Source organism: Paraburkholderia sp. UCT31 (assembly GCF_014397655.1).
GTDB lineage: Bacteria > Pseudomonadota > Gammaproteobacteria > Burkholderiales > Burkholderiaceae > Paraburkholderia > Paraburkholderia tuberum.
Map to the genome: position 1 here is coordinate 1 of NZ_VZQP01000040.1, position 57,671 is coordinate 57,671.

Below are 57,671 nucleotides of genomic sequence, written 5' to 3' on the forward strand. Positions count from 1 at the left end.
GCCGGCCTCGTGCAACTCACAACTTCCATTCACCATTCGAGGTCTTCGCCGCGACCCTCGCATCAGCAAGTCAACCTCAAAGCTCTAAACATTAATCCCGCCGTTGCGCTTCACTCTTGAAACCGCCGCGCATTTTCGTGATAAGTATTGGTAAATTAATAATAAAAATTACAAAGGCACTGATGAAATCATTAACTAGTTCGTAGTCGATCGGGTGCTATATCGACATGCTTTTGCTGCAGTAGGGTTGCGAATCACGGGAGTTCCTTTTGCGGACGGTGCAGATGCAACCGCAGATTCCGGCTCATTCCCGTCTTGATGGTCGGTTAGATCTTGCCGAGCGCGTTAGTCTTGACGTCCCTGGTTGGGCGTCTCGTCTGGGATTAGGCTCCTGAAAATAGCTCGCCAGCCGGATCAACCGCAGACGCGTTGCTTGGTCGGCGGCAAACATCTTGATACCAGCAGACCGATGCGGCCCGGATGGCCGTCGACCATCTAGTAGATCTTGCGCGTGAGCTGTTTGAGAAACCGCTTCGTGAGTTCGATGAAGGTGGCATTCGTGAGCATTCCTTCGAAGATCATGAAGTTCAACTCGCCGCGGTTGGAGATCGCCGCAATCATGTTGTACCTTGAAGGGCTTTTCGGCCGCACGCACCAGCGTCTCGCCTTGCGGGGCAAAACTAGTACCGTTCACACGGTTGCTGTGCAAACCCGTTTCTTCGTTCCAATAGATCCCATGCGCGCATTGGTGGCAAGTGGGGAGGTCCACTGCATAGACCGAAAATTGTTCAGCGCGACCGGGGCTACAGTTCTGAGAATCATCGACAGCGCCTGTAAAAACATGGCGTCATGCCGGCGCTCGCAAAAATCGGTTCGCCACACGGCAGCGGTCTCGGAGAAACGCATTGGCCAGTCGAACGATCGATTGCGTGGCTTCGCTCGTTTTGACGCCTGAAGATTCGCTACGAACGATACGCCCATATCCATGAAGATTTCCTTTCTCTCGCTTGCGCTTTGATGTGTTGAGCGTGTCTCAAGGCGATGTTTAACTAATTTCGAAACAGCTTCTAACGGTAGAACTTGTCATCGCAAAAAGCGAGAGCGGTCGTCTTTGGCATGTCTATGCCGATGAGCTGTATTCGTCGCGGTCTGTCAATGCAAGCGCCATCGCCGAGTTAGCCGCGAGGAATGGCAGATGTGATCCGTGCATGCCCGTGCGCCTGTCCGAATCAGTTTTCACGATTCACGGCATTCAGCCAATATGACACGTATGAATTTTGGGGCTCTGGCGAATTAGAAGAGGCCCGTATTGGACTTTCTGTCAACGCGTGGCTTAACCGCCCAGATCGGGCGGAAACTTGCCACCCTTTGCGGCCAGCGTCGCCGTCACCCTCGCTATGCAGCCAGATGTTCACGCTCGCCGAGTCATTCAAGTGTCCGGAATACTTCAGATCCTGCGTCAGCTGTTTGCGATATTCAACGCTTCTGTGCCGGATCAGGAGCAGGCTCAACTGTCGGCGTCCTCGCGTCGGGATTTGCCTCGTGGAACAGCTTGTTCACGATGTCACCGAAGATGCCCAATTTTTTCCCATGAGTCGAAATTGGCCTGTTGGCAAACCCGTCGGCGTCATGAATCGCGCGGGGATCAGCCCAGCAAGTTGGATGCACTAGCTTGCGCCGGCGATCCCGTGAAGAACAACCGATAAAAGCGAGGAGGTGTAAGGTGCGCCGCTTTACAAGTCCGAAATTGCATGCCTCCGGTCAAAGCAAATTGGGCGGGCAAAGAGTCGAATCTCCATGAACCTCTGGCGCTCGTCTGAGGTCGTCGAGCTTCGTGATTGTGCCGTGCGCGGCGGCGATGCGACTCGCTGCCGCAGGTCGATACTTACGGGGACAGAGTTCTTTCGGATTGGTCACATAGGGCGAAATGGGGCGCCGCCTTACTCTATCTCTATCGCATCAACCCTTTTAGGACTCGCATGTAGATAGCGAAGGGACCCTTTCCAACGGTTTCTGACCGGATTGTGTAGCGCGGAAGGGTACCCAGACTGTTGGATTTTCGCTCTATCCCATTTCCGCCCGCTGCCGCGCGTTTCAAGCACTGTCATTTACGCCTGCAGCCCTCTATTTTGACTGCGAGGTTTTGACATGATGTCGTTCCACTTTCTAGGTAACACCTTCCCCAAGGCGCAAGCCATTGCCATCGAAGTGGGCAATTCTGTGCGTTCCAGATGTAAATCTCCAGCGAGTTCCATCGCGGGTGCAGGAGTGCTGTGTGGCATGGTCGCGATTCTCGGCCTATCAGTTTCGACTGCAGCACCAGAAATATTCAATCGCGTGAAGGCATCCAGCGCGATCTGGTCCGGCCTTGGGGTGACCGTGCCGGCTGCGCAACCCGTCGAGCGACCTCGGCAGATGTCCGAAGGTTCGGCCGATATTGCCGGCAAGTTCAGCGGGTTCGTTGGCGACGCTCAAAATAGTCCGCTATCTGGGGCTGTGCCGTTTGTCGTGCCGGAGGCCGAAATCGGGTCATACGCTGGGCGGATCGAAGGCAACTTGCGCGATACTCTGGTGCGGGCCGACGTGCCGGTCGAGATACGGGAACAGATTGCACGTATTTTTGCCTCTCGGCTCGACGTTGCGGCGCCCGCGCAGAAGGGCGACACCTATCGCGTTTTCCACGGGCGCGATGCCGCGGCGCCACAGCGCAGGCGCGTGACGGCCGTCGAACTCCGCTCAGGCGCTAAGGTCTACCAGGCCGTGTGGTTTGTCGCACCGGGGCACGCCAACGGGGACTATTATTCATTCGACGGACGGCGGCTTGCCGCTGAACCCTTTTCGATGCCGCTCGATTACGTTAGGGTCAGTTCGACTTTCGGCAATCGTGTCCATCCGGTCGGCGGCAAGCAGCATTTTCACACCGGCGTGGACTTTAGCGCGCCGAAGGGGACGCCCGTAGTGGCGGCTGCTTCGGGAACCGTGAAGTTCGTAGGCAACGAAAGCGGATATGGGCAGTACGTTGTGCTCAATCATCCGCAAGGCTATACGACGTATTACGCACATCTGTCTAGCTTCGCCCGCGATTTGCGCGTTGGCGCGTCCGTGACTGAAGGACAACGACTCGGCGCAGTAGGCAGCACCGGCAGGTCCACGGGACCTCACCTGCATTTCGAGGTGCGGCGGAACAATCACCCTACCGATCCACTCGCATTGACGAGCCGAACTGGCGCTTCGCCGCTTACGGCCAGTCAGCGCATCGCGTTCGACGGTATGACGGGCGCCATGCGTGAGCAACTGGCGGCGTTAGCGGTCGACGCCCCGACGGTCAGGACAGCATCGAACGCCGGACGCACGCTGAACCACGCAGAGAATCCTAAAGACTCGTTGGTCTGAGTTACGACACTATGCTTCTCTGGATGAGTGGGTCGCTTCGCGCTCGGTGAGTCTCGCGTGCTTCAGTCGATATTTTCCGTGACTGGCATGTCAACTTGCCGAATGACGTGCATGCGAAATCGCATGACATAAGTTTGGCTCACCTGGTTGGCAAGGCGATCCGGAATCGGATTTCCGGTTGCAGCTTCTTACGCCTCGTAGGCCTCCTTGCGTGTCTGCCGCTTCTGTTGCGCGTTCGCGCTGTACCGGCAGCGTTTGAACCGATTGCTCACCTGAGCATGAGCCGACGCGAATCGCGTCAGATAGCGCGCTGATTTGGAGCGTGCAACACTTTTTCGCGCACTCGCGTCGGCTGGTGCCAGTTCTCCGCCCGGTTGTGCAATTCTTTGTGCTGTCGGGGTTCCACGTCATTGGTGATCAGAACACGCGGAGCGCGGCGGTGCTTCCTAAGCAGATCACGCATGATGTGCGTCGCCGAATGCCACTCGCGCCGGCTTTGTGTGAGTACATCCGGTACCGCGCCAGGCTGGTCCATAGCACGCTACGGCGGGTACTGCTTGCCGTCGATCGTGATCACCACATCGTTGAAGTGCCACCTGTTGGCCCGGTCCAACGCGGTGGAACGGATGCGTCGAGCAATGGCAAGCCCGAACTTCACCGATCAGCGTCGCACCGTTTCGTACGTGAGCTCAATGCCGCGCCCAGCCAGCGATTCTCTGGCTATGCGCAAGTATCGCCACACCGCCTAGCCAATCACGTCGGACGGAAATCGGTAGCCGGCATAAGAAATGACGTCTGTGGCAGGTGTGTCGTGTTGCTTCTCGCCGCGATCCCGTCAACATGCCAGCAACGTGAAGATACCTGCATGGGTGAGGCGGCATTTTCGAATGTCATAAAGACCACGATTCTGAGCTGAGTGCAGGATACTTTCGCAGCAGGAAGGCTAAAAACCTCAAGCCGTCACCGTACTATCCCCATGGCATCGCGTATTCCGTGACGAGGATGTCGCAAGAGGAAGCGTCTAGCGACTTGCCTGGTTCGCCTGAGTCCTTCGCCGTGCCTAAAACGTCTAGTGGGAGGACTACAGCCGGTTATTGCTTAATGCCGAAAAAGCACCGCGGGATGATCGTCAGCGAGCACGATGCGGGATCTTCATTGCGCTCAATACAGTCTGCACAGAGATGAGTGAGGCAGGGGTGAAGAACCACGGTTGGCAAAAATGTTCGCGAGTACTGACTCGTCCGAACCTACTCGCGAAGCCTTGACTCACACTCAGTGCGCACGCCGGCACGTTGACGGGTCTGATTATTATTTGCTTTCGCATCGCATGGGTCTGATTTGTGGGGGCGGCTGATCGGATCCGCTCTCGCGCCGCGATAATCGTTTTGGTCCGGTGCGCTACGTCAGTGTGATTGTCAAAGGTGCATCGACAGTCTCCAGAACGAACCGGTGCCGCCATGTCCTCCGCTCCACAGAATGATGCCTTGAACCAGTTGCAGCGCTACAAGAAGCTGCTGGTGTTCGGTGGTGGATTGGTGACCACGATCATGATGCTTTTCGCTTTCACGCTCGCGGCGTTGTCGGCGGTACGCGGGCAGGTTGCAGCTGAGCGGCAGAACTTCCTCGTCGATCGCAACCTCGTCATGAGCGAAGTCAACTCGAGCGAAGCATTGTTCCGCTCCGCGCTAGTCAGCGCGGAGCTGGCGTGGCAGGACGCGGATCAGGTCGATCTTGAGCTAATCACGCGATTTCGCAGTCAGGGGTACGCATTCGTGCCATTGCCCACGTCCACGGCACAACCGCCGTTGTTGTTCGACGTGCCAGGTAAATCCCTGACCCACGATGAACGCCGTCGCTATCTTGGTCTCACTGCACAACTCGGTCGTGTCAGCGCAGTAAATTCATTGGTGCGGGGCCAGCAGGCGAGCCGCTATTTCTATGGTGCGCAGCACAATATTGCCGGAATTCTGTCTGCGCCCTTGCCCCACCAGGCAGCGATGGTCGGGACGTCTGCCGGCCGTGCGCATTTGATTGCGGATCTGGGGGATGGGCTGGATGGTCTGGCCGGCATCCATGCGGGCGAGCAACCCGATAATCGTCGGCCCGTATCCTGGATGCTGCCTGCTATCAGTCCCTTGACGGGAAAAATGGCGATTCGCATCGCCGCGCCGGTGTTCTCAGACGGATCACCGTTTGCGATCCTCGTGACGGAATACGACCCGGAGATCTTGACAGCACCTCTGACCGTTGGCGGGTTCGATGGAACGTATATGGTCGTGTCAGAGAAAGGAGAAATAGTAGCGAGCACAGCCTGGAATGAGCAGGCCCCTGCATTGATTGATCGCGTTCGGGCGTTAGGTGTCGCGGGAGCGACCGGCAGCATGCAACGCGAAACCTGGCGGGACGGTGTATTCACGATTGCGGATCGTCTTGGCGATACGGGCTGGGTGCTTGTCTATGTATTTACGTGGCGCGACGTTGTTGCGGGCATCGGCAAACAGATCGGTATCGGTGCTGTGCTTACGCTTGCGACGCTTGCCGTCGTATGGGGGTTTCTGATCTATCTCAAGCAACGCGTTTTCCGGCCGGCAATTGAGCGATCGCGACGGGTGTTCGAGAGTGAGCACCTGAGCCGCATGCTGGTCGAAACGGCGCCAGTGGGGCTGGGACTGATCGCAGTGGAGAGCGGAAAGGCGCTATTGCGCAGCCCGACGATGATTGACGCTGCCGCGCGGGTAGTCGTGCCGACCGAGACGCTGTCGGCGGAATTGGTTCGACGTCACCGGGAGCGCGGCGGGGCAAGGGGGGCGAACGGCATGCTGCACGAGGAACTGACGCTCCCTACGCGCGAGGGCGGGGCGATGGACCTCTCGGTGAGCGTTGTGCCGGCGCGCTACCAGGGACAGGACGTGCTTGTGACGGCGTTCACGGACATCACGGCGGGAAAGCGTCTGGAGCGGCAGCTACGTGACGCGAAGCAGGCGGCCGACTCCGCCAACGCGGCGAAATCGGCGTTCCTTGCGGCGATGAGCCATGAGATCCGCACGCCGCTGAATGCAATCATGGGAAATCTGGAACTGCTGTCGCGCTCGCAACTGGATGCGTTGCAGCGCGACCGTCTGACGACGATCCGGACCTCGGCGGACGGACTGCTTGAGGTCGTCAGTGATGTGCTGGACTTCTCGAGGAGCGAGGCCGGCGAGATGAGACTGGAGCGGATCGCATTCGACGCGCAGGAGGTGGCGTCTCGGGCGCTGTTGATGTTCGGACCGCTGGCGCGCGCAAAGGGCGTGAGGCTGTCGGGCGTGTTCGGAACGTCGCCGGTGCTGCCGATGCAGGGTGATCCGACTCGGCTTGGCCAGGTGATGAACAACCTGCTGGCGAATGCCATCAAGTTTACGGCGTATGGGGAGGTGACGCTGCGGTTGTCGGTGGAGGCGGGCGTGGACGATCAGGACGCGATGTTGACGATCGAGGTGGAAGACAGCGGGATCGGGATGTCGTCGGAACAGCAGGCGCTTCTGTTCCAGGCGTTCAGCCAGACGGATGCAACGATCAACCGTCGCTTTGGCGGCACGGGCCTTGGCCTCGCGTTGTGCGCGCGGCTGATCGATGCGATGGGCGGTACGATCGCCGTGCGCAGCGAGCCAGGTCAGGGCAGCTGCTTTACGGCGCGGGTGCCGCTGGGCGAGAGCGAAGGCGAGTCGGACATGCCGCGTTTCGCGGGAGAGCGGATACTGTTCGTGGCTGCGGCGGACGCCTGGCACACGTATGCAGTGGCAGCGCTGGAGGCGTGGGGGCTGCAGGTGCAGGCATACCGGCATCCGGCGCAACTTCACCCGGCGATGTTGAACGAGGCGGACGCGCTGATCCTCTGCGGCGAGCGTGACACCTGGCACGCGGATGATGAAAGCGGTTTGTTAGCGGAGTCGTCGTGGGTGATCGACAGTAGTACGGAAGGTCCGGCATATCCGGTAGCGGTAGAGCCGGTAGTCAGGGTCTCGAGCTACAGCCTGAAGGGGCTTGTGGCGGCGTTGCGGTACACCTTGCAAGGCGAGGCGCTCCAGGCGTGCGATGAGACGCAGCAGGTGCTGTCGTCGCGCCGGTTGAAAGTGCTGATCGCGGAGGACAACGCGGTGAACCGTCAACTGTTCGAGGAGCAGTTGAGGATGCTGGGCTGCGAGACGCGGGCGGCAGAAGATGGGCGGCACGCACTGGACTGGCTATCGCGGGAACGCTTTGATGTGCTGCTGACGGATCTGTCGATGCCGGTACTGGACGGCTACGCGCTGGCACGCGAAGCACAGGTGCACTGGCCGGAGATGCCGATTGTGGCGGCCACGGCGAGCGCAACGCTGGAGGTGCGAACGTGGTGCGAGGCGACCGGCATGGCACGCGTGGTGACCAAGCCGCTACAACTGGATGAGTTGTCGGCGGTTCTGTCGGAAGTGACTGGCGTGCCACGCGTGGTGATAGAAGCGGATGGAAGCGAGCCCAGGCGCGACGGCATGCTGGGGGGGCGAGCCGTCCCGGAACAGACGCGTGAAACGTTCCGGAAGTCGTGTGAGGCATCGTTGACGGTGATCCGTGCGGCACACAATGACGGGGATGCAACCCGGTTGCTGGCTGAGTTGCATTCGCTGCGAGGCGCGTTAGCGGTGTTTGGGCATGACGCCCTGGCAGATCAATGCGCCCGGCTGGAAATAACGATATCGAAGGATGGTGTTCACGCGGCGCAGAAAATGATTGAGACTCTTGGCGCCCGTTTGCGCACCGATGTTCTGACCGACACGAAAACGCTGCGTGAAGTTCTTGCGGAGGTATCAGAATCTGAGTGTCCTGAGGTCGGTTGAGAAATCTGATTCTGGTGAAAGGACGTCCGCAGGATGGGTTATCAACGTGACGATCCAGTGCCAGCGCATGCTGAGGCGGTTTGTCAAGTAAGCCTCGCATGCGGCGCCCACGTTTACGCGTGGGTTGATGACTGTTCGGGGCCCGGCGTCATGTTCGTCAAGCAGGGAAGGCTCGGTGCGCAGCGTCAAATACATCGCATCGAGATGCCGGGTGCTATCTGTCTCGCGTCGGGCCGCTTTCAAGCGGCATCAAAGCCTGCACGGAATCTGTCGCGCCAGCCTCGGATCGTCTCGTAAGTCACGACCACGCTGCGCTCGAAGAGCAACTCCTCGATGACGGCAAGCTCAACTGAAAGAGAAAATACCAACGCACGGCGTGCTGATGACGCCAGCGGACCAACGGTGACCGTGAAGCGGCGATTTTTATTTCTTCATCTGACCCTCTTCGCGACGACCTCGGCTACCTGACAACGTCGACAATGGCCCGGCTCTCGGTTCCTGGTGGCCAGCCCTCGGAAATCCGACACATACGAGGGAAAGCCATAAATTGTCCAGTCAGTCGAATTTGCCCCACTTATTTTGCTTTCCAGTTTTCCAGAGGGTATTCTCGGATAAGTCAGATTCGGGTACATTGAGCTTGCCGTCGCGGCCCGGTTCATCCCATTTCCGCGGAGCTTTGCATGAGCAAAATGAAAATCCGTGTCGTGCTGGCCGACGATCATCCGGCACTCCTTTCCGGTATCAAGCACGAACTTTCCGCTGTACCTACGCTGGAAATTACAGGCACGGCAGGAGACTCCGGCGAGCTCATCAAGGTGCTGAACAGCGCCCCTTGCGATGTCCTCATTACCGATTACGCGATGCCCGGTGGAGAGTACGGGGACGGCTTGACGTTGCTGGCATTCTTGCGACGAACCTACCCGGCGCTCAAGATCGTAGTCTTCACGACTATCGAAAACCCTGCCATTACGCGTGAAATGTCAAAGCGTGGCGTGCATTCGGTGTTAAGTAAAGCTCATGACACGAGCCATTTGATCTCCGCGATTCACGCTGTCTATGCGGGCGCCACCTACTTTCTTTCTACCTCGCGAAGCCTGAAAGACGCTATTCCGGATTCCTCTCCTGGTCGGAACGAACGCACCCAAACGCTGAGCACGCGCGAAACGGAAGTCATCCGGCTGTTCGTGTCAGGTATGTCTGTGAATGAAATCGCCGACCGACTACATCGCACTAAGCAGACAATCAGTGCCCAAAAGACCCGCGCGATGCGAAAGCTCGGGATTGAACGGGACGCCGACCTGTTTCACTTTGCATACGAAGCTGGGCTCGGTGTGGCGACCGATGGGTCGCAGCCGGAGATCTGATCGGCTCAGTCTTCGCATCACACGCGTCCAAACTCATCGCTTTTGCGCTTTTAGTGTTTTTTGTTGCGATGCTACCCTCGGTCGCGTATGCACTTAAAGGCCCTCGTCGCCGCTCTCATCTCGTCGTCAGGGTTTGCCGTCGCGTGGCTGCGTCGGATCGGACGCATCATGGTCACCATCTTCCGGTACGAGGGTAGGCGCCGTGTCAATCGAACACTTGATCAGCTCGATGTCGTTTCCCACGCCTAGCTTGCGCATTGCGCTGGCTTTCTGCGAACTGATGGTTTGTTTACTGCGCTTGAGTTGCGCTGCGATTTCGTTGACCGACCGTCCCGACACGAAGAGTCGGACCACTTCGGATTCGCGTGCAGTAAGCGCTCGACTGCCGGAGGCAGGCGTATCCACGTTGAGTTGCCAGACAATCTTTGAAATGGTTGGAGAGAAATAACGTGCGTCCGCATATGCGCAGTGAATCGCGGCGACCAGATGTTCCGTCGGGTCGGCCTTGCTCAGAATGCACTGAATGCCGAGCTTGAGCAGCGAGCGGATGATACCTGGGTTGTCGATCATCGTCAGCACGACAATGCGCATGGCCGGGTATCGGCGCCGCAAAAATGAAAACAGCGTAATGCCGTCACCGTAATTGCCGCCCGGCATGGAGTAATCGCACACCAGTACATCGCATGGCTGCGTGCCGAGTTCCGCGATCAGCTCGGTCGAGTTTGTGCAGGTGCCCACTGTCTTGATGGTACGGTGTTCTTCAAGCATGTAAATCAGTCCGGCAACGATCGCAGGGTGATCGTCGGCAAACATGACCTGGATGGCGGCATTCTCCATTTGGGGCGTCCTTTATCTCCGGGCACAATGCCTTGCATTACAACGCGCCCGCATAAGCAATTCGACTATGAGAAAGCGGGACCGTTTTCCTGGGGCTGGTCAGCCTGTCTGTCAGGTTTCTAACCTTAAATCGGTGCCATTTCATGTTTCACCGCACTGAGACGAATTTAAATCGACAAACGTCGGACTTTAACTTCATGTTACTAGTAACGATACAAGATTAACAGGCGAATAGTGGGTTGGCCACCGTTGATACTGGCGGCCCTATCTGGTCAGACAATCGCGCGCGGAAATCAGTGCTTGTGAAAGACTGCGAACTAAAAATTCGTACCAGTCTCACTATGTTGTCGCGGCTGTCTGATTTCGCGGGGTCACCGATATCCGGACAATTGGAGCCAGTACGAAATCTCATGTTTCGTTCATCAGGTCACCCGAATTAGCCGAATCGATCCTTTAAACGACGAGCATTGCTTCATTGTTTTCTGAGTCTGGATTGCGGTTCAGGTGTCGCACCACATACTTCAATCTAACCGGTTACGATCATGACTCGAAACGATTTTCCTGACGTACAGGCTGCCGCGCCCCTCACCAACGAGGACGGCCTCCTCGGTTCCGTGATGTGGATCTGCGAGCGCTACGGTTGCGGCAAGACGGCGCAGGCGCTCACCGCGGGGCTGCCGAAGAGCGGCATGCTTTCGCCATCACTGGCGCTCGACTCCCTGTCAAACGCGGGCCTCACGGCGGGCTTGGTGGAGCGTCGTCTGCAACTGCTGCCGGAGCACGTGCTGCCGGTCATCTTGCTGCATCGCCGCACGGGTGGCTGCGTGCTGCTGGGTCGGCGTGCGAATCCGGACAAGGAAGCCAAAAGCCGCGTTCTATATCAGGTGATGGTGCCGGAAATTGGTCCCGAGCCCGTGGAGTACACCCAAGAGGAAATGGACGAAATCTATTCGGGCTACGCCATTCTGGTCAAGCCGACGGCCAAAGTCGAGCTGCGCGAAGGGGATAGCGTCGAACCGGCCGGCCACTGGTTGCTGGGCACGCTATGGCGTTATCGACGCTACTACGCGAGTGCTGCGCTCGGTGCATTGCTGATCAATGTGCTCGGCCTTGCCAGCGTCTTTTTCACGATGAACGTGTATGACCGCGTGGTCCCGAACCAGGCCTACGTCACCCTCTGGTCGCTCGCGATCGGGGTTGGAATTGCGATGCTGTTCGAAGCGATCTCGCGCCATGTACGTAGCCATTTACTCGACGTCGCCGGCAAGAAAGCCGACCTGGTCATGGGCACGCTTTTGTTCCGCCAGGCGCTCTCCATCCGCATGGAGCACAAACCGTCGTCGGCAGGGTCATTCGCCAACCAGTTGCGCGAGTTCGAGTCGGTGCGCGACTTCGCAACCTCTGCCACGCTCTCTGCAATTTCCGATCTGCCATTCGTGCTCGTCTTTGTAGGCGTGGTATTCGCGGTCGGCGGTTCGCTCGGCTGGGTGCCGTTGCTGATGATCCCGTTGATCATCGGTGTGAGTCTGTTGGTGCAATGGCCGCTCGCGCGGATCATGAAAGAGAACCTCAAGGAAGCGTCGCTCAAGCAGGGCGTGCTGATCGAATCGGTTGAAGGTCTGGAAACACTCAAGGCGGTGGGTGGCGAAGGGCATATGCAAAAGCGCTGGGAGTCTTTCAGCGCGATGGCGGCGTCTTCTTCGATGAAGTCGCGTCAGATTTCCAGCAAGGCGACGAGCTTCATTACCTTGTTGCAGCAGTTGCAGACCGTGGTGCTGGTCGTGTTCGGCGTCTACCTGATCGACGCAGGCGAGCTCACGCAAGGCGCGTTGATCGGTACGGTGATGCTGGCCGGCCGGATTACTGCGCCGCTGAGCCAGGTGATGGGACTCGCCTTGCGCTTCCAGCAGGCAAAAGCCGCGCTACATTCGTTGAACAGCTTGATGGCGATGCCTGTCGATCGCGATTCATCGCGCACGTATCTGCCGAAGCCTTCGCTCTCGGGGCAAATCACCCTGAAGGACGTCTGCTTCTCGTATCCCACACAGGAGATGCAACCGAATCCGCCGGTTCTGAAGGACGTCAATTTGAGCATCCAGCCCGGCGAGCGGGTTGCTATCCTGGGCCGCATTGGGAGCGGTAAATCGACCCTTCTGCGTGTGATGGCGCGTCTTTACGCGCCGGTCGGAGGGCAGATGTTCACGGACGGTCTGGACGTTGAGCAGATTGACCTCGCCGACTGGCGCAAAGCTGTGGGGTACGTGGGCCAGGACGCGCGTCTTTTTCACGGCAGTCTGCGCGAAAACGTGATGATCGGACGGCCGGAAGCGAGCGCCGACGAGTTTCTACGCGTGATACGTTTGACAGGGCTTGATCATGTCGCTAGCCGCCACCCACGGGGTATCAACCTCCCAATCGGAGAAGGTGGTGCGGGCATCTCCGGTGGCCAGCGTCAGCTGGTGTCGCTGGCCCGCAGCCTCCTTGCCCGGCCGGAGCTCCTGTTGCTTGATGAGCCGACGAGCGCAATGGACGCCCAAACCGAGGCGCTCTTCCTTGAACATCTCGCGCGTGCAACTGCGGGGCAGGCGATCGTTGTGGTGACCCATCGCCCATCCTTGCTGGCCCTGGTTGACCGGATTGTCGTAGTCGAAGAAGGCAAGGTCGTGGCCGATGGTCCGAAGGACAAGATCCTCGCGATGCTGTCAGGCAAGAGCGAACCGGCAGCGGTGGATGGAACGCCGAAGCGCGCGCGACCGGGCACCTCGCCCGGCGTCGCGGCCGCAACAAATACGCCCGTGGCGCCTCAGGCCGTTGCCGCGAAGATCAGGATCATGAGCGCCAAAAAGACGGTACCGGCACCCGCTGCGCAAGCGGGTAATACGCAGGCAGGCGCACCGAACAAGGAGCAATCGCAATGAACTTCAATATTTTCAAACGAGGCAAGAAAAAGGCTAAGCTCGCCAAAGGCGACGCTGCTTTCATGAGCGACATCCGGGAATCGCTGCTGACGCAGTCGACGCCGGGCTCAATGATCATGCTTTACGTCATTCTCACGGTCCTGGCCGGCGGTCTGACCTGGGCGTACTTTGCGCGCGTGGAGGAGATAACGCACGGCGAGGGGACCATCATTTCGAAGAGCCGCGAACAGGTCATCCAGAGTCTTGAGGGCGGCATTCTCGAACAACTGGACGTACGTGAAGGCGACATTGTCAAGAAGGGACAAGTGCTGGCAAAGATCGATCCGACGCGAGCCGAGACGAGCTATCGCGAAGCGTGGTCCAAGTCAGTAGGACTGAAGGCGACGATTGCGCGTTTGCGTGCCGAGGCGTACGAGCAGCCGCTGACGTTTCCTGACGACGTGAAAGCCGTGCCTACGGTCGTGAAGCAGGAGACGCTTGCTTACAACGCGCGACGTCGTGCACTGAACGATAGCGTGGCCGCGTTGGAAAAGAGCTACTCGCTGTCGAACAAGGAAATTGGCCTGGCCGAGCCGCTGGCGGCCAAAGGTCTTGTTTCTGAAGTCGAACTGCTCCGCATGCGCCGGCAGGCAAACGAGCTGCGCTCACAGATCGTCGAGCGTCGCAACAGATTTCAGGCCGACGCAAACTCGGAACTCACGAAGCTGGAACTCGAACTGGCGCAAACCAGCGAAACCGTAGTGGGTCGTGCGGATGTTCTACAGCGTACGACTGTGATTGCACCGGTGTACGGCACGGTGAAGAATATACGCTTCAATACAATTGGCGGGGTCATCCAGCCGGGCGAGCACATCATGGAAATTGTCCCGCTGGAAGATCAATTGCTCGTCGAGGCACGCATCAAGCCTTCGGACGTCGCATTCCTGCATCCTAATCAACCGTCCACCGTGAAGATTACGGCTTACGACTACGGAATTTATGGAGGCTTGAAAGGCACGGTTCAGCACATCAGCCCCGACACGCTCAAGGACGACCAGAAGGCCGCATCGGGCCGGCCCGATGCGACGTATTACCGCGTGCTTGTGCTGACAGACTCCAGTGAGTTGCATGCAGGCGGAAAAAGCTTACCGATTCTGCCCGGGATGATCGCGACGGTCGACATCCGTACCGGTGAGAAAACCATTCTTGACTACATTCTGAAGCCGATTTTCAAGGCTCGTGAAGCGTTCCGGGAGCGGTGATTATCTCGTTGGATCTGGTGACTTCTGGTAATGCCATGCACGGGTGAGCATGGAGGAAACCGGAAGATTCCCGGTTGGAAGCCCGCGTCTTTCCGGGGCTGCATGCCGTGGTCGGAAGAAGCTCGCTGCGCTGGAGCGCGCCTGACCCGGCACGACACGCTGCGGCGCTTGGAATGATTCGCGCGTCGTTGTTGATCGTGGCGCTACGGTACGCATGATTGCGGCCGGTTGAACCAGCAAGAGGCGAATCCAATGACTACGACTACGCAGATCAACGTATTGCCGGTGCTCAAGACCGGATCAATGACATAGCGAAGGGTGCAACCATGGTCATAACTGCGACGGCGCTATGACGATTCCCCAATCTTACTGTGTCAGATAATTAGTTGAGCGCTCTATTGCCATACAGGAAGAGAGCCATCGTTGCATGAGCCTTAGTCCAAGCAGGATGCGCAACGTAGTAATGGAATCAGGAACGTGGCGTTGAGCGCGCTGGACTGCCCCGGGGGATGTAATCCGGGGGAAGGGCAGGCAGCGCGCGTTCAAGGAAGTTATTTTATCGCGTCCATCTGATTTCATTCGGAGTCGCTGAGCCATCAGAAACCCATACGCAGCGATACTCAGTGTGGCGTGGTGGTGAAAGCCACGCCAGCCTCGCCCTTCATAATGACCGAGCCCGAACTCCTGTTTCAGGTCCTGATAGTCGCGCTCGATGCGCCAGCGCATTTTGGTCACGAACACAAGCTGCTCAAGTCTCGCCTCCTCGGGGGCGGTAGTGAGAAAGTATTTGAGCGGTTCCGGATCGCCATCAGGCCATTCAATAAGCAGCCATTCTTCGTCGCGAACGGTGCTTCGCCAATAGTCGCGATGTGCGGGACGAACCCGTACGGCGGCAAAGCGCGAGGAACGTGCTGCGTTGCTGCCTTCGCGCCAGGTTACGGATTGCCAGGCGCTTACGGGTAATTGCATGGCCAGTTCCTTCACGGCGATCGGCTCGTGGCCAGGCGCACGGCGCAACAATGTCGGTGGCTTGCCGCGCCCGCTCCAGGGCTTGGGCGGAAGCGGCGCCGTACCTGGTGCCCACACAGAGGTGCCCGGCCGGATCCCTACCGCGTACAACAAACCCCTTTCCGTTACGCCTTCCCGGAAAGCGGTTTCGTCGCCATACCCAGCATCGGCCAGCACGATGCCCGGTGCAACGCCGGATGCCATAGCCTCGCGAAGCTGGGCCAGCGCAATCTGAGGCTTGGTCTCGAAGGCCAGATCGTCGGGAATGCCCGCACGACGGGCACGTTCCCGGTCGTCAATCCATTCCCTGGGGACATACAACTGCCAGGCAATCGGCAGGCTGCCGCGTTGCGTCGCGATCGACAGGCTCACTGCAACCTGGCAGTTGTCCTGCTTTCCGAGTTGCCCACGGTACTGACGTGCCACCCCGACCGAATGACGTCCCTTCTTTGGAAAGCCGGTGTCGTCAATGATCCAGTAGTAGCCGTTTTCTTCAGCAGTGTGTTAAAGGAAGAGACGTCTGTCGGCGTAATTGCGGGCGACTAAGGCGGGTTTGGGACTGTCATTTGCTGAACGCGAGAAGTGTCCGCTCGCCAACATCTGCCTGCGAACGGCAGCGAAGCGACCTGCAGCCTTCGCCGTCAAACGGGCGAGCGTCAGCTTTGGCCGACGTGGCGACCGGATCAGTCGGCGCGCGACCCGCAACGGTGGATCGGATTTGGTCCTTCGGTCGGCGGGGGGGTATGCCGGGAGAGGCGCAATTCGAGCATTCGGAGCGGGTTGCCGCACTGACATCCACCTGCCGATAACGCCTTTAGCTGGGTTGTGCCCGTAAATCGGAGGCTCTACATCTTTCGTTTTGCTTGCATTTTTCGTTCTTTATTGAGTCGCGTCGGCAACGGTTTTTTCATCTTTATTGTTTTCTTTTTTCTTTTTTTTGTGGGCAAACACGAGCGTGACCAGCAGGTTCAGGTCGAGTCTTCTGAGATTAACCACGGCAATACCTGACATATTGGGAATTCATTTCCAATATACCTCGGCGATGCCTATCGTGACTGTTTTCAGCCACGAAGGTCCCATCATGAACGTTCTCATCATCTATGCGCATCCCGAACCGAAATCGTTGAACGGTTCGCTGAAGGACTTCACTGTCCGCCATCTCGAACGCGCCGGCCATACGGTGCAAGTGTCCGATCTGTACGCGATGAACTGGAAAGCGTCGCTAGACGCACACGACACCAGCGAGCGTCACAGCGGCGAGCGCTTCTTCGCGTCGCTCGAATCGAAGCATGCGTTCGAGAACGGCTTGCAGAGCGAGGACATCGCGCGTGAGCAGGACAAGCTGAAGTGGGCCGATGCGGTGATCCTGCAGTTTCCGCTGTGGTGGTTCTCGATGCCGGCGATCATGAAGGGCTGGGTGGAGCGTGTCTATGCGTACGGTCTCGCGTATGGCGTCGGCGAGCATTCCGATGCGCGCTGGGGCGAGCGTTATGGCGAGGGCCGTTTCGCGGGCAAGCGCGCGATGCTGATCGTCACGACGGGCGGCTGGGAGTCGCACTACAGCGCTCGCGGCATCAACGGTCCGATCGACGACGTGCTGTTCCCGATCCAGCACGGTGTGCTGTATTACCCCGGCTTCGAGATATTGCCGCCGTTCGTCGTCTATCGCACGAGCCGCGTCGACGAGGCGAAGTATGCCGAGGTCAGCGAGGCGCTCGGGCGACGGCTCGACACGCTGTGGACGGCCGCGCCGATCGCGTTCCTGCCGCAGAACGGCGGCGCGTATGAGATTCCGGCGCTCACATTGCGGGACGATCTGGCGCCGGGGCGGGTGGGGTTTGCCGCGCACGTTGAAGATGCGGGCGCAGAGACGGCAACTGAAGCCGATGAAGCGACCGAAGCCTGACTGGATCGTATGTTTCGCTGAAATTTGGCTGTAAGTCGCCATTGCTACAGTCGTTCGCGGACATAGGCCGAGGCATGCCGGGGCGCTCTTCTTCGGATGCCTGACGAACGTAAGCAGCCGCAAGCAAGCGCAAGGGGCGACTCACCATGAATCCAGTCCATACGTTCTGGCTCATTCTGATGCTGATCGCATCGCCGGCGTGGGCGTTCCAGTCGCGCGTCGTCACGATTCCGAGCGCGGCGATGCATCGTACGTTCGACGCAACCGTCGTGCTGCCCGATCGATACGCGCGTGGCAACCAGGCCGCGCGCTTTCCGGTCGTCTACGTGCTACATGGCTCGGGCGGCGATTACACGGACTGGACCGCGAATTCGCATATCGGCAAGCTCGCCGACCGCTATCACGTGATCCTCGTGATGCCCGACGGCGGCCGCGACAGCTGGTACATCGATAGCCCCGTCGATCCGCGCAGCCGCTACGAAACCTACGTGGGTACGGAAGTGGTGGCCTATATCGACAGCCATTTCCGCACGATCGCGACGAAGCAGGCGCGCGCTATCACGGGCTTGAGCATGGGCGGCTTCGGCGCGCTACGCATCGCGCTCGACAGGCCCGACGCGTTCGGCGCGGCGGGCAGCATCAGCGGTGCGGTGGACCCGCGCGGCAGCGAGGACGAGCCCGGCATCGAGCGGGTGTTCGGCGACCCGATGCAATATGCGGACTTCTGGAACAGCAAGGCGATCGTCGCGAGTGCGGAGGATTTCGGCCGCGACCATATCGCGCTGACGATCGATTGCGGCGTGAACGACTCGCTCGTGCAGTCGAACCGGCTGCTGCACGAGCGGCTCGTCGAACTCGGCGTGCCGCACGATTATGCCGAGCGGCCCGGTGGCCATACGTGGAAGTACTGGTCGAACGCGGTCAAATATCAGGTGCTGTTCTTTGCTGGCACGTTCAGGCAGGCGGCGCGCGAAATGCGTGACGCGCGGGCCGCGGCCGCGGCCGCGGCCTGACGGCGGACGGCTATCCGCGTCAATCGATTCCGTGAAACACCGCGTCGTCAGGTCCCAGGTAGACCGGCGGGCGCCACGCGGCATCGCGCATCGAATGCTGGACCTGTTTGTCGACGCCGAGCAGCACCGCGAAAATCGCCATCCGCACCGGAATGCCGTTGTCGGTCTGCCGGAAAATCGCGAGCCGCGAATCGTGATTGAGGTCGGTGCTCAAATCGTTCGCGCCGGGCCGGCTGTCGCGCGGCAGCGGGTGCATGATCAGTGTTTCGGCGCCGCACACGCTATCGACGAGCGCCTGGTTGATCTGGAAGTCGGGCGTGTAGCCTTCGAACGATTCGTCGGTGAAGCGCTCCTTCTGGATGCGCGTCGCGTATACGACGTCGGCGCCGCGCAAGCCAGTGCGCAGGTCGTGCGTCTGTTCGATCACGTGAGCGTTGCGCGAAATCTGCTCGATGATATAGCCCGGCAATTCGAGCATCGGCGGCGAAATCAGCGTGAACTTGATGCCGCGATAGAGCGCCAGCAGCTTCACGAGCGAATGCACGGTACGTCCGTACTTGAGGTCGCCGACCAGCGCGATGTGCGCGCCGTCGACGATCTTGCCGAGCCGCGAGAACTCGCGCTGGATCGTGTAGAGATCGAGCAGCGCCTGGCTCGGATGCTCGCCGGGACCGTCGCCGCCGTTGATCACCGGCACGTTGGTCGCGCGCGCGAATTCGGCCACCGAGCCTTGCTCCGGGTGGCGGATCACCAGCGCGTCGACATAGCCGCTCATCACCCGGCTCGTGTCGTAGATCGATTCTCCCTTCGCCATCGACGAAAACGTGAAGCCGGTCGTGTCGCACACCGAGCCACCGAGCCGGCAGAACGCCGCGCCGAAGCTCACACGGGTACGCGTGCTCGCCTCGAAGAACAGATTGCCGAGCACCGCGCCTTCGAGCACGCGCGAGATTTTGCGGCGCCGGGCGATCGGCTGCATGATGTCGGCGACGCGAAAGAGCGCCTCGACCGAGTCGCGCGAAAACTGATCGACCGACAGCAGCTGCGGCTTGCCTTCGAACAGAATCTGGCTTGCGAGCGATTGCGAGTCTACGCTTTGCGTATATCCTTCGCCCGGCTCCGTGTTCGCGACGATCTCCGACACGAAACGCTCGACGATTTCCGGCATCGCCCGCGATTCCTGCGAGTCGTCCGGCAGCAGCCACGTATCCAGCGCCCGGCGCGACACGCCGATGCGGTTAGCGAACGTATCGCGCGTCATGTTCAGGCGACGCATCGCATCGCGTAGGAAGGCTTGTTGCGGAACGCTCATGAGGGCACCTGTCGCAAAAGTGGGGTCGGCGGGAGTAAGGCAGCAAAACGCGTTGATGTACGCGGTGCGTATATTAGTTTCCGGCGCGTAGAAGTCAAGCGTTTTCCTCCGCGCGAGCTGGTTCGTCGGCCCTCGCAGGACGGCATCGTCGCGCATTTCAGCGCGCTCGCGGACGCGAGCGTGCATCCAGTCGTGCTCTACGATATTCCGCAACGCACCGGCGTGCGGCTCGAGCTCGACACGCTGCTGACGCTCGCCGTGCATCCGCGAATTCAGGCGATCAAGGATTGCGCCGGTTCGCTCGACACGACGCTCGCGTTGATTCGCGACGGCCGTCTGCAAGTGCTCGCGGGCAACGACCTCGAGCTCTTCTCGACGGTGTGCGCGGGTGGAAGCGGGGCGATCGCGGCGTCGGCGCATTGGCGGCCCGAGCGTTTCGTCGCGCTTTATCGCGCGTTGACGCAGGGGAAGCTCGACGAAGGACGACGCATTTTTCACGCGCTCGTGCCGCAGATCCAACTCGCGTTCGCGGAACCGAATCCCGCGCCGGTGAAGGCGCTGCTCGCGGCGAGGGGATGGGTGCGCAACGAATTGCGTTTGCCGATGACGCGTGCGAGCGAGGCGTTGACCGAACGGCTCGCGGCGTTGGGGGAGACGCTGCTCAGATAGAGACTCCGCTTGCGGCCATCGTTCTGCCGCGGAGCATTGCGCCGAAGTCGTCGGCGTTGATCGGCTTGCCGAGCAGGTAGCCCTGCACTTCGTCGCACATCATCGAGCACAGCTTGTCGAGCTGCGATTGGGTTTCGACGCCCTCGGCGACCACGTCCATTTCGAGCGAGTGCGCGAGCGCGATGATCGCCGACACGATTGCGCTGCCCGCGGCGCCGTTCGCGTCGAGACCGTTGATGAAGAAGCGATCGATCTTCAACTGCTTCACCTGGAAGCGCTGCAGATACGCGAGGCTCGAATAGCCGGTGCCGAAGTCGTCGATCGAGATGTCGAAGCCGCTCGCCTGAAACGCGCGGATTACTTCGACGGTGCGCGCGGCATCCTGCATCGCTACGGTCTCGGTGATCTCGAACATGATCTGCTCGCACGCGACGTCCTCGCTCCTGACGATGTCGAGGATCGTCTCGACGAGGTCCGGTTGCAACAGCTGACGCGGCGACAGGTTGATCGCCACCTTCATCGCCGGCAGGCCCTGTTCGATCCAGCCGCGAATGCGCCGGCAGGTTTCGCGCACGACCCAGTAGCCGATCTGCACGATCTGTCCGGAGCGCTCGGCGACCGGGATGAACTCGGCCGGCATCAGCGCGCCCATCTCCGGATCGTGCAGGCGGATCAGCGCCTCGGCGCCCGCGAGCGCCTCGCCGCCGCGCTGAAACTTCGGCTGGAACAGCAGCGAGAAACGATCATTCGCGAAGGCGTCGTGCAGCACTTGCTGGATCCGCAGCGTGCGCGTGGCGGCCTCGTTCATGCTGCGCTCGAAGAAGCGGTAGGTGCCGCGGCCGGCGCGCTTCGCTTCGTACATCGCGGCGTCCGCGTGCTGGAGCAGCGTCTCGACGCTGTCGCCATCGCGCGGATAGAGCGCAATGCCGATGCTCGGCATCACCTGCAGCGGTTGTTCGTCGCTCCACGTGCCCTGGCGCATCCGGTGAAGCACGCCGTCGGCGAGCGCGGCCGCGTCGTCGCCGCACGTAAGATGTTCCGTGAGCACGACGAACTCGTCGCCGCCGAGCCGCGCGACGGTGTCGCTCGAACGCACGCATTGCTGCAGGCGTTGCGCGAATGCGGACAGCACCGCGTCGCCAGCCGAGTGACCGAGCGAATCGTTGATCGTCTTGAAGCCGTCGAGATCCATGAACAGCACCGCGAACGACGTACGCTGGCGACGCGCGCCGCTGATCGCGCGTTCGATCCGCTCGGTCAGCGTCGCGCGGTTCGGCAGGCCCGTCAGTGCGTCGAGCGTCGCGAGCCGCACGATCTGGCCGTTCAGCCGCGACACCGCGCCGAGCAGGAAGGTGGTGCGCACGTCGAAGCGCGACAGCATCAGCGTGACGATCAGCACCGCGAACGTGAGCAGGATCAGCGAGGTGGCGAGCCATCGCGCGTTCATGTCGTTGGCCGCGCCGCAGATCGCGCCCGGCGCGAAGTCGGCGGCGGCCATGCCGGTGTAGTGCATGCCGCTGATCGCGACGCCCATCACCAGCGCCGCGGCGAGACGTTTGCGCGCGATATGGCGCTCGTGTTCGTTGCTGAGCGCGCGCGCCATCCACAGCGCGGCGCTCGACGCACCGATCGCGATCGCGATCGAGGCCGCGAACCATGCCGGCTGGTAGTGGATCGCGGGCGCCATGCGCAGCGCCGCCATCCCGGTGTAATGCATACCGGCGATAGCGATCCCCATCGCCACGCCGCCCGTCAGCAGCCGGACCGGCGTCAGGCGCTGCTGGGTCGTCAGCGAGAGCGCCAGATACGAAGCGCCGATCGCGAGGGCCAGCGAGCAGGCGGTCGTCGCCAGGTCATACCCGAGCGGGATAGGCAGCGAGAACGCGAGCATCGCGACGAAGTGCATCGACCAGATGCCGACACCGAGCGCGAACGCGCCGCCGAGCCGCCATGCATGCCGCCGGCGCGTCGAGCCGAGCAGGAAGATGCGGCCCGTCAGATCGAGCGCGGTGTACGACGCGAGGGTCGCGACCGCGAACGAAATCGCGACGAGCCAGAAATTATATGAACTCTGCATATTGGGTCCGCCGGGAGGAGTCCGGCTGGACATGTTATCGGTACTTTTCGAACTTTTGTTCAACTTATTTGCGATTTGCGAACAGGGGGCAAAACCGGCGCGCGGACGGCGGCGGATGCCGCGCTGGAACGCGTGTCGGATTGCGAGTCACGCTATGCATCCGAGCGTGGATCGGACGGCGGATCGGCGTCCTCGCGGCTCAGCGGGAAGCCTTCGTCCAGCCAGCCGGTGACGCCGCCCGCCATCAGCTTGACGGGCCGCCCCAGCTGGGCGAGCCGCAGTGCGCCGCGCGCCGCGCCGTTGCAGTGCGGGCCCGCGCAGTAGGTGACGAACAGCGTGTCCGGCGCATAAGCCGCGAGCTTCGACGTGACGATCTTGCCGTGCGGCAGATTCAGCGCGCCCGGCACGTGGCCCTGCGCGAACAGCGCGGGACTGCGCACGTCGAGCAGCACGAAGCCGGGCGCGCCGCTCGCGAGCGCGGCGTGGACGTCGGTGCAATCGGTTTCGAAGCGCAGCGACGCCTGGAAGTGCGCTAGCGCGGCGGCGCTGTCGGCGGCGGGGATCGCGGTGACGGCGTTCGGGACGGTGGTGAGGTTGTCGTGAGTCATGGCAGCAGGGGTGAGTTGATCGGGTGGTGGGGCGCGCGCGTTTCAGGCACGGTCGATTGTGACGAGCGGCGGGTCGCCCGGTAAGTGGCGTGATCGTCAATCTTCGGTAACATTGCGCCATGCACAATCATCTCGTCGTCGCGCTGGCCTACGACCGGCTTTGCACCTTCGAATTCGGCTGCGTGACCGAACTGTTCGCGCTCGAGCGTCCCGAGCTCGGCGTGCCGTGGTATCGCTTCGCGGTCTGTGCGAGCGAGCCCGGTCCGATCCGCGCGGCGGGCGGCATCACGCTGGCCGCGCCGTACACGCTGAAGCTGCTCGCGAGCGCCGACACGATCGTGATTCCGGGTTGGCGCGATGCCGACGAGGTGCCGCCGGCCGCGCTGCTGCGCAAGCTTCGCGCGGCTTACGAGCGTGGCGCGCGGCTCTGCTCGATCTGCTCGGGCGTGTTCATGCTCGCGGCGGCCGGCGTGCTCGACGGCAAGAGCGTGACGACTCACTGGCGCTACGCGGACAAGTTGCAGCAGCGCTATCCGCAACTGCGTGTGCAGCCCGACGCGCTGTATGTCGATGAAGGGCAGGTGATCACGTCGGCGGGATCGGCGGCCGGGCTCGACATGCTGCTCCATCTGGTGCGGCGCGATCATGGCGGCGCGGTCGCGAATCGCGTCGCGCAACGGCTCGTGGTGCCGCCGCATCGCGAGGGTGGCCAGGCGCAGTTCGTGCCGCGCCCGATGCCGCCCGACGAAAGCGGACGTATCGCGAAGCTGATGGACTGGGTGCGCAGCCATGCGGCCGAGCCGCATACGCTGCGCTCGCTCGCCGGGCGCGCGGCGATGAGCCCGCGCACGCTGCAACGGCAGTTCCGCGACGCGACCGGCATGGCGCCTTATGAATGGCTCGTCAGGGAGCGCGTCGCGCTTGCGCGTGAGTTGCTCGAAGCCGCGACGCCGCTGCCGATAGCGCGCGTCGCCGAGCTGGCGGGGTTCGGGTCGGAGGAGTCGTTGCGGCGGCATTTTCGCCGGATCGCGTTGACGAGTCCGGGGGCGTATCGGCGCAGGTTCGGTGGAGAGGGGTGAGTCCAGCAGGTCGTAAGCACAATGGATGCGACACATTGATGACATTGGACATGTATTCGAACCAACATAGCGCGTTCGTCAGCAACAGGAGCGCGGTCGCGTTGAACGCCAACAACGACGCATAGAACTCGAAGTTCGAGCCTGTCGAGCGCGCCCACTGGCGATACCCGTAGGCAAGCAGCCCACCGATCGCCACTGCCGCGACAAGCAACGACAGCCACGTCACTGCATCCGGGTTGAACGCGCATTGAATTCGCGGCACGCCCCGAGGTCACAGCAGCAGGCATGGAGCTCACGTCGAGCTTGCCCATTCAACGGAACCCGCTATGTCCGATATCGCAAAGATCATTGCCAACTTCAACGCCGGGCGGGACCCCGAACGACTCGCGATGAAATACAAAGCCATGCGCGGCTCGCCGTTCGTGTTTCTGCGCGGCACCTGCCATCTGTTCTATGCGCGTCTGCCGCGCGCGAACGTACTCGACGACGCGCCGCACGTTTGGATCTGCGGCGACATGCACCTCGAAAATTTCGGCAGCTACAAGGGCGACAATCGCCTCGTCTACTTCGACAACAACGACTTCGACGAAGCTTGTCTCGCGCCGGTTCCGTACGAGCTCGTGCGTCTGTTGACGAGCGTGCTGGTCGGCGCGGCCAACCTGAAGCTGAGCCGCGCTGAAGCGCTCGCGCTGTGCCACACCGCTCTCGATGCCTACGGCGCCGCGCTCGCGTACGGCAAGTCGCGCTGGATCGAAGCGGAGACCGCGACCGGCATGGTGCGCGATCTGTTCGTCGCGCTCGCGAGCCGCACGCGCGCCGCGCATCTGGACCGTCGCACGGTGCTCAAGGGCAAAACGCGCATGCTGAAGGTCGACGGCAAGAAAGCGCTGCCCGTCAGCGATGAACGGCGTGCCGCGGTCGCGCAGTTCATGCAGCAGTTCGCGGTGACGGAGCCGAATCCCGAGTTCTACCGCACGCTCGATGTCGCGCGCCGCATTGCGGGGACGGGCAGCCTCGGTGTCGATCGCTATGTGATTCTGGTCGAGGGCAAGGGCTCGCCCGATGGCAACTACCTGATCGATTTGAAAGAGGCGCTGCCGTCATCGGTGAGTGCGCACGTGACGGCGACGCAGCCGAAGTGGCAGACCGAGGCGCAGCGTGTCGTCGAAGTGCAGCGGCGCAATCAGGCGGTCTCGCAGGCCTTTTTGCACGCGGTGGAATTCAACCAGCGCTCCTATGTGCTGCGGAGTTTGCAGCCATCGGAAGATCGCGTCGCGCTTGCCGACTGGGACGGCAAGCTGCCGCGGCTCGAGGCAGTGATCAACAGCATGGCCGAGTTGAGCGCGTGGGCGCATCTGCGCAGCGGAGGGCGGCAGAAGTCGGCGATCGCGGACGATCTGATCGCGTTTGGCAGTCGGCGCGATTGGCAACTGCCGTTGATCGATCTTGCGACGCAGTGTGAGGCGCAGGTCGCGGCGGACTGGAAGGCTTATTGCGAAGCTTATGATCGGGGAATCTTCGAGACTGGCGGTTTCCAGGGATGATCGGCGGGGGATTGAAGACGGCGGTAAGTAGAGGGTGACAACGTGCAAGCTTCGTTCACGGCGCGATCCAATGGTCGTGCCACGCGTGGCCCTCTCGTCGACAGATCGAGATAGTCGATCTCCGGAACCGAAACCATCACCACACTGAAGTGTTCGTAGCCATCGAGTTCTCCGATAAGCCATTGCTGTGATAGGGCCCGGCCGGTCGAACTCCGAACGAGCGTTCCGAGCTTTCGACGGCGCACGGTCGGATTCCTGTCGACCACCGAAGGTGCATTGAAGATCGGCTCCGTCGCTTTTCAGATCGACTCATTTCGACGAGTTGGGCGGCAGAGTTCCGGTGGCGACATCGTGTGAATAGTGCGGCGATGCCCACGTTCGATGCATCCCGAGACTCGGCGCCAATCATTCATATATGCCCAGCATTTTCCACCCGAGCGGGCCAACAACCAGCCATGCAACCATGTAAAAGAGACTCATCCGAAAGATGAGCTTAAAAATGAGATGCCCGAGTTCATCGTGAATTTTTGTCAAAAAGTTTTAATCTCAAATTAATGTCGTTGACCGAGTCACCTTTAGATGGTTAATTCGTCGGGTGTTTTCTGGAAAATCAGAAGAGGTCAAATGGGACAGCGGAAACAGGATGAAACCGGCGGAAAGGAAGAGTGCCAGCTTTGCCGTATCACCTATTCAATCTACACAAACTTCCCGCCAATGCCGTTCGCCATGGCGCTGAACGCCGAAACCGGCGAATGGTTTCCGTTCGATAGGCTGAAGTCGTATTCAAACGGTTACGACATGGCCGAAGCCCTGGGTTACGCATGGGCGTGCGATTGTCGCGAGCGTGCCCCCAAACGGTTCAATGAGCAGTTCGAGTTAAGAGACTCCACGGGCAAGCGACAGGCGGGTGCGTTACCGCATACGCGTCGGTTCGATGGTCCTTGCGAAAGGCGTCACGGATGCTCAGGGGCGCACCCAGCGTGTTTCAACAGGTAACGCAAAGCAGCTTTTTATCGATGTTGCCGGGTCATAGCGGCGGACAGCAGCTAAGTCTTTTATTATGGGAGAACAGATGACAAATGACTTTTTGAGCAAACATAGCCAATACCTCAAGACCGACGAGAATGAAGAATGGACCGAGGTCGGCACAGCCATTACCAATACAACTCCTGGTTCAATATCCAATGTCGTAATCAATACGTTGCCAATATGTGAAAATATGAGCAACGCCGAGTTTCGAAAGCTAATAATGCGTTTGCGAGACACAGCGTTGGTTCTCATAAATGAGCGTATTGCTGATGTTGCGCGGTGGGATAAGCCGACGCAAGACCGGGTGAAACGCTGGTTTGGCCGGAGCGATCAATTTATCCACAATCGATTGAGTTTCGGCCTGCCCAGGCTGGCAACCGCGATGCAGCAGCTAAAACCCGAGAAGATCATTCGGTGGGACGAACAGAAGGGCATGCAGATTTCGTGTGCAATAGCTCCCGATAGAGGGGGCAACGATGCGGCAGTATGCAAGCCGGATTCGGCACGTAGAATAATCGCAATCTATCCACATTTTTGTACCCTTCCTGATGTTGATGTTTCGACAAATTGCAAGTTGAAGGTCTTGATTCATGAATGTACGCACTATGTTGATACATTCGATTCAGACGATGTAGTTTATGGTTTTGGACCTGGTATTGGTTATTGGGCGCAAACTGATCCAGAGGGGGCATGCAGGAATGCAGACAATTTCGCGTGCTATATTGCCCATTTTGATACCCTCAGTGAATTTTCCGAAAGGAAGATTTGGTAATATGATCAAAAAATTTATTTTATCCGTTTTTTTTGCATTCTCTTTTGCTGTATCGCAGCAATTGATGGCTTGCACGATATCAGAAGATTTGACCGAAAGCGTTCCACTGAACTACCAAGGAATTCCAAACACCTACCGTCTAAAAATGGTGAGCATGGTATTGAATGCCCGGCAATGGCCCAATGTTGAGATTCAAGCCCAAATCGTCGCAAACGCTTACGTTGGGGAAGCCAATGCTAAAGAACTGGCAGAGTCGCGGGGTAAGCTGCTAAAAGAATTTTTGATTGAACTTGGTATAAAGCCGCAATATATATATGTTGACTCTCATCTGGAGAAATTGCCTTATCCAAAAGATAGCACTGGGCGCAGTGGATATCTACAGCTTAGCGTGGGTCTCATGCCGTTATGCACGGGGGGCTGCCAGCGACTGTGCGACGATCCGCGCGTGACGCCGACAAGCAAGGCAATCAAGTAGGCCTCTGCTGCCACCTAAAGGCACTGCTTTGGCCGAGCCGCAATCTCGCTCATTCGCCCCTACTGCTGCGACTCGCTGTGAACGATGAGCAGTTCGACCATGATGACGATGACGTTAGGCCAACGGTTAGCGTCGGCAACCGTGTCAGCGATCGGTCTCCTCGGATGCGTGGCGGTGGCGATTCGGCCAGTACGGATGCAAGTGGACCGGCAGTCTGCACAGGCAACAGCGTTAGCCGCCACCTCGAGCCCCATCGCGGATGCCGGATCGGCCACGTCCACGATCACAAAAAAAGTTCAGCGCTATCAGATCGACCCCACAAAGGTCTTCGTCGCGGGTATCTCGTCTCGTGGTTTCGCGGCAGTAGGCTCACGCATCAACCGTTGGCATGAGATCAGATGTCGCGCGTCCGCGGGATGACAACGGCCTGGCCGTGCAGTTTGCCGTCCGCGTCGCGAAGTTGCCACAGCGTGGCTTCTTCGATCATGAAGCGCTGGCCGGACTTAGTGACACGCACGCCCTTGTAGCCCGCCTCGTAGCCCAGCCGCTGGACGCGTGCCAGGAATTGCTGCCGCTCCTCGCGGTTAGGGGCCTCGGCTGAGAGTCGGGACGGCAGTCGGGTGATTTCATCCCAGTTGTATCCAAAGCGGCGCTGTGCGGCCTTGTTGCCGTAAATAAAGAGCGGGTCGGGATCGGTGTTGTGCGCGAGTACCGCGAATGGGGCACTCTCGTAGAGCCATTCGGTTGCTTCGTCCACGGGCATGGCCTGCGGCACCAGCGGACGACCAAGCCGCTGGGCGTAGCTGTCGGCAAGGAGCTGATAGAAAGCTGGATTGCGGTGGAGCGGAATCATCTGAGACGTCTGGACGGAGATCGTGGACCTATGCAAGGGCGTAGGCGCTCACGATACAGCATCTGCAAGCGAAGTTTCGCGGCCTTATGTTATCCAATCAGACTCGATCTGGAACGTTGCGCTCCATCTTGCTCCGGCGCGAATCTCTCATACGTGCCCCAGCACCTTCCACCAAAGCGGCCCAACGACCAGCCAGGCCACCATGTAAAACAGGCTCATCAAAAATCCCGCCTTCCACCATTCGCCCTGGGTCACGTAGCCCGCGCCGAACATGACGGGACCGGAGCCGATGCCATATTGCGTCAGGCAGCCGTTCACATTGCTCAGAATCCCGAGCGAGACTGCGGCGACGAAGGGCGGGACGCCGGCGGCGACCATCAGTGCCATGGAGAGCGGAAACAGCGCGCTGATATGCGCGGTGGCGCTGGCGAAAAAGTAGTGAATGTAAACGTAGATCGCCGCCACCATCATATAGACCGCCAGCATCGGAAAGCCCGCGAGATGCGCGCCGAATTCCTTGCCGAACCAGCTCACCATGCCATATTCGTTGAGCTTGGAGGCCAGCATGATGAGCAGGCCGATCCAGATCATCGTGTCCCAGGCGGACTTCTCGTTCAGCGCGTCCTGCCAGGTCAGCACGCCGCTGATGAACAGCAACGAAACGCCGATCGCCGCCGCGAGCGTCGCGCCGACGCCGAGATCGTCGCCGAACACCCACAGCACCAGCAAGCCGACGAAGATGCACGCCATGATGATTTCTTTGACCGAGATGGGCCCCATCGTCGTGAGCTCTCGTTGCGCGAGGTCGGTGGCATCGGGGGTGCGTCTGACCTGCGGCGGGGCGATCCACAGCATGGCGATCGGAATCACGGCGAGGCACAGCAGACCGGGGATCGACGCCGCCACCGCCCAGTCGAGCCAACTGATCGACACGCCCTGGTCCGCGGCCAGCCTGACCGCCAGCGGATTGCCCGCCATTGCCGTGATGAACATGCCCGCCGTGATGATGTTCGCGTGGAAGGCGCAGAGAATCAGGTAGCGTCCCACCTTCACGCGTGATTCCGGATCGTCGGCGTGACTGCCCAGCACTTCGGAAATGGCTCGCGTGATCGGCAACATCACGCCGCCCGCGCGCGCGGTGATGCTCGGCATCGCGGGGGAGATCACGAGTTCGGTCAACACGAGCCCGTAGCCGAGCCCCGTCGTTCGCTTTCCCAGCAATCGCATGAACAGAAGCGCGATCCGGCGGCCAAGGCCGGTCTTGATCACGCCGCGTGAAATGAAAAACGCGAGCATCACGAGCCATACGAGGTCGGTGCCGGTGGATTTGGTGACGTCGGCAAACGACAGAACGCCGACGAGCACGCCAATGGTCGAGCCGATGATGGCAACCACCGACATCGGCAGCGGGGCGGTCATGATGCCGGCAATGGTCGCGACGAACACGGCGAACATATGCCACGCCTTCGGCTGGAGGCCGGCGGGCGCGGGCAGAAACCACAGCGCGACGCCGACCGCGATCGGTACCAGATATTTCCAGACGCCGGCCGGCAGTCCGACCGAGGGCTTCGGCGTGGCGGGAGGCGAGCTGGTGGGCCGTGAAACCTTGGCAGGTGTAGGAGCCATGATGGACCTCGTGCCGGCGTGGTTGGGTATTTTCGGAGTGCGCGGGAAGGCGTCACCGCTCGTGGAGCACGCTTTCCGTCGCGTCCTTGACGATGCGCGCGCTACCTAGCAAGGTCTCGCGCTCGATAGGGTCGAGTTCCGGATAGGCGATCAACCGCGCGCCCGCGCCATTGACGACCATTGGCAGCGACACGCACACGTCCGGTACGCCTTCCACTTCGGGCTGGACGATGCCAACCGTGAGAATCAGATCGGTGTCGTGCACGATGGCCTCGCAGATCCTTCCTATCGCGCTGGCGATGCCGTAATGGGTGGCGCCTTTGCCTTCCTTGATGAGCTTCGCCGCCTCGTGGACGGAGCGCAGGATCAGATCCCTGCTGGCGGGGCCCAGCTCCTTGCCGTTGCGCGTCAGGAAGGTCTCGAGGGGCATGCCGCAGACCGTTGCGGCGGACCACTGGATCACGGCCGATTCGCCGTGCTCGCCGAGCACATAGGCGTGAATCGCGGAGGCCACCACGCCGAGCCGCTCGGACAGCAGGGAGCGCAGCCGCCCGGTATCGAGCGAGGTTCCCGTGCTGATGACGCGCTCGCGCTCGCAACGCAATTGGTCGTAAACGGCGCCGGTCAGCACGTCGCATGGGTTGGTCGCGATCAGATAGATGGCGTCGGGCGCGAGCGGCGCGATCCGCCCGACGATTTCGGTCGCGATGTCCGCATTGGTTCTGGCAAGGTGCAGGCGAGTCTCGCCGGGTTTGACGCCGGCGCCGGCCGTGATCACGACGATGTCGGCGTCACGCGCGTCTTCGTAGTCCCCTGCGCGAAAACGGCTGTGCCCCCAGAATGCCGCGGCGTGGGCGAGATCGAGAACCTGTCCCTCAGCGCGCACCCGCGCGACATCGATCATGACGACTTTCGCACTCGGAATGGCCAATGCCACGAGCAGGGCTGCCGATCCCCCGACCAGCCCCGCGCCGACGATAACGATCTTGGCCTGCCGCATAGCGAACCTCGTCAAGTTCGGGCTTCAGCCCCCTCGAAGCATAGTCGCATGCGCGCGTTTGTCATCAATCGGACCTTGGTCCTACACGGCCGCCGCGCGTTTTTTCACGCGGTCCGCTCAACCCATTGACTCCGCCAATCCGGTGCCTCGAACGGATCAGCAAAATACTGCGTCTCGTGGACGACCTTGCCTGCGCGGAACTCCATCACGCTAACCGTGTAAGCGATGCGCCCCTGATAGTTGATCGTGTACTCGGTGATCCACAGATTGCCCTCGCCTTGAATTCGCCTGATCGCGAAACCCGATGGCTTGCCGGGATGATGGCCGCGCAGAGCCTGCAAATTGGTTCGTCCATGAATTCGCTCGCCTGATTGAGGATAGTCGCAGATCGCATCGTCGGCGTAGATAGCGTGTTCGGCGTCGAGATCGCCGTCCGCCGACGCTCGCCAGTGTGCGTTCAAGGCTTCACGTATCGCTTGTTCGTTCATGGAGTGCCTCCAGAGTCGGGTATTGCAGTCGACCAGCCGCGCGTTGCCGTCGCGTTGAAATTTCGCCGCCAGCGCATAGTCTGCGCCATAAAATCCCTGGCCCCACCCTTGCTGCAAGTACTCCCCCGGACGTGCAAAAAATGTCTGGCGCCTGTAGGGATTGCTCGCCGAGTAGTCCGGTCATTCGGACTGCCGGCCTGCACGCGCGGGCCGAGACATCCGCTTGCCGTCTCCTTTGTTGCGAAGTCTCTGCAGAGAAGGCGAGCGCTCGGTGAGCATTGGCGAAATCTGTTGCTCCGCCCGCCGCGCGCCCGCGAACTGCTGCCTGAATTCAACCGGTGTCATGTCCTTGGCGGCTTTGAATTGCCGGTTGAAATTCGCCACGTTTGCGAACCCGGAGCGCGTCGCAATGACGGAAATCGGCGCTTGCGTATCGGTCAACATCCGGCATGCGTGGCCGATTCGTACGCGCGTCAGGTAGCGCCCGACGCTCTCGCCAAGATGCTGCGTGAAATGGCGCGTCAACGAGCGCTCGGAAAGCCCCGACGCCTTGGCCAGCGCGGAAAGCCGAAGCGGGTACGCGAACTGTGTTTCGATCAACGCGAGCACGCGATTGATCTGATCGGATTCGTGGCCAGTCGGCGTGCCGGTTCGCGCGTCGAATGCGCTTGGGGACGCGAGCGGCGTGGCGGGGAGCGCCGACAGCAGATCCAGTACATCGAGCGCCGCCTGCAAGCGTTCGCGCGGTTTGTCGGACAGCAGGCGGTCGAGGTGTTCGCGCATGCGTGTGCCGGCACCGTCTTCGAACGCGAGGCCGCAGGCCGCTCTGCGCAACAGGTCGCAAAGTCCGTTGTATTCGGGGCAGACATCGGCGAGTCGCCGCACCCACGCGCCGTCGAACCATACGACGATCGCGACCTGCGGGTGCGCCGCGTCGATCGAACGGTTCGAGGCCCAAGTGTGCGGCAGATTCGGCGGCACCAGCACCAGATCGTCCGCGCCGTAGGTCGCGACGGAGTCTCCGATGTACCGCTTGCCCTGACTGTTCATCGTCAGCGTCAGCTCGTACTCGGGATGGTGGTGCCATTCGAAAGGGATGCGGGGCAGCCTGCGGTGGTAAACCCTGACCGAACAGTCCCGGCCAAAATCCACATGTTCAAAAGCGGCTTTCATGTCCGAAATCGTCAAATCTTTGACCGGATAGTATCACGCAGGCGGCGATCGTTCGCGTACGCTTCAAGCATCGGAAACCACATGGAGACGATGCAATGGCCTTGCAAATCGACGACCTGCCGGCAGCCATCCGTCAAGCGAAGCGCCAACTGCGCGCGATGCTGCCGAACTACCGCGACGTGTTCGCCGACGTCGAAGCGGCGATGACGAAGGAGGCGGAGCGAATCGCGACGCTGCGCGAGCGCGGCGAGCCGGTCATTCCGGAAATCCAGTTCGCCGACATCGTGACGAACCGGGTCACCGACGAGCAGATCGCGCTCGTCAAAGCTCGCGGCGCCTGTGTGATCCGCAAGGTGTTCGACCGGTCGCTCGTCGAGCAATGGGATCAGGACATCGCCGACTACGTCGAGCGCAACGACCTCGACGCAAAGCTGCAGAATCGCGCGGAAGACAGGTACTTTGGGCAGCTCGCCTCGAGCAAGCCGCAAATCTACGGTGTGTACTGGTCGATACCGCAGGTGCTCGCGCGGCAATCGACCGAGCTCACGCAGGCCCGCGTGTTCCTGAACCGGCTGTGGCGCACCGAAAGCGAAGGGCGCGTGCATTTCGATCCGAACCATGTGCCGGTGTATGCGGACCGCCTGCGCCGTCGGCCGCCCGGCTCGGAATCGCTCGGGTTGTCGGCGCATTGCGACGGCGGTTCGGTCGAGCGCTGGATCGAGCCGAACTTCCGCAAGGTCTATCGCCATGTGTTCTCGGGCCACTGGCGCGACTACGATCCGTTCGACGCCGCGTGGCGAACCGAAGTCGAGGAGATCGCATCGCCGGCCGTCTGCTCGATGTTCCGCACGTTTCAAGGCTGGACCGCGCTGACGCCGCAGGGTCCCGGCGACGGCACGCTGCAGTTGGTGCCAATGGCGAACTCGATGGTCTACATCCTGTTGCGCGCGCTTCAGGATGATGTCGCCGAAGACGATCTGTGCGGAGCGCTGCCGGGGCGCGCGCTGTCGATCAAGTCCGACTATCACGCGCCGCTGTTTCATGCGCTGTCGTCGATTCCGCTGATGCAGGCGGGCGACACCGTGTTCTGGCATAGCGACGTCATTCACGCGGTCGAGGACGCGCATCGCGGCAACGGTTATAGCAACGTGATGTATATCGCTTCGCTGCCGGGCTGCGCGAAGAACGATGCGTATCTGAAGCGGCAACTGCCGGGCTTTCTCGAAGGCAGGAGCCCGCCGGATTTTCCGGCCGATCATTTCGAAGTCGATTTCGTCGGCCGCGCGACGCCAGACGATCTCACCGAGCTTGGCCGTGCGCAAATGGGCTTCGATTTGTGACCGGACAGGGCATGGCCGCGTCTGGATCGGGAGCGGAACTTGCTGCCGCTTCAGCATGGCAACGACCTAAGGAGGACCGGCCATGGCAACCACACCGAACAAGGACGAAAACCCGATCCGCCCGGATCAGTCCGACGTCGTGCAGACGGATCTGCCCGACGTCGGTCCATCGCAGGACCCGGATGAGCCGCCGCTCGATCCCGACGTCGACCCCGATCGCGAGGACGACGAGCCATAGACGAGCGCATTCGCCCGATAAAAAGAATCGAAGTGAAATGCGGGCGTTTCTGATAACCGCGGCATTTCCCCACATGGCAGAATTGCCGCGCGAAGCGTTTGAGCGCGGCGTGTCCCTGAGCCGCTACAACTGACTCTCGATCGCGGCTTTATCGATGACCGACCAGACTTGCTGGATCTTGCCGTCACCAAACTCGTAGAAGACGTTCTCGGAAAACTCCACCCGTTTTCCTTGCACGGGAAGCCCAAGTAACATGCCGATGGGTGTGCAGTCAAAATGCAATCGGCTTGCGATATGTGGCGGCTCGCAAACCAGCATCTGAATCTCGAAGCGCAGGTCGGGAATGTCGCGGAAGTCTCTTTCCAGCATCTCGCGATAGCCCGACAAACCGATTCGTTGGCCGTTGTACTTCACGTCTTCTCCAACGAAGTCTCGCAGCTTTGACCAGTCCTGCGTGTTCAGGCAGGCGATATAGCCGCGGTAGAGTTCCGACAGATTGAATTCGCTCATCGCAATCGTCTTCCATGCTTCAGTGGATAAGCCGATTGTCGGCGATCCGAGACTTTGCGTTGCACGGCTGCCAGGGATTTTCGTCGGAAGCCGCAACTATCCGTTGCAGTCGGACAACCTCGATGCGCGCCGCATCACCCTCGCACGCATGCCAGAAACCCCTCCAGACAAACCCGGATTGCTGCGCCGATTTCCCCGCTGCTATCGTTCGCTGGACAGTGTGGAAGCGCTTCCACTTAAGCGTTCACAGTAAGTCCGAACGCCAGCGCCTCGAGCTCCACCACACCCGGTTCAACGACCTCATGGCAGGAGAGAATCCGTGGTAAACGACGCATCCGCAATCATCGACGCCGGCCGTCCAGCCGCTCACGGCGACCCGCATACCGATCCATTCACACCGCCCGCCGATTCGTCGCTGTGGCGCCAGGATTTCCTGCTCGGCGCGGCCACCGCGTCGTATCAGATCGAAGGCGCGGTCAACGAAGACGGCCGCCTGCCGTCGATCTGGGACACGTTCTCGGCCACACCGGGCAAGGTGTTGGCCGGCGACACCGGCGCCGTCGCGTGCGATCACTATCATCGCTGGGAACAGGACGTCGACCTGCTCGCGGGCCTCGGCCTCGAAGCGTACCGGCTGTCGACCGCATGGCCGCGCGTGATGGACGAAAACGGCACGCCGAATCGCAAGGGGCTCGACTTCTACAAGCGCCTGCTCGGACGGCTCAAAGAGAAGAACATCACGACTTTCGTCACGCTTTATCACTGGGATTTGCCTCAGCATCTCGAGGATCGCGGCGGCTGGCTCAATCGCGAAACCGCGTACCGTTTCGTCGATTACGCGGATCTGATGAGCCGCGAGCTGCACGGCCTCGTCGATGCGTGGGCGACGCTCAACGAGCCGTGGTGTTCGGCGTACCTCGGCTACGGCAACGGCCATCACGCGCCGGGACTCTCGAACCTGCGTTTCGCCGCGCAGGCCATGCATCATCTGCTGCTCGCGCACGGTCTCGCGATTCCGGTGCTGCGCGCGAACGATCCGCGCTCGCACAAGGGCATCGTCGCGAATGTCGGGCGCGGCACGCCGAATAGCGACAGCGCCGCCGACCGTCGCGCGGCCGAGCTGTTCGAAGTTCAGCACAACGCGTGGATTCTCGATCCGCTGTTCAAGGGCGAGTATCCGCAAGACCTGTTCGAGTTGTGGCCTGGCAGCGAGCCGCTCGTGCTCGAAGGCGACATGCGGACGATCAATACGCCGCTCGATTTTCTCGGCATCAACTATTATTTCCGCACCAACGTGGCGAGCGATGGTGGGCACGGTTTCAAGGAGGTGCCGCTCGAGGGTGTCGAGCGCACGCAGATGGGCTGGGAGGTTTACCCTGACGGTCTTCGCGATCTGTTGACCGGTTTCAGGGATACCTATGCCAATCTGCCGCCGATCTACATCACCGAGAACGGCATGGCATCGGACGACAAGGTGATCGACGGCCGCGTCGAGGACACGCAGCGCATCTCGTTCCTGAAGCGCCATCTCGCCGCGGTCGATCAGGCGATCAAGGCGGGCGTCGACGTGCGCGGCTATTTCCTGTGGTCGCTGATGGACAACTTCGAGTGGGCTTTCGGCTATGAGCGGCGCTTCGGCATCGTGCACGTCGACTACCAAACGCAGAAGCGTACGGTCAAGCGCAGCGCGGAGCTGGTGTCGAAATTCCTGGAAGATCGCAACGCGCAAGCGCAATAAACACAATTAAAACGACGCAGCAACGATGTAAAACCGGGTGGAGCTGATTGGTATTTCGACTTGACACACGGGCACTCAGCCTGGAGGAGACGGAATGTACAGCAACAGAATGGTCTTGCGAGGCGTAGTTGCGGCACTGGCGCTGTATGGCGTCGTCGCGCATGCGGAACCGCTCAAGGCTAACGTGATTCACTGGTGGACCTCGGGCGGCGAGTCGGCCGCGATTCGGCAGTTTGCCGTCGCGTACGACAAGGCCGGCGGCCAATGGGTCGACAACGCAGTCGCCGGCGGAGATCAGGCGCGCGCCACCGCGATCAACCGGATCGTCGGCGGTGATCCACCCACCGCCGCCCAGTTCAATACGTCGAAGCAGTTTCACGATCTGATCGACCAGGGACTCCTGAATAACGTCGACGACGTCGCCGCGAAAGAAAACTGGAACGGCATTTTCCCGCAGTCGATTCTCGACAGTATCCGCGTGAAGGGCCATTTCTACGCGGCGCCGGTCGACATTCATATGCCCGCGTGGTTCTTCTACTCGAAGCCGGTGTTCCAGAAAGCGGGCATCGCGAGCGAGCCCAAAAGCTACGACGAATTCATCGCCGATCTCGGCAAGCTGAAGAGCGCGGGCGTGATTCCGCTCGCGTTCGGCGGCCAGCCGTGGCAGGAGAAGATCACGTTCGACGCGGTGCTCGCCGATGTGGGCGGCCCGGACCTGTATATGAAGGTCTATCGCGATCACGATCAGAACGCGGTGAACTCCGATGCGTTCAAGAAGGTGCTCGTGTCGTTCAAGCGGCTGCACGATTTCGTCGATCCGGGCTCGCCTGGCCGCAACTGGAACGACGCGACCGCGCTCGTGACTTCGGGCAAGGCCGGCGTTCAGATCATGGGCGACTGGGCGAAGGGCGAGTTCGTCGCGGCGAATCAAACGGCGGGCAAGGACTTCGGCTGCTTCCCGGGCTTCGGTCCGCGTTCGCCGTATCTGGTCGCGGGCGACGTCTTCGTGTTCCCGAAGACCGACAGCGCGTCGGCGATCAAGGCGCAGAATCTGCTCGCCACGGTGATGACCTCGCCGTCCGCGCAGGTCGCGTTCAGCGCGAAGAAGGGCTCGATTCCGATCCGGTCTGACGTCGACGCGAGCAGCCTCGACGTCTGCGCCAAGGAGGGCATCGCGATCATGAAGGACAAGTCGCGCCAGTTGCCGAATCCGGAAATGCTGCTGTCGCCCGATACGCAGGGTGCGCTGACTGACGTCGTGACGAACTTCTGGAACAAGAACGAGTCCGTCGACGACGCGCAGAAAGCGTTCGCCAGCGCGTTGAAGGGCTAGGCCTCGCCATGCACGCGCTCAAGCTGCCAGCCGAGGGTTCGAAACCACAGGACAAGTCGCACCCCAAACCGCGAAACAAGCCGCTGAACCGGCGGTTTTCGATCGCGGTCTGGCTGGCCTTGCTGCCGATGCTCCTGACCGTCGTGTTCACGTACCTGGGCACGATGGTCTGGACCGCGCGCGTGTCGCTCAGCAATTCGCACACGTTTCCGTCGCACGACTTCGTGGGCTTCACGCAGTACGTGCGGCTCTTTCACAACGACCGCTGGTTGACGTCGCTGCAGAACATCGTGATCTATGGCGCGTGTTTCATCATCGCGTGCATGGTGATCGGCTTGCTGCTGGCGATCTTTATCGATCAGCGCGTGGTCGCGGAAGGCGCGTTGCGCACGGTGTTTCTGTATCCGTACGCGATGTCGTTCGTCGCGACCGGGCTCGTGTGGCAATGGATCCTGAATCCCGCGCTCGGTGCGCAGCAGGTGCTGCGCAATCTCGGCTTCGCGCATGCGCGCTTCGACTGGATCGTCGATCAGGACTGGGTCATCTACACGATCGTGATCGCGACCGTGTGGCAGGCTTCGGGCCTCGTGATGGCGCTGTTGCTCGCGGGCCTGCGCGGCATCGACGAAGAGTTGTGGAAAGCCGCGCGCATCGACGGCATTCCTCGCTGGCGCGTGTACGCGAGCATCGTGGTGCCGATGCTCGGACCGTCGATCTCGACCGCGTTCGTGCTGCTGTTCGTGATGGTCGTGAAGCTGTACGACGCGGTCGTCGCGATGACGCAGGGCGGCCCCGGCACCGCGAGCGAAGTGCCGGCCAAATTCATCATGGACTATCTGTTCGGGCGCGCGAACATCGGCCTTGCGTCGGCTGCATCGATCGTGCTGCTGGCGACGGTGCTCGCGGTGCTCGCGCCGTTCTTCTATGCACGCAGCCGTGCGGCGCTGCGCGGGGAGAGAGGATGAACACGCTCGATTCCACGCTCAAAGGCGGCATGCCGCATCGCGCGCGCACGCGGCCCCGCCGCTCGGCGTTCTCGCCGGCGCGGCTCGGCATCTACGCGTTTCTGCTCACCGCGGCGGTGTTCTTTCTGCTGCCGCTCTACGTGATGCTGGTCACGTCGGTCAAACCGATGAGCGAGATCCGCCTCGGCAATCTGCTCGGCTTGCCGATGCATTTCACGCTCGACGCGTGGAGCGCCGCATGGCAGTCGGCCTGCACCGGGCTCGATTGCAACGGCATTCGCGTCGGCTTCTGGAACTCGGTGCGTATCGTCGTGCCAAGCACGGTGCTGTCGATCATGGTCGGCGCGGTGAACGGCTACGCGCTGTCGTTCTGGCGGCCGCGCGGCGCGGGTCTGCTGTTCGGCGTGCTGCTGATCGGCGCGTTCATTCCAGTGCAGGTCATGATCTATCCGCTCGTGCGCGTGCTCGCGAGCGTGCATCTGTTCAGCTCGCTGCCGGGCATCGTGCTGATCCATACGATGTTCGGCATGCCGGTGATGACGCTGCTGTTCCGCAACTACTACGCGTCGATTCCGCAGGAGCTGTTCAAGGCCGCGCGCATCGACGGCGGCAGCTTCTGGCGCATCTTCTTTCAACTGATGCTGCCGATGTCGACGCCGATCATCGTCGTCGCGCTGATCATGCAGGTCACGAACATCTGGAACGACTTCATTCTGGGCCTCGTGTTCGCTGGCACGAAGAATCTGCCGATGACGGTGCAGTTGAACAACATCATCAACACGACGACCGGCGAGCGGCTCTACAACGTCAATATGGCGGCGACCATCCTGACGTCGCTGGTGCCGCTCGCGGTTTATTTCATTTCGGGCCGCTGGTTCGTGCGCGGCATTGCGTCGGGCGCCGTCAAGGGGTAGGGCATGGCAAACATGGCTAATACGATCGATGCAGCCGGCGTGCCGGGTGCAAGCGCTGACGTTGACTCCGACGCCGCGGCGCTCACGCATCCCGCCAATGTGGCGGTCCGCAATCTGACGATTCGCCTCGGTTTGAACACGGTGATCGAGAATCTCGATCTCGACGTGCTCGCCGGTGAGTTCGTCGTGCTGCTGGGGCCGTCGGGTTGCGGCAAGTCCACGCTGTTGCACAGCATCGCGGGATTGATCGACGTCAGCGACGGCAGCATCGAGATCGCCGGCGAGGACATGACGTGGGCCGATCCGAAGGATCGCCGCATCGCGCTGGTGTTCCAGTCGTACGCGTTGTATCCGACCATGAGCGTCGAGCGCAACCTGTCGTTCGCGCTGCGCATCAACGGCACGCCGAAGGCGGAAATCGCGCGGCGCGTCGCCCGCGCGTCGGAGATGCTGCAACTGGGGCCGCTGCTCAAGCGCAAGCCGTCGCAGTTGTCGGGCGGACAGCGGCAGCGCGTCGCGATCGGCCGCGCGATCGTGCGCGAGGCCGACGTGTTCCTGTTCGACGAACCGCTGTCGAACCTCGACGCGAAGCTGCGCACCGAACTGCGCCGCGAACTGAAGCAGCTGCATCACAGCCTGGGCGCGACGATGATCTACGTGACGCACGACCAGGTCGAGGCGATGACGCTCGCGACGCGCATGGCAGTGATGCGCGGCGGCGTGATCCAGCAGTTCGGCACGCCGGCCGAGGTCTATGCGCGGCCGAACAATCTGTTCGTGGCGACCTTCCTCGGCTCGCCGGCGATGAATCTGCTGAAGGGCACGCTCGAGACGCGCGACGGGGCGCTTCACTTTTGCACTGGGCAGGTGCGGATCGACGTGTCGGCGTACGCGTTCAAGGGGGCGCCCGCGCAGGGCGTGCGCTGCGTGCTCGGCGTACGCGCCGAAGACGTGCATATCACGGAAGGCGCCAGCGAGCGCGCGAAAGTTTCGCTGATGGAGCCGATGGGCAACCACCGCGTGATCTGGCTCGACTATCATGGCGAACAGATCGCGTCGATCGATCAGACCAAGGCGCCGATTGCGGAGGATGACACCGTGGCGTTCTCGTTCGACGCCGCGCATGTCTCGCTATTCGACGAAGCGAGCGGCGCGCGCTTATAACGCCGCGGCGCGTCACGCGCGAAGCGGCTCGTCGAGACAGGCTTGATGGAGAACCGCGTGGCAACACTCAAGGACGTCGCGGAACTGGCCGGCGTGGGCATGTCGACCGCCTCACGAGCCATTTCCGGCAAGGGACCGATTTCCGCCGATGCCGCGGCGCGCGTGAAGGCGGCGATCGAGGCGCTGAATTTCCGCCCGTCGTCGATCGGCCGGGCGATGGCGACGCAGCAGCTCGGCATCATCGGCATCTTCGTGCCGACCTTCTTTGGTTCCTATTACGGCACGATCCTGAAGCAGACCGACACCGAGCTGCGCGCGGTGGGGCGCCATGTCGTGGTCGCGACCGGTTGCGGCGAGGTGTCGCCGCGCGAGCAGGCGATCGAGGCAGTGCGCTTTTTGATCGGCCGCGATTGCGATGGCGTGGTCGTGATCAGCCACGATCTGCATGACGAAGACCTGATCATGCTCCATGGCATGCATCCGAAGATGGTGTTCCTGAATCGCGCGTTCGAGCAGTTGCCCGAGGCGTCGTTCAGCGCGGATCATCGGCGCGGCGGCGAACTCGCGGCGCGCACGCTGCTCGATCACGGGCATCGCGACATCGCGGTGATTTCCGGGCCCGCTACCGCGTCGGACAACGTGATGCGGATCGACGGCTTTTTCGCCGAGCTCGCGCGAGCCGGCATTGCGCGCGACGACGTCACGCTGATCGAATCCGACTTTTCGCCCGAAGGCGGCTACGCGGCCGCGCAGAAGCTGCTCGAGACGCAGCGGCGCGTGACCGGCCTGTTCTGCGCGAACGACACGATGGCGGTCAGCGTGCTCGCGCGCTTTCACCAGGCGGGCATTTCGGTGCCGCACGACATCTCCGTGATCAGCTACGACGACGACTACTCGGCCGCCTACGCGGCGCCCGGGCTCACGTCGGTGCATATTCCAACCGGGGAACTTACGCAAAACGCGGTGCGCTGGCTCATCAACCAGTGTTACGGCACCACCTGGGAGATCTTGCGCGAGTTTCCGCTCAGCGTGACGATGCGCGAATCGGTCGGGCCAGCGCCGATGCCGAAGAAAAATACGCGCGGCGCAAAGCGGTAGAAGGGTTTGCCTAATCGTGGCGGTGTGATGCCTGGCGCGCGCACGCGCGCCGTGGCGGCTGTCGTATGCGGGCGGTGTGCAGACCTGCGAACGAAGTAGGGGCGCGGCTGCCAACAATGCGCGGCGGGGGTTTTCCTTGAAGTCCAACGGATATTTCCGCGCGGTTTTTCACGCGCGGCAGGTGCGCTTATTCGCGTTTTCACTTACGCATCGACGATCTTTTTAAGGCTCCCGTAATCCTGCGCAATAGTGCTTTGCGGTTTTCCCTCATTAAACTTACTTCAAATGGCTTTACACTTCCCGGTAACAAGTTGTTACGGGGTGAGTGTGATGTTGGTCATCTTTCTGATCGCCTGTCCGATCTGCATTGCTGCGCTGTTCGGTTTCGCGCGCCATGTGGACCCGCAGACAGGGCAATTCAAACGGTAGATCTTCTTCGCGCGTTTTTTTCCGCGGCTGCGCCGTGGAGATTTTCGCTTTGCGATTAACGTCCGTTAGTTTGTTGTGCACTTGAAAGGAGCAATCGTTTGCGTTCTTTCGGTTTGCTTTCTCGTTTTCGTTTTCGTCAATAGCCCGTTCTCCCTTCCATAAGTCTTGCCTTGGCGCGCCGGTTCGCGGCACGATGCGCGATTACTTTCGTTTTAGGTCAGCATCGCGTATGCAAGATTCTCTGCAAAAAATGGCGGCGCGTGCCAGCGTGCTGAAGGGCGTTCTTCCTTTGAGCCGGATTGCGGCGGCGCGCGATGCGCTGGCCGGTGTGCAGCTTGCGTCGATGGATATTCCGCAGGTCCTCGGCTATGCGCGCATTGCCGGCATGCCGGCCGTCACCGGGCTCTACACGGTGTTCCTGCCGCTCGTCGCGTTCGCGTTCTTCGGTGCCTCGCGGCATCTGGTCGTCGCCGCCGATTCGGCCACCGCGACGATCTTCGCGAGTCGTCTTTCGACGATGGCGCCCGCGTCGAGCGCCGAGTATGCGGCGCTCGCGGCGATGGTCGCGTTGCTGACGGCCGCGTTGCTGTTCGTCGCGCGCATCTTCAAGCTCGGCTTTCTCGCCGATTTCCTGTCGCGTACGGTGCTGGTCGGCTTTCTTGCGGGCGTCGGCGTGCAGGTCGGCATCGCGATGCTCGGCGACATGCTCGGCGTGCCCGGACATGCGGCGAGCAGCGTGAAACAACTGCTGCTCGTCGTGAGCGACGCCGCGCAGATCAATCGGCCGACACTGGCGATCTCGCTGCTCGTGGTGACCGCGATTCTCGTCTGCAAACGTTTCTGGCCGCGCCTGCCGGTGCCGTTGGTCGCGGTCGTCGCGGGCATTGCCGCGAGCGATGTGTTCGGATTCGCCGCGCACGGCATCTCCATCCTCGGACCGGTGGAGGGCGGATTGCCGCCGCTGCGGATTCCGTCGGTGACGTGGCAGCAGATGCTCGATCTCGTGCCGGTCGCGGCGTCGTGCTTCGTGATGATCGTCGCGCAAAGCGCCGCGGCGAGCCGGGTGTTCGCCGACCGCTATCACGAGCCAATCGATCCCAACGCAGACCTGCTCGGCATCGCGGCCGCCAACGCGGCGGCGGCGTTTTCCGGCGCGTTCGTCGTCAACGGCAGCCTGACGCAGACCGCGATGGCCGATCGCGCCGGCACGCGCAGCCAGTTCGCGCAGCTCGTGTTCGCGGCGGTCGTGGTGGTCGTGCTGCTGTTTTTCAGCCGCTATCTGCAGTATCTGCCGCACTGCATTCTCGCGAGCATCGTGTTTACGATCGCGCTCGGCCTGATCGATCTGCAGTCGCTCTTTTCGATTCGCCGCGAAAGTCCCGGCGAATTCGCGCTGGCTTTGTTCACGGCGGCGGCGGTCGTGCTGATCGGCGTCGAGCACGGCATTCTGGTCGCCGTCGCGTTGTCGTTGCTGCGTCACGTGCGACACAGCTACCGCCCCCACACGATGATGCTCGCGCCCAACGGCGACGGCATGTGGGTGCCGGTGCCGGCGGTGCCCGGCGTGGAGACCGCGCCGGGGTTGATCGTGTATCGTTTCGGCGCCGATCTGTTCTACGCGAACGATCATTTTTTCGTCGACGATACGCGCCGCCTGATCGATCACGCACCGAACGCCGTGCGCTGGTTCGTCGTCGATGCGAGCGCGATTACGGATGTCGATTATTCGGCGGCGCGCTCGGTGGGCGAGTTGTGCTCGACGCTCAAGCGCAATGGGATCGAGGTGGTCTTTGCGCGGGTGAATCGCTATTTGCGCTCGGATATGGATCGGCATGGAATCACGCCGATCGTCGAGGAGCGCTGTATTTTCGGCACGCTGCATGAGGCGCTGAGCATGGCGGGAGTGGAGAATCCGCATGAGCGGGTTAAGGGGGCGCCATAACGGGCCGCCCTGGCTTCGCACTGAGGCGGCGCATGCCGCGAACACCGCCTCGGACGGGCAAATTGCTAGCAAACGTTGTCTGCGCCTCATTTGTTGTCGCTTGCCTCAATTATTCTGACGTTCCGCTTCGGCTAGCAGATATTGATTACAAGAGCATGAACAGCTTCGATTCGACCATCGAAACATATCTGTCCAGCATACACTTCGGTCATTTCGCGACCCAATCGATACAAGCCATCGCCGACCTCTACACCTTTAAAGGCCTGGTACTGATTGCCGTGCTTTGGTGGATCTGGTTTCAGCAAGACGGGCGCGCCGAATGGCGGCGCGAAATAGTTCTCGCGACGCTTCTCAGCGGTGTCGTGGCGCTCTTCGTCGGAAGGCTGCTGGCTCGCTGGTTGCCATTTAGAGTGCGTCCCATCTATAGCGCCGAACTTCATCTGCAGTTCGCGAGCGGCGCGGCCCAGGCTGCGCAGTTGTCAGACTGGAGTTCGTTCCCAAGCGATCACGCCATGCTGTGGATGGCCATCGCCACCGGCATCTTCCTCGTGTGGCGGGGCATCGGCGTGCTGGCGCTTCTCTACACCGCGCTCTTCATTTGCCTTCCGCGGGCCTATCTCGGCTTTCACTATCCGACCGATTTGTTGGTAGGGGGCGCCGTGGGCATCGTGATTACCTTGGTCCTGACTCGAGATGCGATCCGCGCGCGCTACGCGACCCCGGCGCTGCGATGGATCGAACGCCATCCGGGACCTTCTGCAATGCTGGCCTTCATTTTGTGTGTCGAACTCGTCACGCAGTTCGAAGAACTGCGTGCTCTGGCGTTCGGCGTGTTCAAACATCTATGACCCGCGCGGAGCGCCACGGCGCATGCCGATATTCTTGAGGTTCGCCCTCGCGCCGCCTTTCAGTGAGCTGAGATTAGCGAGCACACTCTATTGCCATCTGATGCAATATTCTGTCTAATGAATTCAGAATAAAACGTCCGATTTATTCGGCTCGCTGACTTAGTCGACGGGGTTCACTTCATGTACTCTCTGCTGCCGCTCAAGGCCCAGGTGCGCCGTCACGCGCGAACGCTCGCCGGGTATTTTCCAGCTCCATTTTCACGCGACGAATCAAGCAGTGTCGACATCCTCGGTGTCATGACCCCCGGGCTGCTGAACGGGAACACCCTGCTGAACCTCAACTACGGCGAAGTGGACCACTTCACCGGCAAAACCCGCGCGACGGGCACGTTATTCGTCGCAATTGGCGACGACTTCGTGCGCGTCGCCACTTCGGTCAAAAGGCAAACCGGCGAGCGGGCCGTGGGCACGGTACTCGACCGCTCGCATCCCGGCTATCGGATGCTGCGCGGCGGGCAACCCTACACCGGTTACGCGACGCTATTCGGCAAGCAATACATGACACGGTACGAGCCGATCCGGGACAGTTCTGGCGAGATAATCGGCGCGCTGTATGTCGGTCTCGACGTCAGTGAGGTGCGGAACCTGTCGATCGGAGCCAGACTCGCGCTGCTTACCCTGGCCGCCAATACCGTACTTCTGCTGGGCTATGCTCGGCTGCTGGAGGCCGTGATCCCCCCCGACCGATCGAGCCCGGGAGCGGCGTTGCCAGCTTTCCTGCAAACCGGGGTGATCGGCTTCGGGCTACTCGGCGCGCTGCTGGTCAGCGCGCTGGTCTTCGTGACGACCCGGCGCGGTCTCGGCATGCAACTGCTCGAAGCGAAGGCCGCCGCCGAAAAACTCGCGGCCGGCGATTTGACCGCGCAAGTTCATGTCAGCCGGCGCGACGAACTGGGCCAGTTGATGCAGGCAATGAACGGCATCAGTGTCGGTTTGGCCTCGGTAGTCGGCAACGTCCGACGTGCCTCCGATATGATCGCGCTGGGCGCGCGCGAAATTGCGGCCGGCAACGCGGAGCTTTCGTCCCGCACCGAGGCGCAGGCTGGCTCGCTCGAGGAAACCGCATCGACGATGGAACAATTGACGGCGATGGTCCGCGCCAATGCCGAACGCGCTTCGCACGCCAACCAACACATCGCCTCGGCCTCCGATCTCGCGGTCAAAGGCGGCACCGTGGTGGGGCATGTGGTGACCACCATGTCGTTGATCCGCGGCAGTTCACACAAGATCGTCGACATCATTAGCATGATCGACTCAATTGCCTTTCAGACCAATATCCTGGCTTTGAACGCGGCCGTCGAGGCAGCACGCGCCGGCGACCAGGGACGCGGCTTTGCGGTCGTCGCCGCCGAGGTGCGCAGCCTGGCCCAACGCAGCGCCATGGCCGCCAAGGAAATCAAGGCGCTGATCACCGACTCGGTCGGCAACGTCAATGCAGGCGGCGAACTGGTCGACCAGGCTGGCCGGGACATGACCGAAATCGTCACGGCTGTCGATAGTGTGGTCACTTTGATGGGTGAGATTACCCACGCGAGCAACGAGCAAAGTACCGGCATCGGCGAAGTCAACCGCGCGATCGGGCAGATGGACGAGATGACCCAGCAGAACGTTGCTCTGGTGGAGCAGGTGGCAGCCGCGGCAGCCAGCATGCAAGAACAGGCGTCCACATTGGAAGATGCCGTGCAGGTATTTCGGCTGGTAGGCGACGGGCAAACTGACATTTGCCCCATACGATGAGCGCTGCGCGCGAGGTGCACGCAGGCGTTTCTCGCACTTTCCTGCACTAGAATGGGTTATTGCCGACGTCGTAGACGTATCTGGTCAGCCAGACGTGCGGGATTCTCTTTGGAGGAATGCCATGCCGACTTACCGGTACAGGTGTGAGAAGTGCGGTGAGATGTTCGAACATGCCGAGCATCTTGCTGAACATGAAAACGCTCATCCGGCTTGCCCAAAGTGCGGAAGCGAGAAGGTTCTGCACATACCCACGCCATTTGTGCCGAAAACCTCCAGAAAGAGCTGAAACCTGTCTGATCGGGCGACGGCAAAATCCGGGCCATTTGCAGCCGTTGCCCATGCTTTCGCGCGGACATTCGTGCGTCGGTTCTGCCATGCCGGCGGATCTACGCTCGCCGATCCTCCCGTCGCCTCGTGGGATGGCGTAAGCCGGTTGCCGACTGTGCGGCGCAGTCGAGTCCCGTAACAACATTTCTGTAGGCAATCCATCCGGACAAATGGCATAAGCCATAGACGCTAATCGCGGTAAATGGCGTCCACCTGGATCAAATGCACCAAAGCGATAGAGAACGAAATCCGCCGCGAATTTTAATAAGATATATAGCGCGAGCGTCATGTTCAATTGCGGCTTAACGCGCGGAATTTAAAAGGCATAGCTCGAGGAAGTCGAGTTGAAGAACGCGCCAATTCCGCCAACTTGCGCGACAGCTTGATTGCGGTATACCAATTTTCGATTCAAACCCACTTTGTGAGGTCGAGATGAAGATCGGATTCGGTAGAGCATTCAAATCGCTAGACGTTGATCACCTGCTGTATGCGGACATTTGGAACCTGTTAGCAAGCACCAAACCAACTGCAAGCAAACCACACGGCGAGGGCACGTTCGCCGTTCCCTACCAACCCCTTGGAATTGGAGACTGGTACTGGTTAAGCCAACAGCCGGTGGGGAAAGAAACCGTTTTTATCAAGGTGGCAGACCGGCTAATTGCGAAGTGGGGCGGAGCGGCAAAAGGTTTGAAGAGCTACACGTCGGACGTGACTGAGGTTCCGCCTGAACTCCTCGAAGGCGAAGTCGCCTTGGCGACTTCGCACGTGGTAACCGCAGGCGAGTTGGCTGATAAGGCGCGCGGATTCGACCCGAAGGCGCAGACGGTCTACACCCGCAAGGCACGGCGGGTCGCGAAGGTTTATTCGACAGCGGCCACCAAAGCGCGGCAACTCCTGTGGGGGCAAACCAGCGGCGACGACGACGCGGTCGAATTGGCCAATACGATCGCGGGACTGCTGATCAGCGAGGGAGGCGCCGACCGGGATAAGTCGGGAGGAGGCGTTTTTATGGCGACCTTCATGCTGCTCGACTTGATTGAGAAGCAAATATGCTATGGGCTAAACGGCCAGTACTATACCTGGGCGTCGATGTTGATGCATGCCGGCGCGTCAGACGCGCAACCCGCTCCGGACGACATTCCAGGACGGAGCGCGAAATCAGGCCTCACGCGTAAGATGGCAAAGCATCCGATGGCCGGTTTCGGAACGGTCAATATGGGGAAGTCGATAGCCCAGAATAACGCCAATGAAGCGCGGAATCGCGTCATTTCGATTGCGACTGCGTGGTTGGCTAATTACCTGGCCGAACACGACACAGAGAGCGACTATAAGTACGTGTTTATCAAGAGCCTGAAACGGGATGTCACACCAAAAACGCCGACTCGTTTGAAATCCTATGCGCATCTGCGAGACGTGAGCCGACTTGCGCTCCAGACTCGGGCCGTTTCAACCTCGTGCCTGCTTACGGGCAGCAAGACGAAGGAGATTGGGTATCTCGATGGGAGCGTGCAAATCTGGAAATAGACAGTGCGCGCTGCCGGTTTGACGGCGCGGTACGCATGACAGGCAACGTCATTTGCGCGTGGTTGCCGTTATGCGGTTGTTTAACTTCAACGGTGCGGAGTTTCCATCCGCTGGCCGTCACGGGGCGGGGCGTAGGCTGGCGTAAGAATGGATCACGCGCAGCGCGTTGAGCGTATTCTATGAAGCTTCTTGCCGAATTCGTCGGCAGGCCGTGAGGGTCCCATGGATACGACAGAGCGGATCATCAAGTGGCGCGATCAGCGGCATGCAGACGGTGTCGGCAGCGAACCGCGCAATCCGCTGCCCGCGGTGTGTGACGTATCGGTGACGAACGTTTGCAACGCCGCATGCGACTTCTGCGGGTTCTCTCGCGAGAAAAATCTGGCGGGGCCACGTCGCTATCTCGACCCTGATGAGTTCGCGCGCGCACTGCCGATCCTGCGCAGACGCCGGATTCGTTACATGACGCTGCAGGGAGGCGAGCCGCTGGTTCATCCCGAGATCGCATCGCTCGTGGCTTCGGCCACCAAGGCCGGCATGCAGTGCGGCGTGATCACGAACGGCTGGTTTCTTCCCCGCTACATCAAGCCACTGGCGGCCGCCGGCCTCAGGCGTCTGCTGATTTCCATCGATAGCGCGGACATGGGCGAGCATGAGCGCAATCGCGGTCTGCGCGGTCTCGAGGCCCGCATCCGCGACGGCATCACTCAGGCCCATAGCTTCGGCATCGAGGTCTGCGCATCGATTACGGTGAGCCGACTGGTCCATTACGAGTCGCTTCCCGAGACGCTCAACCGCCTCGGCTTCGATGCCGTCGTTTTTTCCTATCCACGGCGCGAGGCGTTTGGATCTACATCGCTTGTCTACGACGAAGAATCGAAACTCGTCGACCTGAACACCGACGAACTACTGGAAGCGTTGAGCGCAATCGCGCGCCTCAAGAAGCATTTCCGTGTCATGGACCCGAGCGCTGCGCTGGCCGAGGTCGCGCGTTTCGTGCGCGGCGAACAGCAACTGGTTCCATGCATCGGTGGCAGCAAGTACTTTTATATCGACTGGAACCTCGATGTTTGGCGTTGCGAGGCGTGGCCTGAGCCGATGGGCTCCGTCTTCGACCTCGACCGCCTGCCCGATCAACGGCAACCCTGCAATGACTGCATGATGGGATGCTACCGGCATGCCAGCATTCTGATGCACGGTGCCGTCGCCGTGACCGACTCGGTGTACGCGCTGGGCAAGGGGCAGCTTCGGGCTGCTGTCGGCTTGTTGTTCCAGCGCAGCGTTGCGTATTCGCTGTGGGCGCTTTCAGTGGAAGAATTACCTCGGGCAGCGTTCATCTCGTTCGCAAGACGGACTGGCCAACGCCGTTCTACGCCGCAAACTGAATGAGCTCGATTTCCGCGGCTGAGGTCCCTGGGGGGAGACGGCTCGCCCAGTCGAACGCCCGTCCGCGTTACTCGACCGGCGCAACCGCGCCTCCCGACAAGGTCTCGATGAGGGCTTTAGATGATTGCGGGCAAGCCGCTTTCACCGCCGAACCCATCGGCTGTGCTCGGCATCGGAAGCGAGAAAACTGTCATTGGACCGATTCCATTGCCTAAGATCAAGCTACGCGCTCCGTGAGGAAAGCACCGCGGCTCGCGAACGGCTTTATTGTCGCGCTCCCCTTTTTCCGCGCGACTTTTCCACAAGGAGGTCACGATGAAATCAGAGGACAAGGGCGACGTGCGCGCTTTCGTGCAAACGGCCGAGCAGAGTGGCGAGCATGTCTGGGTAATCACGCTGGTCGACTTCGCGGCCCGTGAGGTCAAACGCTCGCTCGTTTCGGACGAGACGTATGCGACGTCCGCCGCTGCCAGAGATGCCGGCGAGGCTCATTTGAAGGCACTGGAGCAAGACCGCTAGGTCCACGCACTGCCGCCTTGCTTTCGCGCGTGGACGTACTAACGTTGGACTATAAGTACACGGGCGGTAATGGGGCGGAAGAGGGCAAAGTTCATGGCCAGTACGCAAGGAACCACCGGATCGCCGTTTGCGGCGTCCGTCGAAGCGGGCAGCTATCGCGTCACGCGACCACAAAGCGCAAGCGATGTGATCGGCCTGCTGCAAGCGCGCGATATTCAGATCGTCGATCTGAAATTCACCGACTTGCCCGGACTCTGGCAGCATTTTTCGATTACGCTTCCCGAGGTTCACGACGACCTGTTCAGCGCCGGCATCGGTTTCGATGGTTCATCGATCCGCGGCTTTCAGGAGATCCACGAGTCCGACATGCTGCTGCGGCCTGACCCGGCAACGGCCTTTGTCGACCCGGCTTGCGGCACGCCGACGCTGTCGATCATTTGCGACGTCGTCGATCCCGTGCTGCGGCAGCCGTATTCGCGCGATCCGCGCTACGTGGCGAAAAAGGCGGAGAACTATCTGCGCCAGACGGGCATCGCGACGACGTGTTATTTCGGGCCGGAGCTCGAATTCTTCATCTTCGACTCCATCCGCTTCGGCCAGGATCAGCACTGCGGCTACTACTACGTCGAGTCGGGCGAGGGCGACTGGACCACCGGTCGCGACGAAGGCGCATACGGCGGTGGCAACCTCGGCTACAAGCAGCGCTACAAGGAGGGCTATTTCCCGGTGCCGCCTCATGACACGCTGCAGGAGATCCGCTCGGAAATCGCGCTGACGCTCCAGCAGGCGGGCGTACAGATCGAAGTGCATCACCACGAAGTTGCGACCGCGGGACAAAACGAGATCGACATGCGCTTTGCGACGCTGACCCGCATGGCCGACAACGTGATGATCTACAAGTACGTCTGCAAGAACGTCGCGCGTCGGCACGGCAAGGTCGCAACCTTCATGCCGAAGCCGCTGTTCGCCGACAATGCGAGCGGCATGCATTGTCACCAGAGCCTGTGGAAAGACGAACAGAACCTCTTTTACGACGCGGGCGGCTGGGCGCTGACTTCGGACCTGTGCCGCTGGTACATCGGCGGATTGCTCCAGCACGCACCCGCGCTGATGGCCTTCTGCGCGCCGACGACGAATTCATACAAACGCCTGGTACCCGGATATGAGGCGCCCGTCAATCTGGCGATGTCGCAGCGCAACCGGTCGGCTGCGGCGCGCATTCCGATGTATTCGGATTCGGCGAACGCCCGGCGCGTCGAATTTCGCTGTCCGGACCCGTCGGCCAATGCATATCTTGCTTTCGCCGCGATGCTGATGGCCGGCCTCGACGGCATTGAAAACAAGACCGATCCCGGCGAGCCGCTCGACCGCAACATCTACGATCTGCCGCCCGAAGAAGCGCGCAATATACGGCAGGTGCCAGGCTCCCTCGACGCGGCGCTGGCGGCGCTCGAAACCGATAACACGTTCCTGCGCAAAGGCGACGTCTTTACCGACGACGTGATCCAGACCTGGATCGACTACAAGCGCAGCCGCGAGATCGACACCATCAAATTGCGTCCTCATCCATGGGAGTTTTATCTGTACTTCGATATCTAGAAGAACGAGGGAAATCGTCGCGATCTTTCGAAGCAGGAGGCCGCGCAAGCGCGGCCTCAAAGCTCAAAGCAGGATCGGCGCGCAAATCAGAAGAAACACGGCGATATAAACGACGCCGAAAATCAGCCCGAGTCTCCAGAAATCCCCCGCGGGCAGATACCCGCTGCCGAAGTACACAGGGCTCGGCCCCGCTCCATACGGTGTCAGGATCCCCATGATCCCCAACGTCAGCGAGAGCATCAGCGCGAACGCCTCCATCGGCATGCCGGGAATCGTCGAGCCCACCGCCAGCATGACCGGCAGCATCGCCGTCGCATGGGCGGTGATGCTCGCGAACATGTAATGCGTGAAGAAAAAGATCAGCACGAGAACGATCGCGGCCGTCGTCGGCGCAAAGCCGGTCATGTGGGTCGATATCGTCGCGGCGAACCATTTGACGAAGCCGGTCCTGCTGAGCCCATCGGCGAGGGCGACGAGCGTCGCGAACCACACGAGGGTATTCCAGGCCTGCTTGTTGGCGAGCATGTCGTCCCAGCTCACCACCCGGGTGATCAACATCAGCGCGATCACCATCAGCGCCGCGGTCGTGGGATTGACGTAGTCGTCCGCAAAGACCCACAGCGCGAGAGCGATCAGCACCAGCACGGCGAGCATGATTTCCCGCCTCGTGAGCGGCCCCATCTCCTTGAGCTGCTGGGCAGCCCAGGCTGGCACCTCGGCGCTACGCTTCACTTGCGGCGGATAAAGCACGTAGGTCAGCAGCGGTATGGCCAGCAGCAGCAAGATGCCCGCGGGCGCGAAGGCCAGAAACCACTGCGTCCATTCGAGGTCGATGCCGACCGTTTTCTTGACGAGTTCCGCGGCGAGCAGATTGGGTGCGAGCGCGGTGAGGAACATCGAGCTCGTCACGCAGGTCGTGGCGATAGCGGTCCACATGATGTACGAACCGATGCGCCGCGCCGACGGATCGTTCGGTTTCGAGTCGTAAAGCGGCGGCAAACTGCGAATTACCGGAAAGATCGTCCCGCCGCTGCGGGCCGTATTGGAAGGGGTAAATGGCGCGATCACGGCGTCCGCCGCCATCACCGCATAACCGAGCGTGAGGGTCCGGCGACCCAGCGCCCGTACGAGCATCAATGCAATGCGCCGGCCGAGCCCGGTTTTCTCGTATCCGAGGGCGAACATGAAGGCACCGAAGATCAGCCACACCGTGCCATTCGAGAAACCTGAAAGCGCCCAGCTGAGCCCCGCGTTCGCGACGTTGAAACCGGGCTTGGCGAGTTGTGCGGGACTGAAGAACACCCACTCGCTGAATACAGCGACGAGCGTCACCGCGATGAGACCGATCGCGGCGCCCGGAATAGGCTCCAGCATCAGCCCGACGATCACGCCCGCGAAAATCGCGAAGTAATACCACGCGTGCTGCGCGAGACCGGGAGGGGCGGGAATCAGTGCGATGACGATCGCCACGATCAGCGGAGCGACGGCCTTCCAGAAAGTTTTCATGCCATGCCCCTTTCTCATCACCGTCCTTGTGCTAAGGTTTATATGACCTTTTCGGCGCGTTCGCCAGTGAAGTGTTCACGGCGTGCAAGGAGAGTGCGAGGCCATGGTTCGCGTGAGTATCGAAGGGCGCGAGATTCAGGCGCCGGGCAATTGCTCGATTCTGCAGGCCATGGGGCACGCGGGGCAGACCCTCGTCGAGGGTGTCGGCTGCATGTCGCAGGGCGTGTGCGGGTCGTGCCGTGTGATGGTGCGACGCAACGGCGAACAGGAAGTCCACACCGCGCTCGCTTGCGAGACCCTTGTCGAAGAGGGTATGCAGGTCGCCTTCCTCGATTACTTCACGGAATCGGAACGTCACCTGTATCGAATGGAAGATATCGGTGACAGCTGGCAGGCGCTCAGCAAGATCGCCGAGATCTTCCCCGAAGCATCGCATTGCCGTCATTGCAACGGTTGCGATCGCGCCTGTCCGAAGGGGCTGGACGTGCAGCGCGGCGTGAACCTGGCGGTGGAGGGCAATCTGGCCGCATCGAGCCAGGTGTTCGACGAATGCGTGATGTGCAACCTGTGCACGCTCGCATGCCCCGAGCATATCCGGCCCAACCATCTGGGTGTGTTCGTGCGCCGGATGGTCGCGTCGCTTTCGCTGCGTCCGGCCAATCTGATGCGACGGCTGCAGCAGATCGAGAGCGGCGAGCTGACGATCGACTTCGCTGCGCCGGGCGCGCAGCCGCCGCGCTGACCGGGGCGAATCATCATGTCCGCCGGCATACCCTACGAAAACGCGCGCCAGCGCTACCGCCCCGGGATGGCGGCCACGGTCCGCGGCGATGACGTTCCGGTCGATGAATTGCTGAAGGCTTATCACCCCGATCATGGGCCGCATGCGCGCGTCACGCTGAGCGTCGGGGTCAATCGCGGCGAGCCGTGTCAGCCCGATCTCGCGCGGCACCTGCAGGCCAACGCGCTGATCGATGATGTCGATATCGCCGGCGCGCAGCTGATGACTACCGAGGTGCTGGTGATCGGCGGCGGCGGTGGTGGCTGCGCCGCGGCGCTCACGGCGGCGCAGCAGGGCGCGCGCGTGATTCTCGCCACCAAGCTGCGCCTCGGCGACAGCAATACCGTGATGGCCGAAGGCGGAATCCAGGCGGCCATCGGCGAGGATGACAGCCCGCAACTGCACTTCGAGGACACGCTTCGCGCCGGGCACTTCTGCGGCGAACCCGAACTCGTGGCCCAGATGGTGATGGACGGCCCCGATGTGATTCGCTGGCTGATCCAGCTCGGCATGATGTTCGATCTGGAAGAGGACCAGCCGCTCGGCGGCAATCTGATGCGCAAGAAGCCCGGAGGCGCATCGGCGGCGCGCATTCTGTCGTATCGCGACTATACCGGCCTCGAAATGATGCGCGTGCTGCGCGAGGCGGTGGACCTCGACCCGGGCATCGAATTGTGGAACCGCTGCCCTGTGGTCGAACTGCTGTCCGACGAGCGCGGCGGCTGCGCCGGAGCGGTGATCTACAACCTCGAATGGCGTACCTTCGTGCTGGTGCGCGCGCGCGCCGTGATCCTCGCCACCGGCGGCGCGGGGCGACTGCACCTGAATTCGTTTCCGACCTCCAACCACTACGGCGCCACCGCCGACGGTCTGGTGCTCGCCTATCGGATCGGCGCGCGCCTGCGCGAGCTCGACTCGTTCCAGTACCATCCCACCGGCATCGCCTACCCGCACCATCTGGCGGGCGGTCTGATTTCCGAGGCGGCGCGATCCGCGGGGGCGAGACTTCTGAACGGCGAAGGGGAACGCTTCGTGGACGAACTCAAGCCGCGCGACGTCGTCGCATCGGCGATCCTGCGCGAGTGCGCTCAGGGCCGCGGGATCGAGCGCGACGGCCAGGTCGGCGTGTTCCTCGATACGCCGACACTCGAAATCGAGCATCCGGGCATTCTGGCCAAACGCCTCGTCACGCTTCGCCATCTCGCGCACAAATGCGGTATCGACGCGGCGCAGGAGCCGTTCCTCGTTTATCCCACGCTCCACTACCAGAACGGCGGCGTCGCCATCGACAAAGACGGCGCCACCAACGTCCCCGGCCTTTTCTGTGTCGGCGAGGTGACGGGCGGCATCCACGGCCGCAACCGCTTGATGGGTAACGCGCTGCTCGACATTCTGAGCATGGGGCGCCGTGCCGGCGCGAAGGCCGCGCAATCCAGCGAGTGGGTGATGGCGAACCGCGCCGGAATCGGTCACGTGCACGCGTGGCAGAGAGAGCTGACGCTGGCGGGACTGCCGCTTCACGTCAAGGCGCCGCAGCTCTTTCCCGCCTATGCCCATTTCGATCTGCGAGTCGATGCGGGATTGCGCGCGAGCGCACGCGGTCGCGTGATCGGCGGCATCCGGTGAGGCGAACCACGGAGCACGCGATGCAAATGCTGAATCAGTGCTTGATGAGGGACGATTTCCGCGTCGGTGCCGACCTCGATGCGTGGTTCGCGCGCGGCGGCGGCGAGGGACTCGCCAAAGCGCTCGAAGACCCGGGGGCGATCCTCGCCGAGATCGCCCAGGCCGACCTGCGTGGAATGGGAGGCGCTGGCTTCCCCGCGCATCGAAAGTGGGCGCCGGTCGCGGCCGCCCCTGATGGCGACAAGTACGTCGTTTGCAATGGCAACGAAGACGAGCCGGGCACCTTCAAGGATCGCTTTCTGCTCGAACACACACCGCATCAGGTGATCGAGGGCGCGCTGATTGCCGCGGTGGCGACGCGGGCCAACCATGTCGTCTTGTACGTGAATCCGCATCAGACGGGGTCTCTCGCCGCGACTCGCGAGGCGGTCAAGCAGTGGTCGGGGCACGCGCAATTCGCCGCTATCGAGCGTTGGATCGGTGCGCCGGTGTCGCTTGGCGTCGTGCCTGGCTCGGGGCTCTACATCGGCGGAGAGGAGACGGCGGTGATCGCCAGCGTCGAAGGCGGCTTTCCGTTTCCGCGGCGCAAACCGCCTTTCCCGGCCGAGCAGGGCGTGCACGGCGCACCGACCATCGTCAACAACGTCGAGACGCTGGCCCACGTACCCGGGATTCTGCGCCACGGCGCGCAGTGGTACCGCGACCTCGGGGTGGGGAACGCCGCCGGAACCAAGCTCTATTCGCTTTCCGGCGACGTGCTGCGTCCCGGCCTGTACGAACTGCCGATGGGCACGAGCCTGGAGACGCTGGTGTTCCAGCACGGCGGCGGCATGCTGCAGGGCAAGGAGT

At 61.3% G+C, this 57,671-nt stretch carries 45 protein-coding genes and 4 pseudogenes (1 of these 49 running past the window's edge); 33 read left to right on the plus strand and 16 right to left on the minus strand.

Features of this window, described 5'->3' with window-relative positions:
- Positions 1 to 495: 495 nt before the first annotated feature.
- Positions 496 to 621: a hypothetical protein gene (locus F6X40_RS42665; RefSeq protein ID WP_262421572.1), complete on the minus strand. Its 126-nt coding sequence runs from the start codon at positions 619 to 621 to the stop codon at positions 496 to 498.
- Positions 622 to 744: 123 nt separating this feature from the next.
- Between F6X40_RS42665 and F6X40_RS28365 the strand changes: the two are divergent.
- Positions 745 to 1,026: pseudogene (locus F6X40_RS28365) on the plus strand (transposase); the annotation flags it as partial.
- A gap of 203 nt (positions 1,027 to 1,229) precedes the next feature.
- On the opposite strand, the gene F6X40_RS43610 reads toward F6X40_RS28365, so the two are convergent.
- A complete protein-coding gene (locus tag F6X40_RS43610) occupies positions 1,230 to 1,511 on the minus strand; it encodes a DUF3597 family protein (RefSeq protein ID WP_409340076.1) in 282 nt (93 codons plus the stop codon).
- A gap of 637 nt (positions 1,512 to 2,148) precedes the next feature.
- Here F6X40_RS43610 and F6X40_RS28375 point away from each other — a divergent pair.
- Complete coding sequence (locus F6X40_RS28375) at positions 2,149 to 3,393, plus strand: M23 family metallopeptidase (protein WP_262421573.1); 1,245 nt, start codon at positions 2,149 to 2,151, stop codon at positions 3,391 to 3,393.
- Between the two features lie 1,484 nt (positions 3,394 to 4,877).
- A complete protein-coding gene (locus tag F6X40_RS28380) occupies positions 4,878 to 8,246 on the plus strand; it encodes an ATP-binding protein (RefSeq protein WP_187630100.1) in 3,369 nt (1,122 codons plus the stop codon).
- Positions 8,247 to 8,390: 144 nt separating this feature from the next.
- Here F6X40_RS28380 and F6X40_RS43310 read toward each other — a convergent pair.
- A pseudogene (locus F6X40_RS43310) lies at positions 8,391 to 8,630 on the minus strand (IS6 family transposase); the annotation flags it as partial.
- A 296-nt stretch (positions 8,631 to 8,926) separates the two neighbouring features.
- On the opposite strand from F6X40_RS43310, the gene F6X40_RS28385 reads away from it, so the two are divergent.
- A complete protein-coding gene (locus tag F6X40_RS28385) occupies positions 8,927 to 9,610 on the plus strand; it encodes a response regulator transcription factor (RefSeq protein ID WP_187618906.1) in 684 nt (227 codons plus the stop codon).
- 126 nt (positions 9,611 to 9,736) lie between these two features.
- Here the strand turns inward: F6X40_RS28385 and F6X40_RS28390 are convergent, their stop codons facing one another.
- On the minus strand, positions 9,737 to 10,447 hold the full coding sequence (locus tag F6X40_RS28390) for a response regulator transcription factor (protein ID WP_187630101.1): 711 nt from the start codon (positions 10,445 to 10,447) through the stop codon (positions 9,737 to 9,739).
- A gap of 542 nt (positions 10,448 to 10,989) precedes the next feature.
- Here F6X40_RS28390 and F6X40_RS28395 point away from each other — a divergent pair.
- Positions 10,990 to 13,365: a type I secretion system permease/ATPase gene (locus tag F6X40_RS28395; protein ID WP_187630102.1), complete on the plus strand. Its 2,376-nt coding sequence runs from the start codon at positions 10,990 to 10,992 to the stop codon at positions 13,363 to 13,365.
- The gene (locus F6X40_RS28400) at positions 13,362 to 14,606 is read left to right on the plus strand and encodes an HlyD family type I secretion periplasmic adaptor subunit (RefSeq protein ID WP_090809617.1); all 1,245 of its coding nucleotides are present in this window, start codon (positions 13,362 to 13,364) and stop codon (positions 14,604 to 14,606) included. Before F6X40_RS28395 ends, F6X40_RS28400 begins: the two co-directional genes overlap by 4 nt.
- Before the next feature lie 469 nt (positions 14,607 to 15,075).
- Here the strand turns inward: F6X40_RS28400 and F6X40_RS28405 are convergent.
- Positions 15,076 to 16,103: pseudogene (locus F6X40_RS28405) on the minus strand (IS701 family transposase); the annotation flags it as partial.
- Positions 16,104 to 16,493: 390 nt separating this feature from the next.
- Positions 16,494 to 16,625, minus strand: coding sequence for a hypothetical protein (locus F6X40_RS42670; protein ID WP_260321389.1), 132 nt, complete (start codon positions 16,623 to 16,625; stop codon positions 16,494 to 16,496).
- Positions 16,626 to 16,695: 70 nt separating this feature from the next.
- Here F6X40_RS42670 and F6X40_RS28410 point away from each other — a divergent pair, with 70 nt between their 5' ends.
- Positions 16,696 to 17,520 carry an NAD(P)H-dependent oxidoreductase gene (locus F6X40_RS28410; protein ID WP_187630103.1) on the plus strand — a complete coding sequence of 275 codons (825 nt, stop codon included), beginning with the start codon at positions 16,696 to 16,698 and terminating at the stop codon, positions 17,518 to 17,520.
- Positions 17,521 to 17,666: 146 nt separating this feature from the next.
- The gene (locus tag F6X40_RS28415) at positions 17,667 to 18,533 is read left to right on the plus strand and encodes an alpha/beta hydrolase (RefSeq protein WP_187630104.1); all 867 of its coding nucleotides are present in this window, start codon (positions 17,667 to 17,669) and stop codon (positions 18,531 to 18,533) included.
- Positions 18,534 to 18,552: 19 nt separating this feature from the next.
- Here the strand turns inward: F6X40_RS28415 and F6X40_RS28420 are convergent, their stop codons facing one another.
- Complete coding sequence (locus F6X40_RS28420; RefSeq protein ID WP_184073984.1) at positions 18,553 to 19,845, minus strand: aspartate carbamoyltransferase; 1,293 nt, start codon at positions 19,843 to 19,845, stop codon at positions 18,553 to 18,555.
- 126 nt (positions 19,846 to 19,971) lie between these two features.
- On the opposite strand from F6X40_RS28420, the pseudogene F6X40_RS28425 reads away from it, so the two are divergent.
- Positions 19,972 to 20,514, plus strand: a pseudogene (locus F6X40_RS28425) (dihydrodipicolinate synthase family protein); the annotation flags it as partial.
- Here F6X40_RS28425 and F6X40_RS28430 read toward each other — a convergent pair.
- Positions 20,507 to 22,591, minus strand: coding sequence for a putative bifunctional diguanylate cyclase/phosphodiesterase (locus F6X40_RS28430; protein WP_187630105.1), 2,085 nt, complete (start codon positions 22,589 to 22,591; stop codon positions 20,507 to 20,509). The pseudogene F6X40_RS28425 and the gene F6X40_RS28430 overlap by 8 nt on opposite strands.
- A gap of 152 nt (positions 22,592 to 22,743) precedes the next feature.
- On the minus strand, positions 22,744 to 23,199 hold the full coding sequence (locus F6X40_RS28435) for a rhodanese-like domain-containing protein (RefSeq protein WP_090806430.1): 456 nt from the start codon (positions 23,197 to 23,199) through the stop codon (positions 22,744 to 22,746).
- Between the two features lie 119 nt (positions 23,200 to 23,318).
- Here F6X40_RS28435 and ftrA point away from each other — a divergent pair, with 119 nt between their 5' ends.
- The 4 genes from ftrA (at position 23,319) to F6X40_RS28455 (ending at position 28,098) form a co-directional block, all read left to right on the plus strand.
- Positions 23,319 to 24,278: a transcriptional regulator FtrA gene (ftrA, locus tag F6X40_RS28440; protein ID WP_187630106.1), complete on the plus strand. Its 960-nt coding sequence runs from the start codon at positions 23,319 to 23,321 to the stop codon at positions 24,276 to 24,278.
- 326 nt (positions 24,279 to 24,604) lie between these two features.
- Positions 24,605 to 25,822 carry a DUF2252 domain-containing protein gene (locus F6X40_RS28445; RefSeq protein WP_187630107.1) on the plus strand — a complete coding sequence of 406 codons (1,218 nt, stop codon included), beginning with the start codon at positions 24,605 to 24,607 and terminating at the stop codon, positions 25,820 to 25,822.
- Between the two features lie 1,072 nt (positions 25,823 to 26,894).
- A complete protein-coding gene (locus F6X40_RS28450) occupies positions 26,895 to 27,623 on the plus strand; it encodes a M35 family metallo-endopeptidase (RefSeq protein ID WP_187630108.1) in 729 nt (242 codons plus the stop codon).
- A 1-nt stretch (position 27,624) separates the two neighbouring features.
- Positions 27,625 to 28,098, plus strand: coding sequence for a hypothetical protein (locus tag F6X40_RS28455; protein ID WP_184073996.1), 474 nt, complete (start codon positions 27,625 to 27,627; stop codon positions 28,096 to 28,098).
- A 394-nt stretch (positions 28,099 to 28,492) separates the two neighbouring features.
- Here the strand turns inward: F6X40_RS28455 and F6X40_RS28460 are convergent, their stop codons facing one another.
- The 5 genes from F6X40_RS28460 to F6X40_RS28480 all read right to left on the minus strand — a co-directional run bounded on the left by F6X40_RS28460 (position 28,493) and on the right by F6X40_RS28480 (position 33,238).
- A complete protein-coding gene (locus tag F6X40_RS28460; RefSeq protein WP_187630109.1) occupies positions 28,493 to 28,951 on the minus strand; it encodes an MEKHLA domain-containing protein in 459 nt (152 codons plus the stop codon).
- A 147-nt stretch (positions 28,952 to 29,098) separates the two neighbouring features.
- Positions 29,099 to 30,577 carry a DASS family sodium-coupled anion symporter gene (locus F6X40_RS28465; RefSeq protein ID WP_184065364.1) on the minus strand — a complete coding sequence of 493 codons (1,479 nt, stop codon included), beginning with the start codon at positions 30,575 to 30,577 and terminating at the stop codon, positions 29,099 to 29,101.
- Between the two features lie 52 nt (positions 30,578 to 30,629).
- Positions 30,630 to 31,577, minus strand: coding sequence for a lactate/malate family dehydrogenase (locus tag F6X40_RS28470; RefSeq protein ID WP_187630110.1), 948 nt, complete (start codon positions 31,575 to 31,577; stop codon positions 30,630 to 30,632).
- A 104-nt stretch (positions 31,578 to 31,681) separates the two neighbouring features.
- The gene (locus F6X40_RS28475; RefSeq protein ID WP_187630111.1) at positions 31,682 to 32,065 is read right to left on the minus strand and encodes a nuclear transport factor 2 family protein; all 384 of its coding nucleotides are present in this window, start codon (positions 32,063 to 32,065) and stop codon (positions 31,682 to 31,684) included.
- Positions 32,066 to 32,245: 180 nt separating this feature from the next.
- The gene (locus tag F6X40_RS28480) at positions 32,246 to 33,238 is read right to left on the minus strand and encodes a helix-turn-helix domain-containing protein (RefSeq protein ID WP_187630112.1); all 993 of its coding nucleotides are present in this window, start codon (positions 33,236 to 33,238) and stop codon (positions 32,246 to 32,248) included.
- 95 nt (positions 33,239 to 33,333) lie between these two features.
- On the opposite strand from F6X40_RS28480, the gene F6X40_RS28485 reads away from it, so the two are divergent.
- Both F6X40_RS28485 and F6X40_RS28490 read left to right on the plus strand, forming a co-directional pair.
- Positions 33,334 to 34,578 carry a DUF1479 domain-containing protein gene (locus F6X40_RS28485; protein WP_187630113.1) on the plus strand — a complete coding sequence of 415 codons (1,245 nt, stop codon included), beginning with the start codon at positions 33,334 to 33,336 and terminating at the stop codon, positions 34,576 to 34,578.
- Between the two features lie 82 nt (positions 34,579 to 34,660).
- A complete protein-coding gene (locus tag F6X40_RS28490; RefSeq protein WP_184074006.1) occupies positions 34,661 to 34,816 on the plus strand; it encodes a hypothetical protein in 156 nt (51 codons plus the stop codon).
- 123 nt (positions 34,817 to 34,939) lie between these two features.
- Here F6X40_RS28490 and F6X40_RS28495 read toward each other — a convergent pair whose 3' ends face one another.
- A complete protein-coding gene (locus F6X40_RS28495) occupies positions 34,940 to 35,326 on the minus strand; it encodes an ester cyclase (RefSeq protein ID WP_187630114.1) in 387 nt (128 codons plus the stop codon).
- On the opposite strand from F6X40_RS28495, the gene F6X40_RS28500 reads away from it, so the two are divergent.
- From F6X40_RS28500 to glnA, 15 genes are all read left to right on the plus strand, one after another.
- Positions 35,313 to 35,579 carry a hypothetical protein gene (locus F6X40_RS28500; RefSeq protein ID WP_187630115.1) on the plus strand — a complete coding sequence of 89 codons (267 nt, stop codon included), beginning with the start codon at positions 35,313 to 35,315 and terminating at the stop codon, positions 35,577 to 35,579. The genes F6X40_RS28495 and F6X40_RS28500 overlap by 14 nt on opposite strands.
- 66 nt (positions 35,580 to 35,645) lie before the next feature.
- On the plus strand, positions 35,646 to 37,064 hold the full coding sequence (locus F6X40_RS28505) for a GH1 family beta-glucosidase (protein ID WP_187630116.1): 1,419 nt from the start codon (positions 35,646 to 35,648) through the stop codon (positions 37,062 to 37,064).
- Positions 37,065 to 37,158: 94 nt separating this feature from the next.
- Positions 37,159 to 38,397 carry an ABC transporter substrate-binding protein gene (locus F6X40_RS28510; RefSeq protein WP_187630117.1) on the plus strand — a complete coding sequence of 413 codons (1,239 nt, stop codon included), beginning with the start codon at positions 37,159 to 37,161 and terminating at the stop codon, positions 38,395 to 38,397.
- Positions 38,398 to 38,405: 8 nt separating this feature from the next.
- Positions 38,406 to 39,362, plus strand: a complete 957-nt coding sequence (locus F6X40_RS28515) for a carbohydrate ABC transporter permease (RefSeq protein WP_184040305.1) — start codon at positions 38,406 to 38,408, stop codon at positions 39,360 to 39,362.
- Positions 39,359 to 40,276 carry a carbohydrate ABC transporter permease gene (locus F6X40_RS28520; RefSeq protein ID WP_184074014.1) on the plus strand — a complete coding sequence of 306 codons (918 nt, stop codon included), beginning with the start codon at positions 39,359 to 39,361 and terminating at the stop codon, positions 40,274 to 40,276. The genes F6X40_RS28515 and F6X40_RS28520 overlap by 4 nt, the downstream gene beginning before the upstream one ends.
- 3 nt (positions 40,277 to 40,279) lie before the next feature.
- Positions 40,280 to 41,440 carry an ABC transporter ATP-binding protein gene (locus tag F6X40_RS28525; RefSeq protein ID WP_187630118.1) on the plus strand — a complete coding sequence of 387 codons (1,161 nt, stop codon included), beginning with the start codon at positions 40,280 to 40,282 and terminating at the stop codon, positions 41,438 to 41,440.
- A 45-nt stretch (positions 41,441 to 41,485) separates the two neighbouring features.
- The gene (locus F6X40_RS28530; RefSeq protein WP_184049508.1) at positions 41,486 to 42,538 is read left to right on the plus strand and encodes a substrate-binding domain-containing protein; all 1,053 of its coding nucleotides are present in this window, start codon (positions 41,486 to 41,488) and stop codon (positions 42,536 to 42,538) included.
- Positions 42,539 to 43,196: 658 nt separating this feature from the next.
- Positions 43,197 to 44,909, plus strand: a complete 1,713-nt coding sequence (locus F6X40_RS28535; RefSeq protein WP_187630119.1) for a SulP family inorganic anion transporter — start codon at positions 43,197 to 43,199, stop codon at positions 44,907 to 44,909.
- Between the two features lie 155 nt (positions 44,910 to 45,064).
- Complete coding sequence (locus F6X40_RS28540; protein ID WP_187630120.1) at positions 45,065 to 45,757, plus strand: phosphatase PAP2 family protein; 693 nt, start codon at positions 45,065 to 45,067, stop codon at positions 45,755 to 45,757.
- Between the two features lie 180 nt (positions 45,758 to 45,937).
- Positions 45,938 to 47,554: a methyl-accepting chemotaxis protein gene (locus F6X40_RS28545; protein WP_187630121.1), complete on the plus strand. Its 1,617-nt coding sequence runs from the start codon at positions 45,938 to 45,940 to the stop codon at positions 47,552 to 47,554.
- Between the two features lie 160 nt (positions 47,555 to 47,714).
- Complete coding sequence (locus F6X40_RS28550) at positions 47,715 to 47,840, plus strand: zinc ribbon domain-containing protein (RefSeq protein ID WP_409340077.1); 126 nt, start codon at positions 47,715 to 47,717, stop codon at positions 47,838 to 47,840.
- A 473-nt stretch (positions 47,841 to 48,313) separates the two neighbouring features.
- A complete protein-coding gene (locus tag F6X40_RS28555) occupies positions 48,314 to 49,405 on the plus strand; it encodes a hypothetical protein (RefSeq protein WP_184071565.1) in 1,092 nt (363 codons plus the stop codon).
- Between the two features lie 222 nt (positions 49,406 to 49,627).
- Positions 49,628 to 50,794, plus strand: coding sequence for a radical SAM protein (locus tag F6X40_RS28560; protein ID WP_187630122.1), 1,167 nt, complete (start codon positions 49,628 to 49,630; stop codon positions 50,792 to 50,794).
- A gap of 312 nt (positions 50,795 to 51,106) precedes the next feature.
- Positions 51,107 to 51,310 carry a hypothetical protein gene (locus F6X40_RS28565; RefSeq protein ID WP_090806402.1) on the plus strand — a complete coding sequence of 68 codons (204 nt, stop codon included), beginning with the start codon at positions 51,107 to 51,109 and terminating at the stop codon, positions 51,308 to 51,310.
- A 93-nt stretch (positions 51,311 to 51,403) separates the two neighbouring features.
- Positions 51,404 to 52,909: a type I glutamate--ammonia ligase gene (gene glnA / locus F6X40_RS28570; protein WP_184071561.1), complete on the plus strand. Its 1,506-nt coding sequence runs from the start codon at positions 51,404 to 51,406 to the stop codon at positions 52,907 to 52,909.
- Between the two features lie 63 nt (positions 52,910 to 52,972).
- Here glnA and F6X40_RS28575 read toward each other — a convergent pair whose 3' ends face one another.
- Positions 52,973 to 54,415: an anion permease gene (locus F6X40_RS28575; protein ID WP_187630123.1), complete on the minus strand. Its 1,443-nt coding sequence runs from the start codon at positions 54,413 to 54,415 to the stop codon at positions 52,973 to 52,975.
- A gap of 103 nt (positions 54,416 to 54,518) precedes the next feature.
- Between F6X40_RS28575 and F6X40_RS28580 the strand changes: the two genes are divergently transcribed.
- The 3 genes in view from F6X40_RS28580 to F6X40_RS28590 are tightly spaced (at most 20 nt apart) and all read left to right on the plus strand, a layout consistent with a single transcriptional unit that may run on beyond the window.
- A complete protein-coding gene (locus tag F6X40_RS28580; protein ID WP_184071556.1) occupies positions 54,519 to 55,157 on the plus strand; it encodes a 4Fe-4S dicluster domain-containing protein in 639 nt (212 codons plus the stop codon).
- 15 nt (positions 55,158 to 55,172) lie between these two features.
- On the plus strand, positions 55,173 to 56,822 hold the full coding sequence (locus F6X40_RS28585; protein ID WP_187630124.1) for an FAD-binding protein: 1,650 nt from the start codon (positions 55,173 to 55,175) through the stop codon (positions 56,820 to 56,822).
- A gap of 20 nt (positions 56,823 to 56,842) precedes the next feature.
- Positions 56,843 to 57,671: the 5' portion of an NADH-quinone oxidoreductase subunit F gene (locus tag F6X40_RS28590; RefSeq protein WP_187630125.1), read on the plus strand. It continues 416 nt past the right edge of the window; 829 of the gene's 1,245 nt are visible here — the first part of the coding sequence; its start codon is at positions 56,843 to 56,845; the stop codon falls past the right edge of the window.

Coding starts and splice junctions, on each gene's coding strand:
- F6X40_RS42665 (WP_262421572.1), bottom strand. CDS start 621: ATGATTGCGGCGATCTCCAACCGCGGCGAGTTGAACTTCATGATCTTC.
- F6X40_RS28375 (WP_262421573.1), top strand. CDS start 2,149: ATGATGTCGTTCCACTTTCTAGGTAACACCTTCCCCAAGGCGCAAGCC.
- F6X40_RS28385 (WP_187618906.1), top strand. CDS start 8,927: ATGAGCAAAATGAAAATCCGTGTCGTGCTGGCCGACGATCATCCGGCA.
- F6X40_RS28390 (WP_187630101.1), bottom strand. CDS start 10,447: ATGGAGAATGCCGCCATCCAGGTCATGTTTGCCGACGATCACCCTGCG.
- F6X40_RS28395 (WP_187630102.1), top strand. CDS start 10,990: ATGACTCGAAACGATTTTCCTGACGTACAGGCTGCCGCGCCCCTCACC.
- F6X40_RS28400 (WP_090809617.1), top strand. CDS start 13,362: ATGAACTTCAATATTTTCAAACGAGGCAAGAAAAAGGCTAAGCTCGCC.
- F6X40_RS42670 (WP_260321389.1), bottom strand. CDS start 16,625: ATGTCAGGTATTGCCGTGGTTAATCTCAGAAGACTCGACCTGAACCTG.
- F6X40_RS28410 (WP_187630103.1), top strand. CDS start 16,696: ATGAACGTTCTCATCATCTATGCGCATCCCGAACCGAAATCGTTGAAC.
- F6X40_RS28415 (WP_187630104.1), top strand. CDS start 17,667: ATGAATCCAGTCCATACGTTCTGGCTCATTCTGATGCTGATCGCATCG.
- F6X40_RS28420 (WP_184073984.1), bottom strand. CDS start 19,845: ATGAGCGTTCCGCAACAAGCCTTCCTACGCGATGCGATGCGTCGCCTG.
- F6X40_RS28430 (WP_187630105.1), bottom strand. CDS start 22,591: ATGCAGAGTTCATATAATTTCTGGCTCGTCGCGATTTCGTTCGCGGTC.
- F6X40_RS28435 (WP_090806430.1), bottom strand. CDS start 23,199: ATGACTCACGACAACCTCACCACCGTCCCGAACGCCGTCACCGCGATC.
- ftrA (WP_187630106.1), top strand. CDS start 23,319: ATGCACAATCATCTCGTCGTCGCGCTGGCCTACGACCGGCTTTGCACC.
- F6X40_RS28445 (WP_187630107.1), top strand. CDS start 24,605: ATGTCCGATATCGCAAAGATCATTGCCAACTTCAACGCCGGGCGGGAC.
- F6X40_RS28450 (WP_187630108.1), top strand. CDS start 26,895: ATGACAAATGACTTTTTGAGCAAACATAGCCAATACCTCAAGACCGAC.
- F6X40_RS28455 (WP_184073996.1), top strand. CDS start 27,625: ATGATCAAAAAATTTATTTTATCCGTTTTTTTTGCATTCTCTTTTGCT.
- F6X40_RS28460 (WP_187630109.1), bottom strand. CDS start 28,951: ATGATTCCGCTCCACCGCAATCCAGCTTTCTATCAGCTCCTTGCCGAC.
- F6X40_RS28465 (WP_184065364.1), bottom strand. CDS start 30,577: ATGGCTCCTACACCTGCCAAGGTTTCACGGCCCACCAGCTCGCCTCCC.
- F6X40_RS28470 (WP_187630110.1), bottom strand. CDS start 31,577: ATGCGGCAGGCCAAGATCGTTATCGTCGGCGCGGGGCTGGTCGGGGGA.
- F6X40_RS28475 (WP_187630111.1), bottom strand. CDS start 32,065: ATGAACGAACAAGCGATACGTGAAGCCTTGAACGCACACTGGCGAGCG.
- F6X40_RS28480 (WP_187630112.1), bottom strand. CDS start 33,238: ATGAAAGCCGCTTTTGAACATGTGGATTTTGGCCGGGACTGTTCGGTC.
- F6X40_RS28485 (WP_187630113.1), top strand. CDS start 33,334: ATGGCCTTGCAAATCGACGACCTGCCGGCAGCCATCCGTCAAGCGAAG.
- F6X40_RS28490 (WP_184074006.1), top strand. CDS start 34,661: ATGGCAACCACACCGAACAAGGACGAAAACCCGATCCGCCCGGATCAG.
- F6X40_RS28495 (WP_187630114.1), bottom strand. CDS start 35,326: ATGAGCGAATTCAATCTGTCGGAACTCTACCGCGGCTATATCGCCTGC.
- F6X40_RS28510 (WP_187630117.1), top strand. CDS start 37,159: ATGTACAGCAACAGAATGGTCTTGCGAGGCGTAGTTGCGGCACTGGCG.
- F6X40_RS28515 (WP_184040305.1), top strand. CDS start 38,406: ATGCACGCGCTCAAGCTGCCAGCCGAGGGTTCGAAACCACAGGACAAG.
- F6X40_RS28520 (WP_184074014.1), top strand. CDS start 39,359: ATGAACACGCTCGATTCCACGCTCAAAGGCGGCATGCCGCATCGCGCG.
- F6X40_RS28525 (WP_187630118.1), top strand. CDS start 40,280: ATGGCAAACATGGCTAATACGATCGATGCAGCCGGCGTGCCGGGTGCA.
- F6X40_RS28530 (WP_184049508.1), top strand. CDS start 41,486: ATGGAGAACCGCGTGGCAACACTCAAGGACGTCGCGGAACTGGCCGGC.
- F6X40_RS28535 (WP_187630119.1), top strand. CDS start 43,197: ATGCAAGATTCTCTGCAAAAAATGGCGGCGCGTGCCAGCGTGCTGAAG.
- F6X40_RS28540 (WP_187630120.1), top strand. CDS start 45,065: ATGAACAGCTTCGATTCGACCATCGAAACATATCTGTCCAGCATACAC.
- F6X40_RS28545 (WP_187630121.1), top strand. CDS start 45,938: ATGTACTCTCTGCTGCCGCTCAAGGCCCAGGTGCGCCGTCACGCGCGA.
- F6X40_RS28550 (WP_409340077.1), top strand. CDS start 47,715: ATGTTCGAACATGCCGAGCATCTTGCTGAACATGAAAACGCTCATCCG.
- F6X40_RS28555 (WP_184071565.1), top strand. CDS start 48,314: ATGAAGATCGGATTCGGTAGAGCATTCAAATCGCTAGACGTTGATCAC.
- F6X40_RS28560 (WP_187630122.1), top strand. CDS start 49,628: ATGGATACGACAGAGCGGATCATCAAGTGGCGCGATCAGCGGCATGCA.
- F6X40_RS28565 (WP_090806402.1), top strand. CDS start 51,107: ATGAAATCAGAGGACAAGGGCGACGTGCGCGCTTTCGTGCAAACGGCC.
- glnA (WP_184071561.1), top strand. CDS start 51,404: ATGGCCAGTACGCAAGGAACCACCGGATCGCCGTTTGCGGCGTCCGTC.
- F6X40_RS28575 (WP_187630123.1), bottom strand. CDS start 54,415: ATGAAAACTTTCTGGAAGGCCGTCGCTCCGCTGATCGTGGCGATCGTC.
- F6X40_RS28580 (WP_184071556.1), top strand. CDS start 54,519: ATGGTTCGCGTGAGTATCGAAGGGCGCGAGATTCAGGCGCCGGGCAAT.
- F6X40_RS28585 (WP_187630124.1), top strand. CDS start 55,173: ATGTCCGCCGGCATACCCTACGAAAACGCGCGCCAGCGCTACCGCCCC.